Raw genomic sequence first — 57,671 nt, forward strand, 5'->3', positions numbered from 1 at the left:
ATACCATCTCTCCTCCGCCCATGGCGGAGATCGCATGTTCGCCCCATCTGATGTTCCACGTCTTAACCTCTTTGTTGTTCCATCTTGTACCCAGACTCTTGGATTCTGTCTTCAAGCCTGACGGCAGCTTGATCTGCGACTCCACCCATCGGGCTGCCGCATCACCGCCGGCGAATGGACCCGCGATCGGCTTAAAGGTTTCTTCGGTTGCCGGAATCGTGCCGTCCTCAACGGAGACAAGCCCGCTCTCTTCCCCCGTGAAACTGATGAATTTGCCGGTATTGGCATCCATTGAATAACCTGACAGATCATTAGGTATGTAACCTAAAAAATATTCGCCTTTGGCATTGTTATATAAATTTTCCGGCACATAGGCCAAGGATACTTGGAATTGATCTTCAAACAATTTGCGGATCGAGGCCTCGTTCAATTTCGGCGTAGATGAAGGAAACTCCTCACTGACTTGATTGCGGGAATATTGAATCGTATTGCCCTGTCCATCCAGCGTGATCGTAATGCTGTTCACATCCGATTCAATTCCGTTCACCGAGGTCTGGAAATAAAAATCAAACCGGGGCGGACTGAACAAAGCAGCTTGCATACCGAGATACGCTTCATTCTCCTTAAGCTCGCTTGCCTTCACGTCCGACACGTGGGTGCTGATCCATTTCAGCGCCTTCTCCTTGGCTGCTTCCCGGGTTAACGCCGGTTTGTCGCTATCCTGCTTCAACAAAGAGTTAGGGAGATAGATATGAATAAGTTCACCCGTAACCGCATTGACCTGGGCATTGAAGCCGGAGCTTGAGTTCCCTTTGGTCAGCACCAATTGCAGATCCCATGCAAGCGCACTTGATCTCATGTCGTCATTCTCCAGGAACTGCACGTTCGACACCTTTACATTCTTGAGTTCAGGAAAAGCCTTCTTCACGATTTCTTCCGCCTGTTTGGACGAAATTTTTGCACCCTTCGGTATTTCGTTATCCGTAACGCTTTCGGAACCGGCTTGACCACTGCTGTCGACGGAAGTTACCGTTTCGGATACAGCGACTCCGCTGCCCGGAACGGAATTATCCCCCCATACCGGCTGCGCCAAACAAAGCATGGCCGTAGCCGTAACTGCACAAACGGTCTTTTTTACCCTTACTTTCTTCTTCCCCGATGAATTCACTTGATTCGCTCCCTTCCATTTCTTGAACCTAACCATGCATTACTTACACACGATGCTATCCTCAACAAGTGCCTGTACACGGCAGCAATGACATAACCAAGCTACCTAAATAATACCATAACTTGTCTATATATTCCTTATGTAGTAAGCTTCCAAAACATAACCTGCGTGGTTAAGGATGAACAAAGTGTAACTATTTTGCCGCTTCTACGAAAGCCGCTGCACGGCGCTGGATCTCGTCCGAATTCCCGGACGCAAGCGCATCCTTCGGAAGCAGCGCGCTCCCTAAACCCACCGCTGCCGCGCCTGCGTTAAAATAATCCGGAAGATTGCCCAGCGTAACTCCGCCCGTGGCAAGCAGCGGAATGTGATTCAGCGGGCCCTGAAGCTCCCGGATAAACGACAAGCCGAGGCTTGCCATAGGAAACAGCTTCACGATCTCCGCCCCGGCGGCGTACGCCGCAACGATCTCCGTTGGAGTCATAGCCCCGGGCCATACGTCGACTCCCTGCTCCAGGGCAAATTCGATGACGGAAAGATCCGTGTTCGGCGAGATCAGGAACTGGGCTCCCGCAGAGACCGCTTCCTTGGCCATCTCCACATCAAGGACGGTACCCGCGCCGACATACACGTCACCGTCATAGCGGGCGCGCCAATCCTGGATCATATGTAAAGCGCCCTTCGTATTCATCGTCACTTCCATAAACCGGATTCCGCCCCTGCTTAATCCTTCCCCCACGAAGCCCGCTTGTTCTTTTGTAATGCCGCGCACGATAGCAACGATTTTCTCGCGTTTCAGTTCGGCTGTCAGTTTCATTGACGTCCCCCCCATCTCTTTTTTTACACTTTCCGCGCCATCCTTAATCGGATTGGCCGCAGATGTTACACAATGATCACAGGCCATCCAATAAAAGGAACCTGAAAATCGATATCCAAACCGGTTCTCATCGAATAGGGTCAACCCTCATTCCCCGGCGTAACCTGCTTATGACTTCAACCTGCTTCAAGTATATGCGGTCCGGAGCGTTCACGCAAAAAAAAAGCAGGCCGGGAGAATGTCTTCCCGACCTGCTCTTCAACATCTGTAGGTTATCCGCGGAATTCGGACAACTCCGCGCCAAGTTCACGTGTGGCTCCGTATACGCTTTGATAGAGTCCAAACAATTTGTCATAGGCCTGAACCGCTTGCGGGTTTGGAGAATACGAGCGTGCCGGACGCAAAAACGCCTTCGCGCAGCCCTGAAGGCTTGGGAACCAGCCGCAGCCGTAAGCTGCAAGCATCGCCGCGCCCATGGCCGGGCCTTGCTCGCTTTCCAGCTTCACGATTTCCGCGTTGAACACATCCGCCTGCATTTGCAGCCAGGTCTCGTTCTTGGCTCCGCCGCCAATGGAAATCACGCGGTCGATCTGCTTGCCCGATGCCCGGAGGATATCAATGGATTCGCGGAGAGAGAACGTGATCCCCTCGAGTACCGAACGCGCAAAGTGAGGCAGCTTATGCCCGGCGTCCATGCCAATGAAGCTGCCGCGGATGGTGGCGTCCGGATGGGGCGTGCGTTCACCGACAATGTACGGCGTGAACAGCAGCCCGCCGCTGCCTACCGGGATATTTCCGATATCGCTTAACAGCGCGTCAAAGGAAACATCCGGAGCAAAGGTATCCTTGAACCAGGTCAGGCTGTATCCCGCTGCTAGGGTTACCCCCATGATATAATAAGCGTCTTTCTCGCTATGGTTAAAGAAATGGACCTTTCCTTCAAAATCCACCTCACGGCGCTCCTCATAGGACAGCACCACGCCCGATGTACCAATGCTGCACATCGTTTGCCCTTCTTCGAGAATGCCGGCGCCGATAGCGCCGCAGGCGTTGTCCGCCCCGCCGGCAAACACCTTCGTCTCCGGCAGCAGAGCGGCTTGCTCGGCAATCTCGGGGAGCAGCGTGCCGCATTCGTCGAAGGATTCGACCAACGGCGGGCATAAGGTGTGCGGCAGCTGGAAAGCATCCAGAATGTCGGTGCTCCAGGATTTCCCGGCCACGTCCAGCAGCAGCGTTCCGGCTGCATCGGAGTAGTCCATCGCGTATTGTCCGGTCAAGCGGAAACGCACGTAATCCTTAGGCAGCAGGAACAGGGCAGCCCGTTCCAGCAGCTCCGGCTCAAACTCCTGAACCCAGAGAATCTTCGGCAGAGTGAAGCCTTCCAGTGCGCGATTGCGTGCAATGCCGAGCAGCTTCTCCTGCAAGGTCTCCTCGATGCGGCGGCATTGCGCCGTTGTCCGGGTGTCGTTCCACAGGATCGCCGGCCGCAGCACGGCGCCCTCTCCGTCTACCAGGACCAAACCATGCATTTGGCCGGAGAAACTCAATCCCTCAACCTCGAATGGATTTATGTTGTTTCCTTTCATTAATTGTCGTAACGACAATACCGTTTTGTCCACCCAGTCCTCCGGCCGCTGTTCGCTGTAACCGGGCTTCGGCTGGCTCAGCGGGTATGACTCCGAATGCTCGGCAACCACCGTGCCGCTGCGGTCCACCAGCACGGTCTTCACGGCACTGGTCCCCAAATCAACTCCGATAACGTAACTCATCTATATCCTCCTTCGTCTCCTCATGAACCGAACATGAAAACATCGTTGGCATTCTCCCTGGGTGCATCGTCTGGTCCGGGGCATGCCGCCAATGACTGCCGACCATCGCTCGTGCCATCGTTTCCGGTTTGAAATAAGTACACCGGCATCCCTGGAGGGAGCCGGTGAAGGTTTTGGATTTCATGGAACAAGCTTAAACAGCCGAACCGTTATGAATTAATTCGCAAGAATGTACTGATTCAGAATCGCCTTCAGCATTTCTTGGCGTCCGGACTCGTTTTTGCGAGGGGACTCGTTGTTCAGCGCGTATTCCGCAAGGGAAGCCAGCGTAGCCTTACCGGATACGACGTCTGCGCCGATGCCTTCATTAAAGCTGCTGTAGCGCTTCGCGATGAAGTCCTCGAATACGCGGTCTTCGATCAGCTTCGCTGCCACTTTCAAGCCTTTTGCGTAAGTATCCATACCGGCGATGTGCGCATGGAACAGATCTTCCGGCTCGAAGGATGGACGGCGAACCTTCGCGTCGAAGTTCACGCCGCCGCGGCCGAGGCCGCCGTTCATCAGCACTTCGTACAGCGTCAATGTAGCGTCATAGATGTTAACCGGGAATTCGTCCGTATCCCATCCGATAAGCATATCGCCTTGGTTCGCGTCGAGGGAACCGAGCATGCCGTTGATGCGTGCTACGCGAAGCTCATGTTCGAAGGTATGACCGGCCAGCGTGGCGTGGTTTGCTTCGAGATTCAATTTAAAGTGCTTGTCGAGACCGTATTTCTGCAGGAATGCAATCGTAGTAGCCGCATCGAAGTCATATTGGTGCTTGGTCGGCTCCTTCGGTTTAGGCTCGATCAGGAACTGAGCGTCAAAGCCGATTTCCTTCGCGTAATCCACCGCCATATGGAACAGGCGCGCCAGGTTATCCAGTTCAAGGCCCATATCCGTGTTCAGCAGGGTCTCGTAGCCTTCACGGCCTCCCCAGAACACGTAGTTCTCGGCGCCGAGGCGTTTGCCGACTTCGAGGCCCTTCTTGATTTGCGCTGCCGCATGAGCGTATACATCGGCGTTGCACGTTGTGCCCGCACCATGCATGAAACGAGGATTCGTGAACATGTTGGCCGTGTTCCACAGCAATTTTTTGCCGGTGGACTTCATGTGGTCTTCAATCGAGTCCACAATCGTATCGATGTTGCTGTAGAACTCGCGCAGGCTGCTGCCTTCCGGCGCAATGTCCACGTCGTGGAAGCAGAAATACGGAAGGTTCATCTTCTCCATGAATTCAAAGCCTGCCTCAACGCGTGCTTTGGCAAGGTCCATGCCGGAGTAGTTGCCCCAAGGGCGAACCGCCGTGTCGGCACCGAACGGATCGGAGCCGCCTGCAGTCAATGTATGCCAGTAAGCCATCGCGAAACGGAGATGCTCTTCCATCGTTTTGCCGGCTACGACTTCTGTCGGATTATAAAATTTAAAAGCATAAGGGTTGGTCGATTTGCTGCCTTCGTACTCGACTTTGCTAATGTTGTTAAAATAGGCCATGAATAAATCCTCCTATACCTTGTTAAGGTGTGGTTAACGCTTACAAGGTTATCCTATCACAGCTCCTCCACTTTGTCTATTGGTTAAACAAAGTTATTCCTTTACAAGTTTTTCAAAACTGATTCCGCCTGTCGTTGGGACCGTTTCGGTCCTGTGACGAGGACTTGTTCCCCATCTAATCCAGGTACACGCTTCCTCCACATTCGGATGAAGACATCGTCCACCGGACCCGGCTCATTAATGATTCCGTGACTTAAGCGGCGTTACGGGCTGTTGCATTTTCCGGACTTTGCCCCTAGACTATGAGCATATCAAGTCTCACAAGCCTAACTGATTAGGAAAGCAAGACTAAAGGGATGAATACACATGACGAATATTACCGGTGACCAGGCTCTGGTCAAGAAAATAAACACTTCCATCATTCTCGATACGATACGTCAACACGCGCCGGTCTCCCGGGCGAAGGTGTCCAAGCTGACAGGCCTGAACAAGGCTACCGTCTCCAATCTCGTGCAGGAGCTGTGCAGCAACCACCTGGTCCAGGAAATCGGACCCGGCGAATCCAGCGGCGGCAGGAAGCCGCAGCTGCTGCTGTTTAACGGACAAGCCGGGTATGCCATCGGCGTCGAGCTGCGCGTGAAGCAGATAACCGCCGTGCTTACCGATCTGGAAGGACGGATCCTTGCCGAAGAGGACACGGCGCTTGAAGGGCATGACGTTGAATCGGTGACGAGGCTGATGGTGGGCTTGATCCACGGCCTAATGCGTCAAGCCCCTCCCTCCCCGTACGGCATCATCGGGATCGGCGTGGGCGTCCCGGGAATGGTCGACGGCGACGGCACCGTCCTCTTCGCCCCCAACCTGGGGTGGGACATGGTCCCGCTGCAGGAGCAGCTCGAGCTCGAGCTCGGACTCCCCGTCACCATCGACAATGAAGCGAACGCGGGTGCCCAGGGCGAGCTGCGCTTCGGAGCCGGCCGGGACGCCCGCCATCTCCTCTATATCAGTGCCGGCAGCGGTATCGGCTCCGGCATCATCATCAATGGCGAGCTCTATAAGGGAGCCCGCGGATATGCCGGCGAAAGCGGCCATATGTCCATTGAGGCCGAGGGACGGGAATGCAGCTGCGGCAACCGCGGCTGCTGGGAGCTGTACGCCTCGGAGAAATCCTATGACGGCAAAGATGCCGTTCTTCCGTCCAGACGGACATCCGAGCTTGTGCATCATGCCGAGCTCGGCCATCAGGATACGATCCGGCATTTCGAGGAGCTTGGACGCTATCTCGGCATTGGCATAACCAATCTTGTCAATGGATTCAATCCGCAATCGGTCATCATCGGCGGTCCGCTGTCCGACGCCCGGGCTTGGATCGAAGAAACGCTCCAGCAGGTCGTTGCCCAGCGCACGCTTCCATACCACCGTGAGCGGATGGAGATCCGGTTTGCGGAGCTGGGCAGTCGTTCCACCATGATCGGTGCGGCCTACTCTGCCATTTCGCAATTTCTTGGCCCGGTACGGGTCTCCATGCCGATTCATTAAAATTGACGATATTTTGTCGTAATTAGCGACCAGCATCTTAAGGAAAATCCAGCGATTTTCCGCTATAATTAATCTCATCCTGTAATTTAAATCACGATTCTCTTCGTGAGAAACGTGTGATCGTTATACTAAAGGGAGAGGAAACGCTCAAATGACCTATGTAAGCACTGCGGAAATATCGGCGGAAATGTTTGTGACCGTATTGCTGTGTCTCCTAGTTATCGCACCTTTGTTCAGTCTCGCCATCATGCGTTTTTTTCAAGGCAAGAAAAAAGTCGGCTTCATTCTCCTCGGCTCCGGCGTGGCCGCATACGTTGTATTCCAGTTCATCATGAGTCTGTTTTTCAGCAAGTGAACATGATTTGTACGAACGTGTGGCAGCATAGCTCGGCAACACAAAAAGCTCCTTCCCGAACCTCGGGAAGGAGCTTTTTATCATAAGCAAGCGATTGGCTTGCCATCTGCTGATGAGATTAAGCTTCCGGATTCAACGCTTTGTTGAACTGGAGCTTGTTCATGCCAAGAATTCGGTGCTCACCGATGATGGTGAGAGGTACCGCGCGAACGCCCATATCCCATACTTGCTGTGCGAATTCGTCGTTCTGCTCGATGTTGCGCTCTTCAAACTCGATGCCTTGATCGGACAAGAAGCCTTTTACTTGTTTGCAGTGCGGGCAGTTGTTCGAAGTGTATACAATCACGTTTTCCATGGTCGGTCAGTCTCCTCTACTCATGATTTGGGCTGCTTACAGCCGGTTCGATCTCTATCTATCAGTTTACAACACGACAGCGCTGTGTTCCAAGCTCTCGATGTATTTCTCCGCATCCATAGCCGCCATACAGCCGCTTCCCGCTGCCGTGATCGCTTGTCTGTAACGGGTGTCCTGAACGTCGCCGCAAGCAAATACGCCTTGGATATTCGTTTCGGATGTTCCCGGTGTCGTTACGATATAACCGTTCGGGTCGGTCGTAATGCTTCCGCCAAGGAAACCGGTGTTCGGATGGTGGCCGATCGCCACGAACACGCCGCTGACCGCGATCGTCTCTTCTTCGCCGGTCTCATTGTTGAGCACTTTGATGCCCTTTACGCCTGTCTCGTCCGCGATGACTTCCTGCGGCGTGCGGTTCAATGCCCATTCGATTTTCTCGTTGGCGCGGGCGCGATCCTGCATGATTTTCGATGCACGAAGCTCCTCCCGACGGTGAACCAGCGTTACTTTGGATGCAAAGCGGGTCAGGAAGTTGGCTTCCTCCAGCGCGGAATCGCCGCCGCCGACAACAACGATCTCTTTCCCGCGGAAGAAGAATCCGTCGCAGGTTGCGCAAGTGCTGACGCCGCGTCCCACATTGTCCTGCTCTCCAGGAATGCCGAGATATTTGGCCGTTGCGCCCGTAGAGATGATCAGCGTCTCGGCAACCACCTCGCCCATTCCGTCAACGTCCAGCTTGAACGGACGCTCTCCAAATTCCACGCTGTTCACCCAGCCTGTACGAAATTCCGCGCCAAAACGTTCCGCCTGCTGACGCATATTGTCCATCAGCTCAGGACCCATGATGCCTTCGGGAAACCCCGGGAAATTTTCAACTTCGGTCGTGGTTGTCAGCTGTCCGCCAGGTTGCGGACCTTCAATGACGAGCGGGCTCAAATTCGCGCGAGCCAGATAAATGGCAGCCGTAAGCCCGGCAGGGCCTGTGCCTATAATAACGGATTTGTACATATCGTTTCCCTCCTATATATGGAACACTTAATTATAATTATTATAAATTAATATTAATTATGGTTATATCGGAGCCGTCTGTCAATATGTCACATCACACCCCAACTGCAAATATTGTTAATCCATTCTTCATAAACCGCTGGGGAATTTACTATTTTGAAAAAATGAATCTCGTGCTCGAAAGAACACCTCGTTGTAAAACGTTTACTTCGAGGTCAGGAGTGCGCTGAGATCAGGTTAGAAGAATTTTGGGTTACGAAAAGACTTCAACCACACGATTAACGGTGCGAAGATGAATGTTTGATGAAGTTCCGAAGCTAAACGCGATACCTGCACAAATCCCCCTGTACTCGCCATGCGAGCTCAGAGGGATTCTTAGCTAGGTCATTATTTTCCAGATGCTCCGATTATTCAATGTAATCACCCCAATGCTGATTTTGAGGACTTGGGTTATACCGGTTATCCGACAGATTAACATACGAAAGTCCCGTCAGTTTCTCTATGAATTCCGGCTCGCTCTGGAGTAGGTTTCTGCTTAGGTCAAGGAAACTCAGATTCTGCAGCTGCCCCATCTCCATGGGAAGTTCCATAATCCCCGTGTAATTAATACTAAGCAGCTCCAGCAACCTCAATCGTCCGATCTCCGGAGGGAGCCGAGTCAGCGATACTTCCTCTCTCCGGATCACATGATCTGTAGGTCCATGATAACTCCCGCACGCGATATTCAAGCGTTTTAACTGGGTCAAATCACCGATCTCCGCCGGAATCTCCACCAGATCCTCCGTATATACCGTCAAATCCTCTAATTCCGTAAGACCAAACAGGGCCGCAGGCAGTCTGGTGACGTAACTTTCATGGATCATAAGTTCCTTCAGCTCCTTCAGCTCTCCGATGCTTTCAGGAATCTCCTGGATGCCAAAACCGAAAATTTCAAGCTTGCGCGGTTTGTGAAACAATACATCCTGCCAGAATACTTCAAACTTCTTATGTTCCGGACGGCTTAGAAACAGGCCCGAAACCATGGCCGATATGTTCTCGGCTTCTTCTTGGCCGATCTGAAGCCCGCCCATTCGTTCATGAGCTACATGATGTAAGAGGTCTTGTCCATCATGATCCCAAAAGTTCAAATCCTCCGGCAGATGGGGATGCTGCCATGCAAACAGATCATCCGCCGCCTGCTTCAACACAACAGCGGCTTCCTCGCAGCATTTATAAATATAGTAAGTGCCCGCTCCGTATTCAATCCCGTTGCCACGCACGGTCTCCTCATCCAATCGCTTCATGATATCGCGCTCGCTAATCTTGCGTTCTTCGATCAGATAAGGCTCAAGCAGCGAAAACACACGCTCGGCTTCCTCCATGAGCTGGAACTCTCCACGTCTTGCTAACACGAATACCGCCGACCGCTCCATCGCATAATCAATCAGCCAGGAATAAGCAGCTCCCCTTGGAGAGTCGTAAAAGAATGCCATATTGCTGATCACCTCTCATCTTCCACGATTTCAAGCAGCCTGTTTATTTCGCTGCCCACAGTAAAATCCCCTTCTTCTCCAGCAAGGAAAAGAAGGGGACGCTTTGTCATTGCAGATGATACTCAGTCCATTAACGGCTGCTGCGCAGGAGGCGCAGCCCGTTCAGAATGACCAGAATCGTGCTTCCTTCGTGGCCGATGACCCCGAGCGGCAGCGCTACGCCTTCGATGAAATTGGCTGCAATCAGTGTCAAAATGACGGTAATGGCAAAGATCATGTTTTGCTTCACGATGCGTTGAACCTTGCGTGCCACTTTGACGGTACCGGCGATTTCATCGATGTTGTCGTTCATCAGCACCGCATCCGCCACCTCCAGCGCGGTTCCGCTTCCCGAAACGCCCATGCCGATGCCGACGGTTGCCGTGGCCAGTGCCGGTGCATCGTTCACGCCATCCCCTACCATGACCACATGGCCGTAACGGGCACGCAGGTCCTTAATATGGGTAACCTTATCTTCCGGCAGCAGGTCGGAGAACACCATGTCGACGCCGCTTTGCTCGGCGATGACTTCTGCCGTCGCCTTACGGTCCCCCGTCAGCATCGCTACCTTGATGCCCAGCTGCTGGAGCCGCTTCACGGCCATGGCTGCCTGAGGACGGACCGCGTCCTGCAGCGCGATCATGCCCACGATGCTGTCCCCTTTCAGGATAACGGATACCGTTTTGCCTTCGGATTCCAGCGTGTTCCGAATGGACAGCCAGTGCTGGCGATTCTCTTGAACCGCGCCCAACCTTTCATCTTGATCGGAAATCGCACCCGAACGCGGATCTCCGGTCCCTTCATCCAGAATATCGCTTTTGCCTATTTTCCAGGTGACTCCTGCAACTTCCGCCTGCATGCCCCAGCCAGTGATGGACTGACCGTTCTCTACCTGCTGCAGCGGTGCTCCCTCTTTCTCGGCTGATTGGACAATCGCTAAAGCCAGCGGGTGCTTCGACATCCGTTCGATGGAAGCGCTGATGCCAAGCAGTTCGTGCCGATCCCATCCCTCGCCTGCAATAAAATCCGTAACCATGGGTGTGCCGAGCGTCAAGGTACCGGTCTTATCAAATGCGACAACGGCCGTGCGCGCCATATTCTCGATGTGGGCACCGCCCTTGAACAAGACACCCTTTCGGGCACGATTGGAAATCGCCGACAGCATCGCTGGCATAATGGAAGACACCAGCGCGCAAGGGGATGCCACAACGAGAAACACCATCGCTTTATAAAAGGTAGTATCCCAATCCCATCCCAGAACGGGAGTGGCCAGAACGATCAGCGCCACGGTCGCAATGACTACGACGTGGGCATAAATCGATTCGAACCGCTTGATGAACCGCTGCGATTCCGGCACCTCGTTCTCCGCTTCTTCCACCAGCCGGACGATCTTGGCGAACAAAGTAGATTCCGCCGATTGGGTAACCTCAATGTACAGGACCCCTTCCCCGTTTAAGGTGCCTGTGAACACTTCATCGCCTACGGACTTATCGACCGGCACGGATTCGCCGGTAATGGAGGCCTGGTTAACGGAGGAACTGCCGCGATAGATTTTGCCGTCTGCCGGAATCAGCTCGCCCGGCTTCACCAGGATGAGATCGCCGATCTCCAGCTTGTTGATGGATACCGACACCATTTCCCCCTTCTCGATGCGAAGGGCCGTCTCCGGCTGCAGCTCCATCAAGGACGAGATGTCCTTGCGGCTTCTCTCCATCGTATAACTCTCAAGCGCTCCGCTGAGGGCAAAGATAAAGATCAGCATCGCGCCTTCGTTCCAATATCCGATCGCCGCAGCCCCCATAGCGGCAGCGATCATCAGCAGGTTCACATCCAGATCGCGTTCCTTGAGAAGGGTCTCGACGCCTTCTTTGGCTTTCACCCATCCGCCTACGGCGTAGGATATCACGTATAACACAACCGAGAGCGGCTCAGACCATTGGCTGGTCAGCCAGGCCACCAGCATCAGCAGACCGCTGCCAAGCGCAGCCACTACCTCCGCATTGCTCAGGAGGCTGCGGATATCCCATTTCCCCGGCTGCCTCGGCTCACGCGGATCAGCTCCATTTTCTATCGTCGATATGCGTCCAGTTGTCGTTTGATTTTGTATCCATTGCATAACCAATCACCTTCCTAGTTGAGAATGAAATCCATTATTACTACCCTTAAAATGACACATGCTGCCCCGGCTAGGCCGGAGCAGCATGCTAAATGAGAATGAGAATCATTTTTGAACTTATACAATTTATTTTCCTTCGTACAACTTTATATGTATCATACTCACTTTGCTTTCATTTGTAAACCATATTTTTCACGTCATCTTAATTTCTGAAGAGCAATATCGGAGTTGTTGTCCACACATATGAGGCAGATGAGCTTCCAAACGTAAAAAAAGTCCTAGCGATTTCTTCGCAAGGACCTCTCTTATGAACCAAACCGTATAAAGCGCTCTCATTCCATCAATCGATGATCGTGGAACATCTGCGCCGCATTTCCAATCTTGCGCCGGTTATCCGTATGGCCGCAAGTTCCGAAGGATGACAGCATACCTCGTGTATGCCCTGCCGGTACACCATCCGCAAATCCGCAGTGCCCACGCCATTGATCCGGAGCGTCAACTGCGGCTTCGTTCGTCTGATTCGACTAATCATCTCCGAGAACGCCGAGACCTTCTGACCTGCTTCATCCGATGATGCGGAATTCCCTATGCCTTCGCAATCGAATACCAGCACATCGGCCAAACGGGCAATCTCCGCCGCAGCCATCGGGCTCATTCCTTCGCCAAGCAGCGCCCCGTAGCGGATTCGGACAAAACGCTTCTGATCCATCAGCGTCTGCTCCGCCACTTCTTCGATAAAATTATGGATCGATATAAACTCATCCGCATGTGCCGGACGCACAGCCAACAGCTCTAAATGGCAGTCTATGCCTTCCGCCCCGCACTGCTCCATCGCCCGGAACAAGGACTCGAGCTGAGCATCCTGCGCCTCGCGTAAATCCATCGTATTGGAAAGCCGGGCATCTTGCAGCAAACTGATCGCGCATCGGGCTCCGGCTGCCGCTTGAAACACTGACACCCAATACGTCACCCATAACATAATGAGTCTCCGTCTTAACAAAGCGCTCTTCTCCGCGCTCCGTGAATTCAGCCATGCCGAATATACCTCCTGCAGCAGGCCATGCTGCAAAGCATCCTCACCGCGTATCAGTCCGATTCCCTGAGCACCCTGCTCGAGATCACGTGTTATGGATTCAGGATCCGCGGATCGGCTCATGACTTTCAGTCTTCGGTTCCTGTCACTCCACCCCAGCAGTCGCGTCAAGGAAGGTCTGTCCGTGCCGTTATGACGAATCCCCGAAACCCTGAGGGCTTCTTCAATGTCGTCAGGCGATGCCAGTAACAGCAATACCTCCTCATGGGTGACTCCTCCTGCCATAGCAAAATGCTTCAGCAGATCCGTCTCGGGAGAAAAATCGTTTGCCGTGATGTCCTCTGCTCCGATAAACTTCTTATCTTCCCATAAACGCTCTCCCAATTCACTGCCTGCTCCCCAATGCCTTTCCGTCATGGTTATCCTTCTACTCCCTTTCACCTTGAATTGGATAAACGCTTCTTTACAGGTTATTATGAAACAATTGGAAATATACAGTGCATGGGATAAACGCCGGCTGAAAAAATATCCGCCCCGACCATTTCCCGACCATCTATAATGGAGGAACGGGCCCGAAGCGAGAGAACAAAGAGGAGGAATGGACATGCGAACCGATTATGACCATTGGGAACCCGTCAGCGTATCGGAGGCTGCCGGGATTTTTGCGAAAATCCCCGTACATTGGTATATCGCAGGAGGATGGGCGTTAGATTTGCATTTGGGAGAGCAGACCAGAGAACACAGCGATACCGATATCCTGATCCATCGCGAAGAGCAGGCCGATGTTTACGCCGCCTTAACCAAAGCTTGGACGCTGTACAAAGCCGATCAAGGAAACTTGTCGTTATGGGAAGAAGGCGAGTATCTACATTCCGTCGGGGACGTATGGGTCAGCAGGAATGACAAAACTCCATTTGCATTCCAGCTCATGTTGACGGAAACCGAACAGGATTGCTGGGTCTATCACCGGCAACCGTCGATCCGAAGACCGCTTCGCGATATCTTGTTGAAGACAGACCAAGGAATCCCCTACCTGAAGCCGGAAATACAACTCCTGTGTAAAGGAGGCAGCAAGAACATCCGCGATAAAGACGAGCGGGATTTCAGGACGGTCCTACCCACCCTGGACCATGAGGCTATAGAGTGGCTGGCCCAATCGCTCCGCACACAATTTCCGGAAGGTCATCCCTGGATCGACTACATCGAATCAACGGGGTAACTGCCGTGTGGCATCACAAAAATAGGGCGCCTTCCCCCCAAGAGGGAAAGCGCCCTTTGTCTTACCTATCGATATAGCAGGATTGTCTTACTTCTGGCTGGCCGCAATCGCTTGTTCCAGATCGTACAAAATATCGTCGATGGACTCGGTCCCGATCGACAGACGCAGCAGTTCCGGATTGACGCCTGCCGTAAGCTGCTCGTCTTCGGACAGCTGCTGATGCGTCGTGCTGGCCGGATGAATGATAAGCGACTTGGAATCGCCAACATTGGCAAGGTGTGAGAACAGCTTCACGTTCTCGATCACCTTCTGCCCTGCTGCTGCCCCGCCTTTAATGCCAAAGGTCAGAATGGCGCCTTGGCCCTTCGGCAGGTACTTTTGCGCCAGCTCATACGAAGGGTGGCTCGGCAGCCCTGCATAGCTGACCCATTCCACGGCTTCGTGATTCTCCAGATACTTGGCAACCTTCAGCGCATTCTCGCTATGTCGCTCCACCCGGAGATGCAGCGTTTCCAGTCCTTGCAGCAGCAGCCAGGAATTGAACGGGGACAGCGACGCGCCGATATCCCGCAGCAGCTGCACACGCGCTTTGATAATGTAAGCGATCGGGCCTACGGCTTCTGTATACACGACGCCATGATAGCTTGGATCCGGCTGCGTCAATCCCGGGAACTTGTCATTAGCCGTCCAATCGAATTTACCGCTATCGACAATGACCCCGCCGATGGAAGTGCCGTGGCCGCCGATGAATTTGGTCGCGGAATGAACGACGATATCCGCTCCATATTCAATCGGACGCAGCAGATACGGGCTAGGGAACGTATTGTCGACGATCAGCGGAATGCCGTTCTCATGCGCGATGGCCGCAACGGCTTCCACGTCCAGCACATTCCCCTGCGGGTTGCCGATCGTTTCGGCGAACAGCGCCTTCGTCTTGCCGTTGATCGCTTGGCGGAAATTCTCCGGATCCGTGGAATCCACGAAGTGGACCTTGATGCCCAGCTTCGCCAGCGTATTGGAAAATAAATTATAAGTACCGCCATACAAACTCGAGGAGGAAACGATTTCATCACCTGCACCCGCGATGTTCAGAATGGAGAAGGTGATGGCTGCCTGCCCGGAAGATGTCGCCAGTGCTCCGGCCCCGCCTTCAAGCGCTGCAATCCGTTTCTCGAATACATCCGTGGTCGGGTTCATGATACGCGTATAGATGTTGCCGAATTCTTTAAGCGCAAACAGATTAGCTGCGTGCTCGCTGTCTTTAAACCCGTAGGAAGTGGTCTGGTAAAGAGGGACCGCGCGGGATAATGTGGTCGGGTCAAGCTCCTGACCGGCGTGGACCGCTAGCGTTTCAATGGAAAATTGGCGTTCTTCTGACATGGGTATTTCCTCCCTTTTCTTCATATGGAAAGTATGATCATTTCATAATTTCTCCCATTCTCTCATACTTTCCTTCGTTTGAAAAGAGCTATACCCAACTAATTTCATCGGAATATAATATTTTATTTTGCATGAGGTTTGAAAACCCCTTCATTCCTTCTCCTCTTGATAAACTTTACCCCATCCATATCCGGCTTCCGGGGACGTATCCTCCGGCATGCCCGGCAAGATCAGGCCGCCGTCAATACGAAGGTTAATGCCGGTAATGTAGGAAGCCGCATCCGAGCACAGCCAAGCGATGGCTTCCCCGATGTCCGACGGCGTGCCGAGCCTTCCTAGCGGAATTTTTCTTCCCAGCGGCTCGTCCTCTGCTGATTGGTCCGGCTTGTGAACGGTTGCCCCCGGTGCCACGCAGTTTACGCGGATGCCATGCGGCGCCCATTCCAGCGCCAGCGATTGCGCCGCGCGGATCAGTGCCGCCTTCATGCCGCCGTAGATGCTGTCCTTCGGATAGGCTCTCTCTCCCCGGGAGGACGTAATGAAAATGACATTTCCCGGAATTCCTTGGGCGATCATCTCCCGAACCGCATATTTGCTGAGCAGCATCGGCGCCCGGAAATCAAGATGAATCGTCATGTCCAGCGCATCCTCTTCAAGCTCTGTCAGCTCGTCGTATAGACCGATACCGGCATTGTTCACCAGCAAATCGATCCGGCCGAATTCCTCCAGCGTCTTTCGTATCGTATTCTCCGCTTCGCTGCGAACGGTTAAATCGCTCTGAATAATAAGCGGCTCCTTGCCATAGGTATGGCCGATGTCCTCCGCTACATCCACGATTCCTTCTTTGCTCGAATTGTAGGTCATCGCCAGCCGGTAGCCTTTTTCAGCCAGCACCTTGGCAATGCCTCGTCCGATTCCCGCGCCAGCGCCCGTTACCAGCGCCACCTTCTCCGTTCCCTGTTTACTTACGGTTCCCATGATTTCTCGCTCCCTTCCGAATTCATCCTTTCATGCCACAGTCGCTTGCCGCCGTTCAACGATGACGCGCACCGTGCCTACCCTTCCTTACCCTGTTCTGAAACGGATGATTGGCTTTCGATAGATAAAATCGGCATGACGGGCGTTCATATGGTAAATATTTGAATCCATTCCGAGATTTATACGTAGTGTATATTAATATGGCTTTCCATATACGATAAACCAAAGGAGCGTGTACGTATGAGTTCTGAGATGTGGATTATTGCGGGCGTTTTGGTCGCCGCATTCCTGATCATGATTCCCGTACAGTACCGGTATATTGCAGCGTTAAAGGAAGATCCCCGAAAGCAGGGAGTCGATCAGGAAACGTATTACAACAACATGTCGTTTCAAGAAGAACAGCTCCACTACAATACGCAAGTCTTGTTTTTGCCTTCCACCATGGTTGCTTCGTGGATTTATAATTGGAGGCATAAGAGCGGAAAAACGACCAAGTAGGCGAATTTAAACGAATGAAAACGCAAAAATCATCGCCCGAATGAAGGCGATGATTTTTCATGATCCAAGCTATACTCAGCCGCGTCTGGCTAAGGCGTTCATATGCAGGAAAAAGGTGTCCTCCAGTGTAGGCGCCTTCTCCATGAACTCGGGACCCGGCTGCTTTTTCCCCATCAGCCTGACTCTCATCCGATGCTCCGTCATTTGAAAATGAATCAGCAGCTCCTGCGGTATCCGCTCAAAGTCTTCCAAATCGATCTCGCCTTCCCAGACGCTGGAGGCCACATTCAGCTTCCATTGGGTCGGCGAACCGATAAACCGGAGGCGGCCGCGGTGTATCCAGATCACGGTATCCGCCGCCTCTTCCCATTCGTTCAGCTCGTGGGCCGCAACGATCACCATACGGCCCCGGGCGTATTTGGTCAGATACGTGATGAGAAATTTGCGCTCCTCCGCGTCCATGCCGTTCAAAGGCTCATCCAAGAACAGAAAAGACGGCGAGGCCAACAGCGCTTGTACGACGGCAATGCGCCGCTGCACCCCTTGCGACAAATTCTTGACCTTGCTCTTGCGGAAAGGTTCCAGCCGAAAGTCCGCCATCAGCCTGTCAATAGCCTCCGGGTTAAACACGCCCTTCAATTCGGCCATATAGGTCAGCAGCTTGCCGACCTTCATATCTCCATACAGCTCGATATCCGCCGGAACATACCCGATTTGACTGCGGATTAGCGGCAAATGATCCCCTGCCCTGCGCCCGCTGTACAGGATCTCGCCTGCATCGGGTGCCTGCAGCGTGGTCAGCAGCTCGATCAGGGTTGTTTTTCCGGCGCCGTTCGCCCCCACGATGAGGTTCAGGCCGGATTGAATCTCCGCTTTCTCGATTTCAAGCCGGTACGTACCTGCCTGCCGTTCCAGTCCTTCCAGCCTAATCATTCGCCAATCTCCAGGCTCCGTTCAACTTCAAGCTGCGTCCGTAGGAAGAAATCAGCAGAATCAAGCCGATCACAAGCAGGGACATGTCTGTCAGCATCTTGCCGCTCATGGAAACGCCGTGGTCCACGATCTGGCCCTGTATCACGATCCACATGCCGTACACCAACACCGCCGAGATCAGCGAATAGACCATGCCTTTGCGAAACAGCATATACATCGCGGCCCCTCCCGTCACCAGCAGAATGCCCATCCACTCCAGAATAAACGGTCCGAATAAAAAGCGGGAGGATTCTGCTTGGATGGATCGAAGCCCGAGCGCAAGGGTACTGAGCAAGGCCATTCCGACGACGATGCCTGTCACGAGAAGCAGGCGGGTATACAAGACCAGTGCCGGCGGGTAAGGGGTCAGCGTCTCCACGGCCCGCATCCCTTTATCCCAGGTTCGGCTGCTGAACAGCATCGATACGATCAGCAGCAGAGGGGTAATCAATGGAAAAATGCCGCCGGGCAATCCAGCAAATTGATCAAGCGGATATTCCGGATCGATCAGCATGACCAGCATGCAGAATACCGCGCCTGCCGTGAGCAGAATGGATCTTTGATTCAATCGAATCTGGCTCCGAAGGATCTGTTTCAATGAGGGCGGGTCGACCTGCGGATTAAAATCCAGCTTGGGAGACTCGGGCTCAATCCGGAGCTGATTGAACTCCCCCTGAAGGGACGCGATGAGCTGGGCCGTCTCATCCGGCGTCGGCGACGGAAGAGCCGCGCGTCTGAGCGGGCCGCGAAGCTCGTCTTCAAGTCTTCTCAATTCATTATCGAATGGATGATCCATGGAGATACACCTCACTTTCTTTTACTTTGCTCTGCGAATCAGACTCTTCCGACTTGGAGCGGTTCCGTACCTGTTCCTGAGGATTCTTCTCCCGCGTCCTTCGGGACGAATGGACGGGAACCAAATCGGAATGCTCCGTGGACAATGTTTTCTTTAGCTTTCTCAAGCCGTTATATAAATGCGTTTTGACCGTACTCAAGGGGAGGTCGACCAGGTCGGCGATTTCCTGCAGCTTCAGGTCATGAAAGAACCGAAGCGATATGACTTCCTGTTGTATATCGGGCAAGGTCTCGAGCGACGCCGCAATTTCGAGGGAAGTTTCCTGTCTTTCCACAAGCTCCTCCGCGCCCGGTTCAGGGTCGTATGCATCCGGCATTTCCTCACCCGCAAGACCTTCGGACCTGTAGGATGCGCTTTTCCAATAATCCTTGCACATATTCAGAGCGACGCGGTACAACCAGGAGCGAACATGCTCGAGCGTCCCGTGCTGCTTCAGATGCCGGATGAGCCGGATAAAGGTTTCCTGAACGATATCCTGGGCCTTTTGCCTGTCGGCCAGCCTCTGGGTCGTATAACTGAGCAGCGGACCATGGTACCTCGTCACCAGCATTTCAAACGCTTCCTGGTCGCCGGCAGCCATGCGTTCGGACAGCTGCTGATCGGAAATCATGCCTTCCCCCCCTTTCTACATGCATTCTCATCTTCCGTTATAACTATTTCTCAATTATAACCGACCGCGTGCAGGTGCATAGTCGTCATTATTTGACATTCATCATGGCATCCCACTTCTGCTGCCAGTCTTTGTACGTGATCGGCTTCTCCGGTCGTAAGGACGGGTTGCGTTCGGTGTCGGGAAGCATCAGTCCCTGCCCATAAAACTGCACCAGCAGCTCTTTGACCTGATTCCCTCTGCCTTCCTCCAGCGCCTTTCTAACCTGTCTGGCCATACTTATGCCTATTTGGTTCTGGGGATCCTCCCCGCTTCCGTTTTTGAACAACAGCTGCTGTACCGACCGGAGATTTCCGTAGGCCGATCTTAATTGTTTATCGCTAAGCCCTTTCTCCTCCACGTAATATACATACCAGAAAAGACTGCTGATCTTTCCGCGCACGTCTTGTTCCGGATGCTCAAAATTATAATGGAACGCACCCTGGTTGCCGAACAGAATCGAGTTCATCCATTCGCCGGGCAAATTCGCGAAGTTATAGGTGTAGTGGTTCGAGGACAGAATCAGGCGATGATTCACCTGAGGGTAATCAAAACCTTGGCCCAAATACAAGATCTTCTCGACGCTGCTGTTGAACTCGGGCACCCACTCGGAAAAATAGTCATATTTCTTTTTCATATCCCTCAGCAGCGATACGGATGCCTTCTCCAAATAAGGCGTTGTCACGATGGTAATCGGGAGATCATTCCGGTGGATTTCCTTCCAGAATTGTCCCCCGTACAGAGAGATATTCTGCTCGATCTCCCTGTCCTCAAACCGCTGGTAACCCGGCTTCCGCTCCAGCTCTTTCATTCCCGTATACAAGGGTTGAGGATAACCCTCCACCACCAGCTTCATCTCTCCGTCAGAGTAGCGCAGCTTGCCGTATTGCCAGCCCAGATAAACGTATTTCGACGAAAGGTCTCCGTTGTCACTCTTTAAATATACCTCCTGATGACCGGGAAGCGGATACCAGGCTATATGTCCCTCCAGCTTAACTTCAGGCCCCACGCTATAGGCCGCAAATTCTTCATTGGAGTACCCGGCCATAAAATCCATCACCTTGCCCCTATATTCCAGCTCGGCTTGAAGGTCTCCTCCCTTGGCATCGCCAACCATCCTGATCGATATCCGCTCTCCCTGTCTGCGATAAGGAGCATCGATGCCCTGGAGTTGGACACGTTCAAGCTTGAACATCCGGTTCAAGGTTAACGGCAGCTGCCTCATGCCCGATATTTCGGAGGCCGGTATCGTTAGCTTCGCCGTCACGCGAAGCTCGTCGTTTGGCAGCCGTTTCAGCTTGATGTCATAGGAAGACACATGATAGAAGGCTATATTTTCAGGATCATCGACATAAGAAATCGTCGGGTCCTCCAGCTTCGCATCAATTTGGGCATATCGTTCCGCCCAAAGCGTCCCGTAGGGCACGGCGGCGGCTGCCGTCAACACGACAGCCCCCAGCACGCCCAGCCACCCTGCCTTTTTCAGCATCGTGGGGCGCTTCGAGTTTAACAAGAACAAACACACCGTCAGCAGCAGGAAGGTGAAAGCCAGCACGAACCAACGGGACAGCTGGATATCTTTGGATAGCAGGCCGTACCCCCAATTCTCATATTCAAACCGATTGGATTGAAGGAAGAATTGGTTAAGGTGGAACACTTGGGCCGGCATCCATCTTAATTCGCTGATGAAATAAATTTCCATGAAAAACGTTCCAAACATCCATGCACAGAAACCGATCAAATACACGATCCGGTTCGGTATGCTTGCCCCGAGGAGCATCGCTAGCGCGAGCGTCACCATATAGGAAACCTCATACTGCACCGCGAATTGCATCGTATGCACCATCGCGATATCACCGGCTATCCCCTGGCTGACCGACAGGATATAGAATATAACCGACGTCGAGAGGGTAAACAGTGAAAAGTACAGCAAGCTGACCGCATATTTCGACGACAGCAGGGTGAAGAAGGACACAGGCAGGCTGTGGTTCCATTCAAACGACCGACGGCGGACATCCCGCCGGATGGACAAGATGCCGATTAACATCGCCGGACCCAGCGTCATCGTATGACCCAGCATGTGAAAGGAATACGCAGCCGAATACAGGTTATGATTCGGTCCATTTCCGCTTGCCGCCTGCAGCATGATGACGATGAACAGGATCGCGTAGAGGACCGGAAGCGAGGCAAACAAGGGATTGCCGAACAAAAGCCGCAGCTCCAACAGACTATGCCTCCACCACTTATGCATGGCGATCCCTCCGCAGCAGAGCCAGATAGCCGTCCTCCAGGGTCGGATCCGCCGGAAACGCGCCGGTCACGGGGGCCGCTGCACTGATAAACCGGCAAAGCACGCCTTCTGGTACCGTTCGAGTGGACACGACGGACATGGGATCCATCAAGGCAAATTCTTCATGGCCCATCACCGCTTCCCACACTTGTCCCTTCCCGCAGGCCTGCAGTTCGGGCAGGCTGCCGTTCATGGCCAATCTCCCCTTGTTCATTACGGCGATACGACGGCAGTTGCTCTCGATATCCGCTACGATATGAGTGGACAACAGGACCGTCCGGTCGATGCTGAAACGGGTTAACACATTCCGGAACCGGACACGCTCCTGGGGATCCAGCCCCGACGTCGGCTCGTCTACGATCAAAATATCCGGGGAACCGAGCAGCGCTTGGGCTATGCCCAATCTTTGCTTCATGCCCCCCGAGTACGTGCGCACTTTTTTGTCCGCCTTCTCCTGAAGATTGACCATCTCAAGCAGCCTGGAGATCTCCTTCAGCCTGGCGTTCCGGTCCGTGATCCCCTTCATGGCCGCCACATAATCCAGATAATCTCTGCCGGTCAGCTGCGGGTAAATGTGAAAATGCTGCGGCAAATAACCGATCATCTGCCGAATCTCCTCCGGCCGTCCAAGGGATATTCCGTTCACCCTCACCTGCCCGGAGGTCGGCGTCAATAAGGTTGCCAGGATGCGCATTAAGGTTGTTTTGCCGGCGCCATTGGGTCCTAGCAGACCCGTCATGCCTTTATCCAATTGTAATGAAACATCCAAGAGCGCCCAAGCGCCCTTGCGATAGGTTTTTGATAGATGCTCAATGGTAATCATTCTAGAATCCTTTCACCATGTACGATTATGGCATAAGCCGCGCGGTTTACGTTCCTTGGAACGAACCATCGCTTCAAAAAGTTTGACATTCCCCAAGGTTTGACGCCAATTTATTGATAAAGTACAAATAAGGTACAAAAAAGCCCGTGATCCTAAAAGCGGATTGCGGGCATGAACTATTTCGCCTGACGTAAGGCTCTTATCCGGTTATTATAACATGCGGGAATGCGGTTCATCCGTAAATCTTCAGGCCATAAATATTTCATGCCCCAAAAGATTAACGGGATAGACCATTCACACGCTTATCGCTCCCGGTGTTACCGGTGTGCCTCATATTGGTTGGCGCGGCTGATCGCCTGGATCGATTGGATGTCCTGAGGAGATAAAGCTTCCATATCCCCCGCAGCCAGGTTATGCAGCAGCTGTTCAAGCGAGCTCGCCCCGGGAATGGTGCAGGCAACAGCGGCATGGGCCAAAGCATAACGAATCGCCAGCTGGGACAAATCCCGGCCTCTTCCAAACGCTTCAAGCCTCTTGAGCACGTCGAGCAGCTCTTGTTTGCTGTAATCCAGGTATCCCTTCTCGGCTTTGGCTTGTCCTCGGTCCGACAAGATGCCGCGGGCAACGGGACCCCGGGCAATCGCGGATATTCCGTTCTCCTCAAGCAGATCAAGGACCGTTTCCTCCGGTCTCCGGTCCAGGATGCTGTACTGGCTCATGACGCTGACGATATGGGATTTCGCGACATACTCGCGGATGACGTTCGGCCGGATGGACGATATGCCGTAATATCGAATCCACCCTTCCCGCTTCAATTCTTCAAAAGCTTCAATCGTCTCTTCGATCGGATCATCCAGCGTCCCCCCGTGAAGCTGGTACAGATCGATATAATCCGTACCCAGCCTGCGCAGACTGTCCTTAACGGCTGATTTGATGTAGTCCTTCGAAGGATCCCATACCCAGCCCTCCTGTCCCGGCACGCGGCGGTTGCCCACTTTGGTGGCGATGATGACGTCCTCGCGCCGACCCTGAATCGCTTTGCCTACCAGTTCCTCGTTGCGGCCTGCATCATATAAGTCCGCCGTATCCAGAAAATTCACGCCCTGATCCAACGCTTCATGAATAAGCTTCACCGCTTGTCCTTCGTCCGTACCCAGCGACATGCAGCCCAGCCCGATTTCGCTTACATACAATTCCGAAGAGCCCAGCCGATTGGTTTTCATCGTTCATCTCCTCCTCTTCCATCATGATGAATAAGGTTCTACCTCTTTACTTACCCTAAAATATCGATCCAGATCTTGACCGCCGTCACCGCAATGAGAAGAGCCAAGGCGTACCTCAGCAGGCGGACGTTCATCTTGCGGCTGATAATCGCGCCGATGGGGGCACCCATCAAGCTTCCGACAACGGCAAACAGGGACGGCCAAATCGGAATGTCGCCCGAGGCGATTTTGCCGATAACGCCCCCGACTGCGGACAGAAAGACAATCGCGAGCGAGGATGCGATGGTGATTCGCGTCGGGATCTTAAGAACCGTCAGCATAATGGGGATCAGGATAAAGGCGCCGCCGGCCCCGACGATTCCGGCAATGCCGCCGACAATAAAGGCAGCTCCCATTGCAATCCATGCATGGTAAGTCACCTCGCTCACCGATCTGTTCTCCATGGATGCCCGGGTCGGCACAATCATCAATAACACCGCGATTACCGCCAGAAATCCATAAATCACGTTAATCGTTCCGCTCGTCATGAGCATCGAGGACAGGCTCCCGATCAGACTGCCAATCAGGGTACTGGCCCCCATCTGGATAACCAATCGCTTGTGAACGTACGACTCACCGCCGCGCGAACTCATCCGATTGGTTAGCATGCCTGACAAGGAAGCAAAAAATACCTGCAGCATACTGATGGACGCGACCTCCTTGGAGGTGAAGGCCTCCAGTCCAAACCAGGACGGTACATATAGAAGCAGGGGGAAATTAATGATCGCCCCGCCTATTCCCAGCAGCCCTGAGAAAAAAGAACCGATGATACCTATAAAGACCATGACTACAAGTTGCACTATCAAGGTGATCGATCTCCGTTCATTTGATATCGTTGCCGGGGCACATTGCTATTGAATGTGCCTCGCTCTTGATTTATAATAAACCCAAGTATTTGTATCGGAAATTAAGGAGGTGTGTGGTGATCATGTTGAATAAGCTGAAATTTCTTTTCCAGGACCGCTGTCCCGACTGCGAGCAGAAGCTGATCTCCAGACAAGAAGACATGGCAACGATCAAGCACTGCCCGGATCACCACTACACCGAAGAAATATATAACCAGCTGGGCGTTACGATCGTGTATCATCCCAGCAAAGACAATGGTTCAACATGATTGATTTCATAATCGTTAACAAACCTGGGTATAGCGCTTTATTCCTAAATCTCGGTCGATTCCCGTACGGCAAGCCTGACCAGGAGCAGAACCGCGATCTCGGCCGCCATTACGATAAGCGAGCACAGAAAGAACACAAGGAACATATCGCCCGAATCCAGATTTAAAAAGAATGGGTACACGATCAGCCACAGGAGCTGTCCCGCCATAAATAAGTGCAGCCGGAAGCTTGCCTTATGATCCAGTCCGGACGCGTTACCCGCGAAATGCGCCTGGATGCCTCTGCAAATTCCGTAAATCAATACGGTATGCAAGCAGAGGGCAGGCAGCTGGATCCATACATCCTTCGCGGATTGCACGGGTAAGCCGTCTATCCCCGCTTCGGTAAACCAAAACAATTGTAACACCGACCAGGCCATCAGCAGCCAAGCCGACAGATGCCCTGCCTTAAAATATCCGTTCAACTTCTGGAGCCGCCATAGTCCCGAAGCGATCAGCAGGTACCCGAGCATATCGGGCAACATATCCACCGAGTCCAGCTTAAAGTCGACAATTACAATCAACAGGCCCCAGCCCATACGCCCGTAAGCCCTAGTCATGGTGTCCTCCTGCTATCCCGGACAAATTCCGACAATTCTTGATCTGTCGGTCTCGGGTGATAGGGAATTACCGTTTCTCCATGCCACTGGCGACCGCTTTCCTCCATAAAGGTTGTTTTCAATAGGAGCTGGTAAACCTGCAAACTCTTCTCAAGCGACGGCATATCAAATTGGTGGCTGATTCTAATGGAATCCCCTTTATGAATGTTAAGTGGAAGCTGAATCTCATCGATGGGCTCGCCTCTTAACTCGATGTGCGCTTCCGAAGGCTGCGACCGGTAGCTGGTACCTGGTATTTGACTTGAAATGTCGGCATAGATTCGGAGATGCCCCTCTAGAGCGATATCCAGCAGTTTCGAGGAGAACGCCGTTAACTGTACCGGACGCTTCAAAACAGCGGAGTCGTATCCCGAATGATCGGAGGAAGATCCGCCGGATGTCCACGATATCGGATCTTGCTCTTCCTGACGATATACGCCGGGCCAAACGTATATTTCCCCGACATTCACTTGCTCCGAGCTTCCGTCGGAATAAAGCGCGGTAGCTTCCCGAATGAGAACCGGCTCCTCCAGCTTCTCTCCCGTCCCTTTTTTCTCAGGGGCATTTAAGTTCACCATCATTTTTCCTAAATACTGCCTCTGATACTCCGCATATGGGGATAGGGCGTGACGATCTGTCCAGGGTAACCTTCGATCCGGATGGAGCTCAGCCTCTTATCTGCTTGTTTGTCCTCCACATAATACAAGTCGAATACGCGGCCTCCCCCTTCCCTTGTCTCCACATGATGCTCGAGGAATACGGTTCTTCCCAGTTGGTTGGCTTCGTAATACCAGACATTCCCGATCCAGCTGCAGGCTGCGAGCAGGATGGCGAGCACGTAATACCATTTCTTGCTCATGGCCCCTCCATATGTAGCATGCGTTTGTTCCATATTCTTTAACTATCTTAACACGTAATATCGAAGAAGAGGGTTTGAACTGCGTTAATTTTTCCGTCGACTTCTTGCGGGAGAAACCCGGTCCGAATTGAAATAACGAACCCTATTCGTGGACAGACTAGTTGAAGCCACCCTAAAATCAAGGAAGGTGTCCATGATGAATCCATCGATCGAAGAGGTTACGAACTGGCTTCAATCCAATAGCAACCGCACGCTGCACATATCCAAGCAAGAAGAGAAGGATCAAGACCAGGTTGAATTACGGCTGGAACGATTTGAACATCAGCAGCAGCAAGCGCAGTCCATCGACGGGTATGGAGATCGCCACGCTCTTCTGCTGCACGGCCCCGGCGTGGTCATTACGGCAGGCCACGAAGCCCCGCTGCCAAGCAATGCCTTCGTCATCGGGCTGGACGGGTTAACGGCCGCGGAGATTCAAGACCGTCAAGTGGTGCTCACAACGGAACGCGGCATTTATTCCATCACGGCGACCTGAATGCAGCCGGTAGAAACAGCAAGAACCGCCAGAGAGTGCTTCTCTGGCGGTTCTTTTGGCTTCTCCCGCAGCTTGATGCCGGACAACCTTGATATAACGTTGCGCTAGGGACACAGATAGCTTCCGCAGGCTTTTAGTAAACAGCTTATACCCGTTCGAATCTCCAGATAAAGCTTTGGAAATCGCCGTGCATCGGCGGAACGGCCAAGCCGGCGTTCATCAGCCGGTCTCCGCCGTAGATGTTCCCGTCCTCCAGGCACTTGTAATCCCCTTCCGGATCCAGCCCCATCGTACGCAGCCACCGAATCGGCTCATTCGCCTCGCTTAAGATGCGGAAATAATACAGCACCGCTTCAGATCGATCCTCGGAGACGATCGTCCAGGCCGCTTCATTCCCTTCGAACGGGTTCCGAAGACGGTAGAAATCCCCGAACTGCACGAGATGCCGAATCTCTTTGTATAGCATTACCTGCTCGCGGACCTCCTCCTTCTCCTGTTCGCTGAAGGCCGTCAGATCCAGCTCATAACCGAAATTGCCCGACATTGCCGCGTGTCCTCTCGTCCGCAGCGAAGTATTCCGGTGCACCTGATGATTCGGAACGGCGGACACATGCGCTCCCATGGAGCTAAGCGGATAAACCAGGCTCGTTCCGTATTGGATCTTCAATCGGCTGACGGCATCGGAGTTATCGCTTGTCCACGTCTGCGGCATGTAATACAGCATTCCCGGATCATAGCGTCCGCCGCCCCCGGAGCAGCTCTCGAACAAAATATGCGGGAACTCCGTCGTCAGCTGTTCCATCACCCTGTACAGACCCAGCATATAGCGATGGGCCGTTTCCCGCTGGCGCTCAGGCGGCAGCGCAGCCGAGCCGATCTCCGTCATGTTCCGGTTCATGTCCCATTTCACGTAGGTGATCGGGGCGCTTCTCAGGATGCCGCGAACCATATCGGCCACCGCGTCGCCTACTTCCTGGCGGGAGAAATCCAGGATCAGCTGCTGTCTCCCTTCCGTCCGCCGGCGCCCTTCGACGTGCAGGCACCAGTCGGGATGCTGACGGTACAGATCGCTGTCCGGCGATATCATTTCAGGCTCAAACCACAAGCCGAACTGCATATCCAGACCGCGGACCCTCTTCACGAGATCCTCGAGGCCGTCGGGCAGCTTGTTCTTGTCAACGACCCAATCCCCGAGGGAAGTCGTATCGTCGTTGCGCTTGCCGAACCATCCGTCGTCCAGCACGAACAGCTCGATGCCGAGATCCCGTCCCGCGCTTGCAATCTGCTCGATTTTATCGGCATTGAAATTGAAGTAGGTTGCTTCCCAATTGTTCACCAGCACCGGGCGCGTGGCATCCCGGAATTGCCCCCGGCACAGCCTTGTGCGGTACATTTTATGATAGCGTCTGGACATGCCGCCCAGGCCCTCCGCCGAGAAGACCATCACCGCTTCCGGCGTCTGGAACGACTGTCCCGGCTCCAGCAGCCACGTGAAATCGAACGGATTCAATCCCATCGTGACCCGGGCCGTATCGTATTGGTCCACCTCGACCTGTGCGGAGAAGCTGCCGCTGTATACCAGACTGAAGCCGTACACCTCGCCGAACTCTTCGCCTGCCCCCTCGGACAGCAGCGCTAGGAACGGATTGTGGTTATGGCTGCTTGACCCCCTGCGGCTCTCGATGCCCTGCATGCCCGGGGATAGTCTTCTGCGCTGCACATGGCGCTCTCTCGCCCATGCCCCATGGAGATGCAGCAGGTCATAACGGCTGTGATCCATATCCACGCTAGCGCTCATGGCACGCAGCAGCGTCATGTTCTCCTTGCTGTCGTTGCGGAAGGATACGGAGCGGGAAATAGCGTCAAACGCCTTCATGACCGTATAAGACAAATAAATCGTCAAACCGCTTACCCGATCAAACAGTTCCAGCTCCAGCGTATCCGCCTCGTCATCCTGTTCCGTGTATACGGCAGGCAAGCCCTCAAGCTTCGGCTTGCCGCTGTAGATCCGGTGACGGACATATTCCGCCTCGGTGACCGTGGTCCCGTTAGCCAGCTGCACCTGATATGCAGGCTGCCGAAAATCGCCGCTGCCATAGCCCGGGTATTCCTGAGGCAAACTGTCCAGGGAGAAGGAAGCATCCTCGCGAAACGGCGTCGGCGAAAAGGATGCTCTTCCCCTCCGTTCCAGCAATCCTAGGACGCGGTTATCGCGAATCCGGCGTCCCCAATAGGCATGCGCCGGATATACGCCGCGCACCAGCTCAATCACATAACTTGACTGATCGCTCTGGAGATGGAATATCCCCAGATCCTCATGAAAATGTATACTCACTGTTTATTGCCCCCTAACCAAGGTCCGAGTAAGATCTCCTTGCTCTCTTTAAGACCGGGCGGCGGCAGCCCGTTCCAGAATCATGACGTCCCTTCCCGGAATCGTGACATGGCCCGTAACCTGCCGGCTGCCCAGGAGATCGAATGAATTGGCAGAACCTGCATCAAACGTCATCTCTTCGGCATTGTGGTTCAATATGAACAGATAGGAGTTTCCGTCCTTCACCCGTTCCACCACCTCTACCCCTTGTGGCGTATCCAGCAGCGGCTTCACGCCTTGTTCTTCGCACAGATTGGCAAGAAACCCTTGCAGGAACTGCGCATCCGGACTGCTGGCCACATAATAGGCCTGCCCTTCGCCAAACGCATTCTTCGTTAAAACAGGCGTGCCTTTGTAGAAGTCGGATCCGTACTCAGCCAGAACCTCCGCCGTCTCCGCATGGATGACATCGCACAAAATTCCACATGGATAACTTCCACGCAGCGATCCCCAATCCTGCTTCATGTCGATCTGATTTTGCATTCCGGGCAGCAGGGCATCGATTTCCTCAGCCCATATGCCGGTCACGTTGCGCAGCTCGCCCGGATGACCTCCGAGCGTCACCAGATCGTTCTCATTGACGATGCCGCTGAAGAAGGTGGTCACAAAGGTACCGCCCTGCGATACGAACTGCTCCACGCGCTGGGCAACGCCCGGCTTCACCATGTACATCACGGGGGCAATCACGATATCATACTTGCTTAGATCCTCTTCGACGCTGATGATATCGGTCTGGATATTCTGCTGATACAGCGCGTCATAATATTTATGAACCTCATCCACGTAGTTCAGGGCTTTGGAAGGCCCGCTGGACAGCTCCAGCGCCCAGCGGTTCTCCCAGTCGTACATGATCGCCACCTTGGCGTCCGAACGGGAGTCGAGCAGCTTGTCTCCGAGCTGCTGCAGCTCTTGCCCCAGCTCCGCGCACTCCCGGAAGACCCGGGTATGCTCATGTCCGACATGCTCGATCAATGCGCCGTGGAATTTCTCGCACGCCCCCACGGAGCGGCGGAGCTGGAAGAACATGACCGTATCCGCGCCGTGCGCTACGGCCTGATAACTCCACAGCCGCATGACGCCGGGACGCTTCGCGGAGTTATAGGGCGACCAGTTCTGAACGCTCGGGGTCTGCTCCATCAGCATGAACGGCTGTCCGCTTCTCAGCCCGCGCATCAGGTTATGCGACATCGCCGTAAAGCTCACCGGCGTATCGATCGCGGGATAGTTGTCCCAGGACACCACATCCATATGCTTCGCCCACTCGAAGTAATCAAGCTCCGGATAAAAGCCCATCAGATTGGTGGTGACCGGAATATCCGGCGTGACCTTCTTCAGCTCATCTCTTTCCAGCCGGTAACATTGCAGCAGGCTGTCGGACTGGAAACGGCGGTAATCCAGCGATATTCCCTGGAAGAACGACCGGTTTCCGCCGAATTCCTCGCTGAGCGCATTCGGTACCACGATCTCGTCCCACTCGTAGAAGGTATGGCCCCAAAACCCGGTATTCCATGCGGCGTTCAGCTTATCTAGCGACCCGTAACGCTCTTTCAGCCAGACGCGGAACTGACGCTCGCAGTTGTCGCAATAACAATACCCGCCATACTCATTGGAGACGTGCCAGATGACCAGCGCCGGGTGATCCTTGTACCGTTCAGCCAGCTTGCGCGCCATCAGCACGGAGTATTTGCGATAGGTCGGGCTGTTCGGACATGAATTATGGCGGCCGCCGAATTTGCGTTTGCGTCCATCGTAATCGACGCGCAGGATGTCCGGGTATTTCTTGGCCATCCAAGCAGGGTGCGCCCCCGTGCTGGTTGCCAAACAGACGTGAACCTGCTCCTCCGCCAGGCGTTCCATAATTTCATCAAGCCACGCGAAATCATAGCTTTCCTCATCGCGCTGCGTTTTGGCCCAGGAGAATACATTGAGGGTCGCCACGTCGACGCCCGCCAGCTCGAACATCCGCAGGTCCTCTTCCATCGTTGCCTTGTCCCATTGCTCGGGGTTGTAATCCCCGCCATACCATATCTTAGGAAAACGTTGATTAATCATAGAATTGCCTCCTTCGTAGACTCTGCTATAGAAAAGAGGTACCACCCCCTATCTTGTCGGACAAGGGATCATACCTCTTATGAACGGTCTGCTAACTTAAATTTTGCATGGCTCCTTACTTGCTCAAGCTATCCCAGGATGTCTGCATATCTTCAAGCATTTTGTTCGTATCGGATTTGCCGGCGAAGAATGCCTGCATCGCGCCGGAGAATTCCTGTGCCGCGCCGTCCGGGAACTTCGCGGATTGTCTTGGCAGCACTTTGCCTGCCTGCACGTACTCCCATACGGCCGAACCCAAATCGCCCATATCCTCAGGCGTTGCTTCGATGGTCTTCAAGGCCGGGATGAATTTGAATTTTTTCACGATGTACTCTTTGCCGATATCGGATGTGACAAACCAGTTCAGGAAGATCTTCGCTTCTTCCTTCGACGCGGAATCTTTGTTAATGACCAGGTTCGCAGGTACGCCGACGTTCAGCTTGTCGTTTTGCTCCGCATTGTCGCCAAGCGGCATCGGCAGGTAGCCGAGATTCAGATCCGGATTGATGGCATCGATCTCGGTTTGAGCCCAGTTCCCGTTCTGCATCATGGCCGCTTTACCTGTAGCCAGCAGGGAAATGGCCGTATTGTAGTCGGTGGTCAGCGGGTTCTTGTTGCCGTGGTCCAATGTCAGCTGCATCAGCTTGGTCCACTCTTCGAACTTCCCATTGCCCACGAATTTTTGCGTGCCGTCGTTCAAGCCCTGGATAAACGCATTCGGGTCATCCTGCTGGGCGAATGCCGGGTTAATGCCCTGGTTGCCGATCAACCACCATTCCTGGTAAGCGTTCGCAAAAGGAGTTATGCCTGCGGCTTCCAGCTTCTTCGCGGCATCTGCCAGCTGAGTATATGTTTTTGGAAGCTCGGTAATGCCGGCCTGCTCAAACAAATCCTTATTGTAGATGTAACCCCATCCTTCAAGGTTCATCGGCATGCCGTATACTTTACCGTCTTTGGTCATCGGCTCTTTCGCCATGTCGACCAGATCGTTCACCCAAGGCTGATCGGACAGATCCTCGAGACGGTCGATCCACATCTCCATCTCGGCGTCGCCGCCATTGGAGAAAATATCCGGCGCATCGTTGGATGCGAATTTGGTTTTCAATGCAGCACCATAGTCAGCGCCGCCGCCTACCGTTTGAATATCCAGCTTGATGTTCGGGTATTCCTTCTCGAATTCGACTTTAAGCTCATTCAAGCCGTCCACGATCTCGGTTTTGAATTGAAAAATCTTGACCGTTTTGACTTCGCCGGAAGCTCCATTCGAGCTTCCGCCCTGGCCTTCTTCCGACTTGCCGCCGCAAGCTGCAAGCAGCAGCGAGAAAGCCAGCAGCATCACGAGTGATAATTTCATTTTGTTCATCTTTACTACCCCCTGATAATGATTATATATAAAGATGGAAAAACCGGTTATGGGCGAGGCGCCCGCTGCCCTTACCCCTTAACGGAGCCGGCAGCGACGCCCTCAACGATGTACTTCTGCAGTGACAGGAAGAAGATGATGATCGGCGTAATGCCCAGCACGAGCGCCGGCAGCGCCATATCCCACTGCTTCGAATACTGCCCGAAGAACGCAAAGGTCGCAAGCGGAATCGTCCGCAGTTCCGGACTTTGCAGGATCAAGGATGGCAGCAGATAGTCGTTCCAGACCCACAGGCAGTTCAGGATGATGACCGTTACCATCATAGGTTTCAGCATCGGCATAACGATGCGGGCAAATACCCTGAACGGAGAAGCGCCGTCAACCGTGGCGGCCTCTTCGATCTCCAGCGGAATGCCTTTCACGAAACCGTGGAACAGGAAGACCGACAGCGGGATGCCGAGTCCGAGATAACTGAGAATCAGACCCACGATGCTGTTGTTGACGCCTAGAAAGTTAATGACCTGCAGCAATGGAATCATAATGGATTGGAACGGAATGACCATGGCCGATACGAACAGCATGAACACGATTCGATTGAATCTCGTATTGGACCGGACCATCCGGTAAGCTGCCATCGCGCTCAGCAGGGCTATGATCAGATTGCTGATGACCGTAATGATGATGGAGTTCGTGAATGCTTCCGGAAAGCGGGTCATTTCCCAAGCCTTGCTGTAGTTGTCAAAGTGAAAGGCCGTTGGCCAGTTGGCCGCGTCGACCATAATATCGCCCAGCGATTTGACCGAGTTTACCAGCAGGAAGTAGAACGGTGCCAAGAAGATCAAGGCAACAATGACCATCACAATCTGCAATACGATCGTGGAGGCCGACATGGGAGGTTTCTTCGATCTCATTAAGCTTCAACCTCCTTCTGCTTCGTTAAACGGACTTGAATGAGCGTAATGACGGCGACGACCAGGAAGAAGATCAAGGACTTGGCCGTCCCGAGACCGTACCGGTTGTTCAGGAACGCCTCGTTGTACACGTTCATTGCCAGCGATTCTGTGGAACGGTAAGGTCCGCCCTTAGTCAGCGATAGGTTCAGGTCGAACATTTTGAAGGACCAGGAAATCGCCAGGAACAAACATACCGTAACCGCCGGCATAATAAGCGGAACGATGATGCTCTTGAGCACTTGGAACCGGTTGGCCCCATCAATCTCGGCAGCTTCCATGACTTCCTTGGACACGTTCGTAATGGAGGCGATGTAGATGACCATCAGATAGCCTGACGACTGCCATACGAACACCATGATGATGCCCCAGAAGCCGGTTACTTCGTCTCCCAGCCACGGAAGATTAAAAAACGGAATTCCCGTCGCTTCGCCAACGGTTGCAAAGCCTTTTATGAAGATAAACTGCCAGATGAAGCCGAGCAGCAATCCGCCGATCACGTTCGGCATGAAGAATATCGTCCGCAGCCAGTTGCGCGCCCGAATATTTTTCGTTAAGAAGTAGGCCAGGAAGAATCCGACCAAATTCGTGAGAAGCACCCCGACGATCGTAAATTTGGTGGTGAACCAGAAGGATTGGGCGAATGCGCTGTCATTTGTGAAAATCTGTTTGAAATTGTCCAGCCCGACCCATTCGACGTTCCCGGAAACGCCATTCCAGTCGGTAAACGAGTAATACATCCCCATCACAAATGGGATAATGATCGTAATACCGAAAAACAGCAGCGCGGGTCCGATATAAACCAACTGCTGAGTCAAAGCAGCCGTTCTCTTGCTGTTCATGTTAATCCCCCTCCGCTTGTCCTATCGTTTCTCTATCCATTTCTCTATGATTTAATTATGCTAAGATGAAGACCTTGGGACTACCATAGGATGTGAACTAATTGGTATAGAAAATTGATCGGCGGTGAAAATATTGAACTGGAACTGGAACAGCATCCGCACCAAACTGATTACCTTCATGATCATGGCGACCATCATTCCGACCACCATTTCCATGATCATCAGTTATGTCATGACAACCAACTCGCTCAAGGAACGGGCCGTTGTTGAGAATATGAATCTTCTCTATCAGGGACGGTTAAATTTGGAGAGTTATTTGGAAGAGATGAACCGTAGTTCCCTTACGGTCTACTCGGATCCGGATTTTTTCCGCAGCCTCTATTACAGTCATGAGAACATCAACGCCAGCGGCAGGCAATCCGCCACGCTGCAATCCATTCAAAAAGCCATCAGCGGCTCCAGGCAGGTCTATCTTTACGTCGACGGCAAACGGGAAGCCACGTTATTCGCGCAGGATATCGCCAGAAAAACAAGCGAGGTCAACCTCTATCCCGAGATTCCCGATCTTCGTAACGATACGGTGGTCCTTCAGCCGCCGCATCCCCTTCATACGTACGGGTTTCAGTTAGCTTATCCCTATGAAGCCGATCAACAAGTATTCACGATGTACCGGGTCATTGAACGGGTCCCTTCAACCGAACGATTGGGCATTCTCGCCATCGATTTGGACATGGATTTCCTGAGCCGGATCAGCGGCCAGCTGTTCCAGCCTGATCATGAACAGCTGTACATTACCAATGAAGACGGGTATATCATGTATTCCGGCAATGACGAAATGCTGGGACAACAAGTCCAAGCGGACTGGTACGCCAGCATCAAGCAATCCGGCAAGAAGGAAGGCCATTTCGAGTATAACAACAAAATCTATTTATATAACAATATCAAGACGTCGGTCAGTGACTGGACGATGATCAAGGAGATTCCTTCCTCCTATATTTTAAGCAGCGCGGACAAAGCAGCCTTCGTCAATATTTTGCTGATCGGCGTGTCCCTTATTCTCATCATCGCCGCAACGATCTGGATTTCGGTATATATCACAGCGCCGATCCGCGAATTGGTTGGCCTCATGAGCCAGGTCAAAAGCGGACGAATGACCGTGGATATCTCCTCCAATCGTAAAGACGAAATCGGAGCCCTCCATCGCAGGTTCGGCAGCATGATGGATACGATCAACAACCTCATCCTGCAGGAATACAAGCTGAAGCTGGCGAACCGGACTAACCAGCTCCGGGCGCTGCAGGCGCAGGTGAATCCGCATTTCATGAACAATGCGCTGCAGACCATCGGCACCCTTGCGCTGGAGCATGGCATGAAGAGGATATACTCCCTGATCTCCGCTCTGGCCCGGATGATGAGATACAGCATGTACAATACCGACAAGCCGGTCACGCTGGCCACGGAGCTTGATCATATCAAGGATTACGTGGAACTTCAGAAGGAACGATTTGAGAATCAGTTCGACTTCCGTTACGATGTGGATGAGTCGACTCTGCAGGTGTTGATTCCGAAGATGCTGGTTCAGCCGCTGATCGAGAACTTTTTCAAGCATGGCATGAACCCCTTGGAGCAAGACAATTTCATTGCGCTCACAAGCCGGCGCCTATCGGCCTCGATCGTGCAGATCACGGTCGAAGATAACGGAAACGGGATGCAGGAGGAGCCGTTCCAAGCCCTTCAGGAGCACTTGCTTCGGATGGAAGAGTTGGATCTGGAACAGCTTCAGGTTCTGTCCGAGCTGGAGACGGAAGACAGCAGCGGAATCGGACTCATCAACATCATGACGAGGCTGAGGCTGTACTATCGTGGAAAATCCAAATTCAACATCGAAAACAACCAGCCGCACGGCTTTCGTGTAGTGCTGACTATAAATGTGGAAGGTGAAACGGATGAAGGCATTGATCGTGGATGACGAGTCTCGCGTGCGCAAAGCCATCCGCCTGCTGGTCCAGTGGGAAGCGCACGGGATTACCGATATAGAGGAAGCGGCCAACGGGCTGGAGGCGATGGAGCTGATCCCGGCGTTTCGGCCCCATCTTGTGCTGATGGACATGCTGATGCCCCTCAAAAACGGTGTGGATCTCATGGAATGGATTCACAAGCATTACCCGGACATCAAATTCATCGTCATCAGCGGGCATGACGATTTCGAATTCGTGCGCAACACCATCTGGTACAGCGGCACGGATTATATCCTGAAACCCATCGAGGAGGACGTCATCAACCAAGCGGTCGCCAAGGCGACCGCGGCCTGGAAGGCGGAGGAACAAGAACGCCTTGCGGCGCGGCAGCAGCATGTTCAGGTGAACGAGTACCGGCCAGTCTATTCGGAGAAGCTGTTATCCAGCCTTATCGATGACAGGAGCGCCCATTCCCAGGTGGTTAACCGCCTCAGGGATGAAGGCATCGTGCCGGCGCAGACCAACGCAATACGCCTGGCCGTCATGCAAATCGACAAGTCGGATCATGCGCTGTACAGCCGCTTCGGCCATCATCAGGATCTGCTGATGTTCGCCCTGTTGAATATTTGCAATGAATTTCTGCAAAAGGACCGGATCGGGATTGCTTTCCGTCCATTCGGATCGCCGCATCAACTGGTTATCTTATTGTGGGAACAGCTCGCCACGGTCCCTACGCTGCTTCAAGAGATCAATAGCGGGATGTTTCGGACGCTGTCGCGCCAGATGCATTTTGGCATAAGTCCGGCAGGTCAATATCCGGTAGACGTTCCCGAGCTCTATGCCCAATGCTCGAATGCCCTGCGTTCGCGTGATTTAACGGTCCTGAACCATTTCATCCACGATGCCGAGCAGCTGCGACGATCCGGAATGGATCATCATCGGGGCGTCCAGTTCAGCGGGTTCGAGGATACCTGGAAGCTCGCTGTGCTTAGCGGTCAGCCTGCTCCCATTGGCGAGGCCGTCGATTCGTTCCTTGCCGCCATCCGAAAAAGCGGCGTTCTCACGCCCGAGCTTCTGGAGCGATGGGACCGCGAAATTGATCGGTTCGCCCATCACGTCATTCATGAAACCGCGAACCCGTCGTCTGAGGCTTTGTTGAAATTGTACAAAGAGGAAAGCGCCACCATCGAGCGGCCAAGCCCGGACAAATATGTATGCTCCCTCGCGGAATGGCAGCAGTATTGGGATCAATTAATGAGCCTGCTGGCCTCGGCGCTGCAGTCCCAGAAGCAGACGGGGCAGGACCTGATCCACGACATCACGGCATTTATCGAGCAAAACTATCAGAACGACGTATCACTGTACGATATTGCAAACCGGTTTCACGTAAGCCGGGAGTACATCTCCCGCAAATTCAAGCAGAAGCACGGGATTAATATCCCCGAGCATCTGAACCGGATCCGCATCTCGAAGGCCAAAATCCTGCTGCAAAATCCGGGGCTGAAAATGGCCGCGATTTCCGAAATGGTCGGCTTTAAGAACGAGAAATATTTCAGTCTTGTTTTTAAGAAACAAGAGGGCATTTCGCCCAAGGAATTCCGAAAGCTTCACGAGAAGGAAGCCTAGAATGGGCAGCGGTCGATAAGCTTCAGATTAAAAATAAAGCAGAGAAGTTCGGGAGTCCCCGCCTTCTCTGCTTTTTGTTGAGAGCGCTTCAAGCTGTCCACTCTTCTTGGAAAGCCCTTATGTTACCTCTATCCTAACCGCTTCTCTAATATCAACACGCCTCGTGCCGGCACTTCGCAGGTATCCCGAAGCTCCTCCCCTGTCAGCAGGTCAACATAGGTTTCCCCATTCAAGGACACGGATTTGCGCTCGGGCATGTGATTAAGCACGAAGGTAAACTCCGCGTCCTCCTTCACCCGCTTTGTCACCTCAACGCCTTCGGGAGCGTTCAGGACAGGCTCAATGCCATGGTCGCTGCATATCGTTTGCATCAAATCTCGCAGGAATTTAGGCTCGGGGCTTGTGGCCACATACCAGGCCTTCCCTTGTCCGAAAGCGTTCACGGTCAACGATGGCATGCCTTGATAGTAGTCCGAGCCGTATTCGGCAACGACCTCTGCTCCCTCGGCATGAATCACGTCGCACAGAATGCCGCAGTCGTAGGTGCCTTCCAGCTGGCCCTTCCGTCCCCGCATTACCATCTGATTCTGCTGGCCCGGAAGCAGCGCATCAATCTCCTCGGCCCAAATTCCCATGACCTTGCGCAGCTCGCCCGGGTAACCGCCCAGCGTCACCAGATCATTCTCGTTCACGATGCCGCTGAAGAAGGTCGTCACAAAGGTACCGCCTTTCGATACAAAGGCCTCCACGCGTTCTGCAAATCCCAGTTTTGCCATATACATCACCGGCGCGATGACAACGTCATACTTCCGGAAGTCCTCTTCCACGCTGATCATATCGGTCTGAATATGCAGCTGGTGCAGGGCATCGTAATATTTATGGACCTCGTTCACGTAATTGAGGGCGACGGTCGGACCGCTCGACAGGTCAATGCCCCACCGGTTCTCCCAATCGTAGATGATCGCGACTTTGGCATCGGAACGGGCATCCAGGATCCGGTCCCCCAGCTGCTGCAGCTCCTTGCCCAGCTCGGCGCACTCGCGGAATACGCGGGTATGTTCATGTCCGACATGCTCGATGACCGCGCCATGGTACTTCTCGCAGGCCCCGATCGAACGGCGCAGTTGGAAGAACATCACCGTATCCGCGCCGTGGGCAACCGCTTGGTAGCTCCACAATCGCATTACCCCAGGGCGCTTGGCCGAGTTATACGGCTGCCAGTTCTGAACGCTCGGCGTCTGCTCCATCAGCATAAAGGGCTGACCGCCCTTAAGCCCCCGCATCAGGGCATGCGCCATGGCGGTATAGCTGTACGGGGTATCCAGCGACGGATAGTTGTCCCAGGATACGATATCCATCTCCTTGGCCCATTTGAAATAGTCCAGCTCCGGATAAAAACCCATTAGATTCGTGGTCACCGGTATATCCGGCGTGATCCGCTTCAATTCATCCCGCTCCAGCTTGTAGCAGTCCAGCAGGCTGTCGGACTGGAAACGGCGGTAATCCAGAGATATGCCTTGGAAATTCGTCCGGTTGCCGGACCACTCCTCGCTTAAAGCGTTAGGAACGACGATGTCCTCCCAGTCATAGAAGGTGTGGCCCCAGAAACGGGTATTCCATGCCTTGTTTACGGCATCCAGCGTGCCATATCGCTGCTCGAGCCAAGTTCGGAATGCCGCGGCGCAATTGTCGCAGTAGCAGTACCCGCCATATTCGTTCGATACGTGCCAGATCAGGACGGCCGGATGATCCTTATAGCGTTCCGCCAGCTTGCCTGCCATGATTTTGGCGTATTTTCGGTAGGTGGGGCTGTTCGGACAGGAGTTATGGCGTCCGCCGAATTTGCGTTTGCGGCCCTCGTAGTCGACGCGCAGCACATCCGGGTATTTGCGCGCCATCCAGGCCGGATGGGCTCCCGTGCTCGTTGCCAAACAGATATACACCCCGTTCCGGTACAGCCGGTCAATCGTCTCGTCGAGCCAAGCAAAATCGTACGTATCCTCATTCGGCTGACTCAAAGCCCAGGAGAATACATTTATGGTGGCTACATCGATGCCCGCCAGCTTAAACATGCGGTCATCTTCCTTCCACGCTTCCGCATCCCACTGCTCGGGATTATAATCCCCGCCGTACCACATTTTCGGCAGCTTTTCGTTAATCATCAGCATTCAGCTCCTTTAGCCTTCATCATTTCGTATCCGGTTATCGTTCATCCAGCCCTGCTCGAGATTAGCCCTTATTCACAATGCCTCAATACCAGCCAATGCAATCTGGTAGGTCATGCCACTCACCGTCTCAAAAGAAAGCCGATCTCCCGTGGTCACAACGCTTCCGTCTTCCCTTCGAACGGCGAGAGGTTCGGAATATTGAATTCTGCAGATCCGGCCATGCGTAGAGGTTATGCTTGCGGACGCAAGAATGCCGTCCTTCCATTCCATGTCCACGATAAATCCTCCGCGGGCCTTCAATCCCCGCACGGAGCCTTCTGCCCACGCTTTCGGCAGCGCCGGCAGCAGCTGAATGGCATCCAAATGGCTCTGGAGCAGCATTTCCACAAGTCCGGCGCTGCCTCCAAAATTCGCATCGATCTGGAACGGAGGATGGTCCCCGAGCAGATTGGGATGCATGGAGCGGGAAATCAGGGTCCGGACATAATCATAAGCCTTCTCCGGCTGCTGCAGTCGGGCAAACAGGTTAATGAGCCAAACACAGCTCCAGCCCGTATGCCCCCCTCCGTGATCGATGCGCGACATAAGCGTACGATAAGCGGCTTCCGCAAGCTGCGGCGTATCTTGGAGGGTAATATCAGAGCCGGGGTACAATCCGTACAGATGGGATACGTGCCGATGTCCGGGCTCCGCTTCCGGATACGGCTCGCTCCATTCCATGAGCCTGCCCTCGTCATCGATGGCGTAAGGCAGCAGGCGCGCGACCGCCGCTTTCCATTCCTCCCGCAGTTCATCATCTTGCTCCAACAGCTGCGAAGCTTCGATGCAGTTATGGAATAAATCGCGAATGATGGCCATATCCATGGTCGAGCCTGCCGACACGCTGCAAGGCAGCCCTTCCGCGGTAAGAAACTGATTCTCCGGCGATGTCGACGGGCTGGTCACCAGATGCCCTTCCCCGTCTTCAATCAGCCAATCCAGGCAAAACAAAGCGGCTCCACGCATCAGCGGATACGCCGTTTCCCGCAAGTATTCAAGATCCGGTTGGAATTGGTAACGCTCCCATAGATGGCGGCACAGCCAAGCACCGCCCATTGGCCAGAAGGCCCACATGGCTCTGCCATCGCTCGGACTGGCCATTCGCCATAAATCCACGTTATGATGGGCGACCCATCCACGGGCGTCATAGTGAATCTTCGCGGTCCGGGCACCGCTTACGCTAAGCTCCCGGATCATTTGGATGAGCGGCTCGTGACACTCGCTCAGACGCGTCGTTTCCGCCGGCCAATAATTCATCTCGGTATTGATATTCGTTGTGTAATCGCTGTTCCATGGCGGCTGGACATGGGGATTCCATATACCCTGCAGATGGGCGGGCTGTGTACCCGGCCGGGAGCTGGCAATGAGCAAATATCTTCCGAATTGAAACATCAGCGCTTCGAGCGCAGCATCATCCCGTCCTTCCCGGTACGCTTCCATCCGTTCGTCGGTGGCTAAAGCTGCTATGGAACGCTCATTCTCTGGACGGCCAAGCTGAAGCTCCACGCGTCTGAACAAGGCTTGATGGTCCTGGACATGCCGTGAGCGCAATTGTTCAAAACCATGCCGCATAGCGTCCTGAAGTCTCTCCCTGCATATGCCGGACGGATCGGTACCGCCAGAACCCGGAAAACGATCGAAGCCTTCAAAATTCGTAGCAGCCGCAATCAGCAGCGTAACCGAGCCTGCCGCGGAAATGCGCATGCCGCTGTCATCGACCGTCACCTGGCCGCTGTCCGTCAAGGCCAGCAGCCTCATTTCGTACCGAATGCCCAGCCCATCCTCATAAAGCACCGACCCAGGATGATCGCCCCTGTAATTATCAGCAATATGAGTCGGAGCATGCCCATGCAACACCAGCGTCCCGTCTTCCTCTGTACGTGTGCGATGCTGAAGCGGTGAACGTAACCCGATCTCCAATTGGATGGATCCGCTCCCCGAGCATTCATAACGGATAACCCCGACCTGGTCAACCGCACTGATGAACATATCCCTGCTGAAAATATGATCGGAGCCGCCACCTTGAAAACGAGTGGAAGCAATCCCCGTATCCAGGTTCAGTTCGCGCCTGTATTCCGAGCATGAATCCCCTATTCCCGACTGTCGGATCAACAGATCTCCCAGCGGCAAAAAGGACTCCGTATTTCTGCCAACCATCCTGCCCTCGATCAACTGTTCGGCTTCAGCATACTTGCCGGACGCAATCAGTTCCCTCGCCTTTGCCAGATACCGGAGAGCCTCGTAATTATTCGTGTCCCGGGGAAAGCCGGACCAGAGCGTATCTTCGTTCCATTGCATGCATTCTTCCTGCACGCCTCCGAACACCATGGCGCCAAGGCGGCCGTTTCCAAGCGGAAGCGTTTCTTCCCACTTGGCCGCAGGCTTCCGGTACCACAGGGTTGTGTTCCTATGCTCTGCTGAATACAGCGTAATCCCCCCCTTATGTCCAATGATTTATAAAGGTCTTCTCGAAGAGCACCTGAAATCCTTCATCTATGGTTGTATTTCTTCTAATAAATCGAGGTCTGCGATTATAACAGCAGCCTGCCTTGAATAGCGGCAAAAGAGGCCGCATATTGCCGGCCCCTTCGATTCGCCTCTACCTTAATTATTCCAGAGTTCCACGCGTTCGCGTACCAATTGGGTGTATTCCTGCTCCATTTTCTCGGCGCCGGCATCATTCAGTTCTTTGATGAACTGGTCATACAGTGCATCGAATTTCGCCGGATCGGCAAGAATGACTTCCGGAATCCGCTTCCGGGTAATCTCTTCCACCTTTTTGTACGTGATATTGATATTGGAGTCGCTCGGTACCGGAATGTTGTAAGCGACGCCCCACGGCTTCACATCAAATTCCTCTTGTTTCGGCCACAGGTCTTTCCACATTTCCGCGCCGTACGCTTTCAGCGTTTCCTTCGCGGCCGGCGTATAATTCTCGATGATCGTCTCCGGGAAGTTCGTCGTGTAATAGTTATCCGTCGAATCCTTCACGCCGTCGCCGTAACGAGGGAACATCGCATTGTACAAGCCGATTCCTGTTTCCTTCGTGAAGTTGGCGTTGTCATAGGTTTTACGCTCTTGGACGTCTTCAGGAATAACTCGCTTGCCGTCCACCACGTTGTAATGCTCGCCTTCAATACCCCAATTCATCAAAACTTGCCCTTCTTCGGAAGCCAGATAATCCAGGAACTTGATGATTCGAACCGGATCCTTGGCGGATGTCGTAATGCCTACGCCCCATCCGGCGACGTAACCCGTGTCTTGGAACGTTGCATCCTTCGTGGACTCATCCAGCTGGATCGGGAATCTCGCATAGGTGCGGTTTTCCTTGCCGGCAGTTCTCAGTGCGTTCGTTGCATTGCCGAAGCCCCACTCCTGATCAATGACGCCAAGGACGCGGCCGGAGGAAATTTTCGCTTCGTATTGGTCCGTCTTCTGCACGAACGTTTCTTTATCCAACAAGCCCTCGGCGTTCATATGATTCAGCCAGCGGAAGTATTCCTTCTCTTCCGGCCGCTTGTAATGAAGCTTCGCCTCGGTTGTTTCCGGGTCGATATAGTACTCGCCGTCATCCGATACGCCTGTCGCGATAAACGCCGGGTTCGTTACCGAGATCATGATTCTCCATCCGTCCGCATTCAACGTCAGCGGAATCGTCGGCTGGCCGTCAATGGTCGGGTGTTTCTCGGCATAGTCTTTCAGCGCTTTCTCATAATCCTTCACCGTTTTCAGCTCAGGGTATCCGAGTTCTTTCAGCACCTCATGCTGGATCTGGAACGTGCCGCCGGCATCGAGTGCCTGATGATCCACTGCCGCAAGCGTCGGAAGGACATAGATGGCCTCATCCTCGTTGCTCCATTTCAGGCGACTCATATATTCTCCGTACACCTTCTTGATGTTTGGCGCATGCTCTTCGATCAGATCCGTCAGATCGATAAACGCCCCGGAATCCACGAACAGATTGGCGTCCCCCTTGGCAAATACCAAGTCAGGGTACTCCCCGCTCGCCACCATCAGCGGAAGCTTCTGATTAGAGCCGTCCACCGCATATTCGGCTTGGATCGTAATGCCGGTCTTCTCGGTCAGCTTCTTCCCGACCGCATCCTGCATATTGGCCCAGTTCGCATTGGAATCCGCGCTGTAATACGTCATGGTCATCGGCTCGAGCTTCTCTTCCTGCTGCGTATCGCTTCCGCCGCTGCCCTCATCGCCGCCGTTTGCGCTATTGTTGCTGTCGCCGTTGCCGCACGCCGCCAGAACGAATGTAGCCATCATCATGATCGCGAGCAGGAGCGACAATCTCTTCTTATGTTTCATTGCTATACCCCCTAAATCGATTTTTGATCATTTATCGTATAACAGGACGTTGTGCCTGCTGATACCGTTACATGCGCCTAGCTTTTTACCGCTCCAAGCGTCATACCTTTCACAAAATACCGCTGCAGGAACGGATACACGAGCAATATTGGAACCGTTACCACGATCGTGATTGCCATTTTGATCGACTCCGGCGACACCTGCTTCACGATCTCGGCCATATTCTGCCCGGTCATCATGCCGCTGGTTTGCCCTTGGGTGCTCTGCAGCACTTTCATCAGCTCGAATTGGAGCGTGGTGAGATGGGGTGCGTTGCCGTTGTAAAGATACGTATCGAGCCAAGAGTTCCACTGCCCGACAGCCAGGAACAGGGCGATGGTAGCCAACACGGGCTTACAGAGCGGAAGAATAATTTTGTAATAGATCGTAAAATCGTTGGCCCCGTCAAGCTTTGCCGATTCCTGCAGCGAGTACGGCAGGCTGTCGATGAAAGACCGGATGACGAATACGTTAAACGCGCTCACCATGCCCGGAATGATGTAGACCAGAAACGAATTCATCATGTTCAGGTCGCGGATCAGGATGAACACCGGAATCATTCCGCCGGAGAAATACATCGTCAGCGCAAGAAAGGTCGACATGAACTTTCTTCCCTGAAAATCTACCCTGCTGAGGACGTAGCCCAGCATCGTGCCGCTTAGCAAGCCCAGAAAGGTCCCTGCAAGCGTACGGAGAATCGTGTTTTTGGCCCCGGTGACCAAGCCGTCGTATTTAAAAATCTGCACGTAGTTATCCAGCGTGAACTCCCTCGGCCAGATGTAGATTCCCCCGCGCACCGTATCAACGGAATCGTTCAGCGATATCGCCAGAACGTTCAGGAACGGGTAGAGTGTGACAATCATGACCAGTGCCATGATGGTAAAATTCGCGATATCAAACACCCGATCGGAGAGCGAGGGCTTGAATGCTGCTTTGGTTCGTGCCATGCTGTTTCCCTCCCCTTACATAATCGATTGCTTCGTGAATTTTTTGAACACGCCGTTGGCTAGCAGCAGCAGGATGATGCTTACGACCGAGTTGAACATTCCGATGGCCGTACCGAATGAAAAACGTCCCATGCCAAGTCCATAATTCAGCGCATACAGGTCAAGCACCTCGGAATAATCCACCACCAGCGGATTACCCAGCAGGAACTGCTTCTCGAAACCGATGCTGATCAAATGACCGATGGACATGATCAGCAGGATAGCAATCGTAGGGGCGATGCTCGGCAGCGTAATGTGCCATATTTGGCGAATCCGGCTCGCGCCGTCAACCTTGGCTGCTTCGAACTGCTCCTGATCAATCCCTGTAATCGCTGCCAAATAAATGATCGCGCTCCAGCCCATTTCCTTCCATATATCGGAGCCCGTTACGATGTACCAGAACAGGTTCCCCTGAGCCATGAACTGTATCGGCTGATCAATGAGCCCCAGCCACATCAGCAGCTGATTGACAGCGCCTCCATCCGTGGACAGCATTTTGGTCACGATACCGGCGACTACGACCCAGGACACAAAATGCGGCAGATAAGATATCGTCTGTACGGTCCTCTTGAATACGCTTCCACGAAGCTCATTCAACAAGACTGCGAATAGGATCGGAATCGTGAATCCAACGATCAATCCCATGAAACTCATGGCGAGTGTATTTCGCAACACCAGATAAAACTTATCGTCCGCGAAAAGTGCTGCGAAATGGTCCAGGCCCACCCATTTTTGCTCGAATATCCCTTTGCCCGGCTTGTAATTCTGGAATGCCATCAGCCAGCCCCACACCGGCAAATAACTGAAGATGAATACAATGACGATGAATGGAAGCGACATTCCGTACAGTACTTTCTGCTCTTTGAAAGTGGTCCAAAAGCCTTTCTTTTTCTTTGCGGCAGGTTGGATGCTGCTTTCCGTCTTTGTTACCGCTTTCAAACCAACCCCTCCTCTCTTGTATATCCTGATGATAAACCAAGCTGGGACGGTGAAGTACCCGAAGGATTGGCTTAAAAATCATATAAAAATTAGACATTATACGGGGGAAGCAGAACGCTGAAAAAACCTTTAGCCCGCTCCGTGTCCGGATCGTATCTCCGATCGCTGTTAAATCCGGGAAACTTCGGGTCATAGTATAAGGTTGTTTCCCGGCTTTAAAGGCGAGCTGGCACTTCTCCGATACGATTCCGGCCCCTCCGCTCTTTGCTTCGCAGCATTTGGATTCCCCGCTAATGCCTTGGGGAAGGAAAGGGGAAAACAAAAAGACGCGTACCTTAGTCGCGTCTTATAGGGTAGCGATATGAAAGTACTTATGTTTGGTCTGGTTGTAGGTGAGTGATGAGGCGTGCAAATATTAACCATATAGAATACGGCATCAGACGGCGCGGAGCTTGAAGCCTATTTGCTGTGTGCCGGCTCACTGCAGTTACTCATGCGATACTCTGTCACAATGGGCTGTATAACCTCGGCCACATCCGATCTCTGCCGCGTTGTCGAATCAGCGTTACGGCACAGTTAAATTAAAGGTCCAGCTCCTTGCGGAAATTGGACGGAGACGTGCCGACGTATTTTTTGAATTTGCTATGAAAATAATCGACGTTCGTATAACCGACCTTCTCCGCGACCTGATACACCTTCATGCCCTGCTTCAAAAAATCTTTGGCTTTGTCGATCCGGACCTTATCGAGATACGTATTGAAATATTCCCCGGTCGTATTTTTGAACATTTTTCCGAGGTAAGCGCTGTTGTAATTAAATATCGAAGCCAGCGTTTCGAGCTTAATGTTCTCGTTGTAATTGCGCTGAATCAGGTCCATGATCCGCTTCATCTCCTGATCCCGTCCGCCATTGCCCGCTTGCCAGATCAGCTCCTCCAGGAATTGGGACGAATGGCGGCACAGATCATAGGCCGTTCGCTGTCGGAATATTGCCGCAATCCGATCCGAGTATTCCTTCGTGCGGGACTGCAGCTCCGTATGATGCTGCATCAGTTTGTTGTGCACCCCGGTCAGGAGCTCCACGAAGGCGCGTTTCATCCTCTCCTCCGTGTATTCTTCCTTCACCATGGCTGAGGCTGCCGTATATAGCAGCTTCTGCTGCACCTCCACGTTGCCCACATCCACCGCATAATAGAGCTGTTCCATCAGCTGCTCCGGATCATAGGGCTGCCGTTCTTCATCCGTGTTGCCGCCGGCAAACCGCTCGGATTCAGGAAACAGCATCTCCCCGGGAGCATAGAAGAACCGTTCGCGAATCCGTTCTTTGGCACAACGGTACGAATCCGCTACATCCTCCAGACGGTGGACCTGACGTCCCAAAGAGGCCGTTATCGCCGTGCCGGCCCGGCTTGCGGCTTCCTCTACCAACTGCAGCAATTCCTTACGTCCACCTGCCGTCAAGACAGGCGTGGGCATTAGGATACCGAGCTGTCCATGCAAGGAAAACACCGCGCCGCGGCCGTTCTCTTCAAAAGCTTCGATCAGCTGGTTTTTCAACCGGTCGTCGGTTTCCTCACCGGATTCATCGCTGCCGTTATGATGAACAAGCAGCACTTGGTAATGGTTCCATAACAGTCCCGACCGCTCGGCCATATGCCGCAAAGCGGCTGAATCGGGCTTGCTCTCCGGGTTGAACCACGTCTGAATGAACTGCTCGCGGCTCATTTCGGAGGCTGCCCTGTTCAGTGCCTTCCTCTCCTGCTCCTGCTCGATGGCTTCTTTAATCTGAAGCAAATACTTGCTCAGCTCGTCCTCATCCACCGGCTTTAAAAGGTATCCGTCCACACGGTGGGAAATCGCCCGCTTGGCATAATCAAAATCGGCATATCCGCTCAGGATGAGCAGATGAATCTCGGCATCCAGGTCTCGGATGGCTTCGATCAGCTGCAATCCGTCCATTCCCGGCATCCGGATATCAATCAGCATCAAATCCGGGTCGTACTTCCCGTGCTTCTCCAGCGCTTCGTTCCCGTTCGCTGCGGTATCAACAACCTGATACCCAAGCTCGGTCCATGGCACAATGCTCTTCAGCCCTTCGCGCAGTTTGGGTTCGTCATCCACGATCAACACTTTCATCATCGCTCTCTCCTCCTGTCGGAATACTGAATTCAATACGCGTTCCTATGCCCGGTTCGCTATAAATGATCAGACCCGCTTCAGGGCCGTACGTGAGCTGCAGACGGACATGTACGTTACGGAGCCCGATCCGTCCGCCGTCCTTCTCGTCGGTATCGTTCAAATAGCCGTAGATCATCTGCAATTTGTCCAGGGATATGCCTGCACCATTGTCCTCGGTCATGACGTGCAGCTTCCCTTCGCTGGCCGTGACCCTGACCTTTATGGAGGTTCCCTCTTCCTTGTGATCCATCCCGTGTATGACCGCATTCTCCACAAGCGGCTGGATGATCAAGGGCGGGATTCTTACCCGGTTCGCTTCAGGGTCCACCTGAAGTTCATATTTCAGGCGGTCCTCATAGCGGAACTTCTGAATGTCGAGATAGCACTGTACCATCTCGATTTCGTCCTTGATTGTGGTTTTTCCGCTGCCCACCTCCAGATTGCTCCGCATCATTTTGCCGAGCAGCCGCACGATCCGGGCAATTTCGGTCTCGCCCTTGAGATGGGCCTCCATGCGAATGGACTCCAGCGCATTAAAGAGAAAATGCGGATTGATCTGGCTGGCCATCATTTTGAACTTGATTTCGTTTTGCTTCTGCTCCATTAACCGCTTCTGTTCGTTGGACTCCTGCACTTCGTTCATCAGGTCGTTAACGTTGCCCACCATGGAGTTGAATTGACGAGACAGCTGGCCGATCTCATCCTTGCCGTCGATCTCCATGGCAACGCCGAGATTACCGGTACCTACCTTCGTAATATGCTTGCTTAGACGCAGCAGCCGGTTCGAGATCAGTGAAGAGAAGCTGTAGATCAGAAGAACGGCCAGCAGCAGGCTGATGATGATGACGGTCATCGCCAGCTTGCTGATCCGGTTGGCATCCGCCACGATGCTATCGATCGAGAATATCGAAATAATGCGCAAGCCGTTCACTCCGGACTCCGTATTCAGCGGTTCGATCAGCACCTTGGAGGCTTCGTCATGGATGACCGACTCGTAGCTGCCGCTCGCGTGGTAAACGGCCCCGCTGGCATCTTCAATCTCGGCTAACGTTTTCCCGTACAGCTCCGGGCGGTTAGCCGCAACAATATTGTTGCTGCTGTCCACGATAATCGTGTCGAACGCTTCCTGGCTCAGGATTGTATTGAGCATGCCGGTGTTGACATTGATCACCAGCACGCCGCGGTTGTCCTTGCTTCCAAGATCAACCCCCTTGATCAAGCTGAGGTACACCTTCTGATCACGCTCATCCTCAATGTAGTCCCAATAGATGACCCCGATATCGTCCTCCGCCCGCCGATACCATTCCGTACTCCTGATTTCATCCTTGGGATAAAGGAACTCCCAATTGTTCAGCATGGTCGCATTGTCGCTGTAGAAGCGGATATTCGATATTTCCTTGTACATCCGTATCGCCTGCTGCAAATCGGGATACTCCCTGTAAGCCACGAACACGTCGTATACGCTTTCATATTGCCGGTTGGCCAGATTCCTCAGACGCTCGTCGTAGGACAAGCGGTACGATAAATCATCCGCCACGTTGATGACTTCGGTTGACCGTTTCTTGACCCGGTCCACGTTCTGATAGGCTTGTTCCAACGCATTGTCGAATGCAAATTTACGGAGCTCTCCCGTAAGGAATATCCCTACGATGGCTACCGGTACAAAGACCACGACCACAAATGACAATATCAATTTATTGCGGATTTTCATGTCATTTATAAGCTGAATGAAATTCGATAACATCGGACCGTCGACGCTCCTGTCCTTTAATCTTCGGCAAGTGAAAGTAAACGGTTACATTCCATCGAAAAAGCCTGCCTCAGGCCTATTATATCAGCACAGCCTCCCTTTCAAGGCCAGCTAAAATATGGAAGAAGCCCGACTCCAGCACAAAGCTGGTCCGGGCTCATCTTCACTATGTTTTTACCCGCTTAACAGCAGGGGGAACCCGAGCTTATCCTTCGAGCGCAACGCTGAAGGCCATTGCTTGTTGACCGGCTTCCACTTGAATTTTTCCTTCCTGCAGGCTCACTCCCGAGCCCTCCACGGAAGAAACGTTTCCTGTGTCATGCAGCTTCACCGAGAATGGCTTGCCGCTGCCTTCCACCGTAAAATGGATCCGGCTGCCTGCACGCACAGCCCGTACAACCAGCTCGCTCTCTCCGTTCATGTTGCGAACGATGGCGGAAGCTTCGCTGCCGTCTTCCAATGCATACAAGCCAAGCTCTACTCCGTCTGCATAGTCATATTCCGGAAGGGCGTCGCTCGCACCCAAGGCGAGGAACGAGTTGCCGCGTACGAACAACGGCAGTCCGAGGAAACCGTACGTTTCCTTGCGCCAGGTTCCGCCATCCACCGTTTCTCCGGTTAACAGATGCGTCCAGCGGCCCTTCGGCAGATAATACTTCACGTCGCCTTTCTCGCTGAATACCGGTGCTACGAGCAGGGAATCGCCCAGCATGTACTGACGATCCAGCATTTCGACTGCAGGATCCTCCGGGAATTCCAAGAACATGGCGCGCATGCTCGGCACGCCTTGCTCCGATGCCTGTACCGCGGTATGGAACAGATACGGCATCAGACGGCTCTTCAGCTTCGTGAAGAAGCGCGTAACGTCTACGGCCTCTTCGTCGTAAGACCATGGCACCCGGTAAGAGCTGCTGCCATGGAGACGGCTGTGGCTGGACAGCAAGCCGAATGCCAGCCAGCGCTTGAACACATGCGCCGGAGCCGTATTTTCGAAGCCGCCGATGTCATGGCTCCAGAAGCCGAAGCCCCCGAGACCGAGGGACAAGCCGCCGCGCAGGCTCTCCGCCATCGATTCATAATCCGCATAACAATCGCCGCCCCAGTGAACAGGGAACTGCTGTCCGCCAACGGTTGCGGAGCGTGCGAATACCGCCGCCTGATTCTTGCCGAATTTCTCGACCAGCACGTCAAAGACAACTTTGTTGTACAGCTGGGTGTAATAGTTGTGCATTTTATGAGGATCGGAGCCGTCAAAATACACAACGTCCGTCGGAATGCGCTCGCCGAAGTCCGTTTTGAAGCTGTCCACGCCCATATCAGCCAGCTCGCGCAGGTACCCTGCATACCATTCGCAAGCATCCGGATTGGTGAAGTCCACCAGCGCCATGCCCGGCTGCCACAAATTCCACTGCCAAACATCGCCATTGGCTTTCTTCACGAGATAGCCCTTCTCACGGCCTTCCTCGAAGAGGCGCGAACGCTGCGCGATATACGGATTGATCCATACGCAGATTTTCAAGCCTTTTTCTTTCAGTCGCTTCAGCATGCCTTCAGGATCCGGGAATACCTCTTCATCCCATTGGAAGTCCGTCCAGTTGAGGCCCTTCATCCAGAAACAGTCGAAATGGAACACTTGCAGCGGAATGTCGCGCTCCAGCATACCGTCCACGAAGGAGTTTACGGTCGCTTCGTCATATTGCGTCGTAAATGAGGTCGATAACCACAATCCGAAGGTCCAAGCCGGCGGCAGCGCCGGTTTGCCTGTCAGGCTTGTATATTTGTCCAGAACGCCTTTCGGGTCGGGCCCGTCAATCACGAAATACTCCAGCGACTCGCCCGGCACGCTGAACTGAACCTTCTTCACTTTCTCTGAAGCTACTTCAAAGGATACGAGGTCCGGCTGGTTGACAAACACGCCGTAGCCTTTGTTGGTCACGTAGAACGGAATATTTTTATAGGCTTGCTCGGAGCTTGTGCCGCCATCCTGGTTCCAAATATCCACAACCTGGCCGTTCTTCACAAACGAAGTGAATCGCTCGCCAAGTCCGTAGACCCACTCGCCCACGCCAAGATCGAGCTCTTCGCGCATGTAGGTCTTCCCGCCGTCCTCCACGATATGCGCCATGGATTTGGCTCTGCTGCCGGTGATGCGCTCCTCTCCTCTATAGAAGTGGACCGACCATTCCGGGCCTTTCTTGATCACGACGCTCAGATTGCCGCTCCGAAGAACAGCCTGTTGATCGTTCTCTTCGATGACCGTATGGTCACCCTTCTGTTTGTACAATTCGAATGCAGGTCCACGATCTCTTACGCCCGCATAGTGGACCAGCTTCACGCCGATGACGCCGGGTGCCGGGGAATGAAATTGCACGGTGATCAGCTGCGCATTGATGGTCGCTCCTCTGCCCGGAATCGGTGCCGTGGAAGCATAAGCCGTCAACGTATCTCCTTTTACCGCAAAATCATAGGCCTGAACCGCTCCCGAAACGGAATACCCTTCCCGGATTAGCCAGTTGCCGTCTGTAAATTTCATCGTTACTTCCGCCCTTCTATATTTTTAAAATTGAACTTTCAGATGTAAGCGTTATAATATCATTATACTGATCCGTTTTTACCTATTCTAACAATATCCGATTGTTTTATAGCACAATTTTGATATCAGATAACAGTGTTTCAGGAACACTTCAAATCCCAAGGAGGTGCAGCATGGATCAATCCATCCGCCAGTCGTTAAAAGAAAGCACCGTCCACGGGAATGAGCGTTTCCCCTTCGGTGCCTATTGGTATCAATTTGCCCCCGGCGCCCATGTGGTAGACTCCCATTGGCATAAGGAAGCGGAGATTTTTTACGTGCTGGAAGGCGAGGTGCTGTTTCAGATCGATTCGGAATATATCCCCGTCCGTGCGGGCGAAGCGATATTTATCGATGGGGGAGATCTGCACACCGGCCACGCCCAGGGCAATGGAGGGTGCAGCTTCTGCGCCATGGTGTTCGATGTCGGCATGCTCGCCAGCAGCAGCTATGATCTTGTGCAGGAAGGGATGATCGTTCCCTTCCAGGAGCGGAGAGCCGCTTTTCCAAGACGGATGACAGCCGGGACCGATGGGCGCCTGCTTGAACATATAAAAGAAATGATGCTGCTGTCCAAGCACAAACCGGCTGGATATGAGGCTGCCATTAAGGGGCATCTGTTTCTCATGCTGTTTCAGGCCGCAGCCTCCGGCAGGCTTGCCAACCGCAGCCGGAGCGAAGCGGCGGACATGACGAGAACGGAACGCTTGAAGAAGGTCATTCTCTACATCCAGAGTCATTACCATCGACCTATCCGTTTGAGTGAGCTGGCTGACCTGATCCCGATGAGCGAAGGCCAATTTTGCCGCTTCTTCAAATCCATGACCGGGCAAACGCCCGTCGACTATATGAATTCCTATCGCGTTCGCCAGGCGGCGGAGCTCCTTCGTTCGCCGGACAATAAAATATCCGACATCGCACTCGATGTCGGATTTGGACACATCAGTTATTTTGTTCGGGTATTCCGCAAAATCATGAACTGCACGCCTTCTGAATATCGGAAGAAATTATAATTTCGGCAGGCTTGGTATGACCTGATTGCAGTCCCCTTGGAGCGGCAGGTTCCGGCATACGTATTGGCCGGCGCTGTTCTCGTTCGCCGCGCCTGACGGGGCTGGCTGATGAACCCGCTGTTTCCAGAGCTGCCACAGCATGAATCCGTCGTTCGCTCTTCCCTTATTCTTGATGTAGTTTACCATCGTTTCTACATTATAATATGCCGTCGCGATGTTATTCTGGCCGTTCATCATATCGGCATCGTATACCGTTCCCGGTGCGGCATTCAACTGCAGGACGGCCCCGCCGGATCCCTCCGGCGCAATCTGCATGCCCATATTGATGGGTCCGTTGTATATCGCCTTGTAGGATTCATAACCTTCGCGCGGGTCGTAGTAAATACCGCCGTCGTAGGACATCAGATTGATAAAGTCGATCTTGCTGCCATGATCCTTAACCACGCGGTACATGGTACCGCCAAAAGGAGAACCCCATTGGACCTTGCCTTCCTCAAACGGCGTCCCCTTCACATAATAGGCGCCCGTGGACCAGCCGGCGATGGAAATCTGTAAATTCGCGTTCCTGGCTTGGATTTCATTGTAGAGGCTCGTTATAATGCCTGCGATCTCGCCATCCTTGGTACAGCTGAACTGGGCAGCCGTTCCTTTGTTGCAGTTGCTGCCGCTGGATTCCCAGTCAATGTCGACGCCGGCTGCGCCAAGATCCAGGGCCAAATCGACGATGTTCTTGGCATTGAATCTGGACCACTGCGATCCTTGGCTGTACGACCAGCCTCCTACCGAGAGGAACGCTTTCGTTCCGCGGGCTCTCAGTGCGGCGATGTTGTTGCGCAGATCCTGCGACTGCTGGGCCGTAAATTTACGCTGCCCATTCGGCGTCGTGGCTCCTTCCACGAATTCCAAGCCCGCTACGGCTTGATCAAACGCATACGACCCTTGCGTATACGTGGTGTCCGGCCTTACGAATGCTAGATTGAGATGCGTGATGTAATTGGGAATGTTCGCAGTCGTCAAATCGTAGATACTGGTGTTCCATGAGCTGGCGTAAGCGACATACATCCGATCACCAGTCCCCGGAGGATCTACCGGCGGGTCTACTGGCGGATCCACCGGGGGATCTACCGGTGGTGTCCCTGGATTGCACGCTCCCAGATCCTCCCATACTCCCCACTGTCCCGTCGTTCCGGGCATCTCACCCTGAGTCCACCATTTTGCTTTCCAGGCCTTACCTCCGTGGGATACGATATTGCCCCCGCCATATACGGCAGAACTGCTCCAAGCAGGCTCAGCGCAGGCCTCGGCGGCTTGAACCTGGGACGTAGGAAAGACACTGAACACCAGTACGGCGATAAGTCCGAGAATCCATCCTTTCATCGTTCTGGACAGCCTTGTCATTCATTAAACAACTCCTTCTCCATGGGTATTCGGCTCATTAAAGCGTTTTCAAATCTGGTGAAAGCTCCGTACCTTATACACCTCCTGACGCATTGGGATGAAATCGAATGAAACACTTTAAGTGTAACTTGGTCATTTTTTGTACAACAAGGATAAGATTTACTAATTCAGGGGCAAAATCCTATACCTTGTCACAGCAGCGCATCTTCGCAAAAAAAGCCGACACCCTGCGGATGATCGCATAAGTGGCAGCTTTTGAAATGGAATGCCTGTTAACCCTTACTCCAATTTAGGGTATGATGATAGAAGCATGTTATTTTTCTATTTATGAGTCTCTTTGTGCAGCCTTGCAAACGGACATTTCGACAGAGACTCCTCGTTATCCCGCAGGAAATATTGCTTCCATTCATAATTGTCCTCCGCCCCGTAGAACTTCAAGTCCGGGTGCGGGGGGACTGGATCATATTCGGTCAACCGCTTGCGTATCAGCACTTTGGTATGTTCAGCTTGCCTGGCCCGGGCATTGAACTGCTTCAGAACCCAACGAGGCGTAAAAGCAAGCATCATGTAGGGGAAATACCTGCTCTGGCGAAGCTCATGTGCCGGCGTTCCGCAATATACGAAATAAGGCTCGCCTGCATAACAAAATTCCCACAGATGATCGTCTGGTTCCCCCGGCAGGTCCGCCGGCCAAGGCTCCGTATCGTATTCGGTGGTCCGGCTCAGCAGCTGCCAGAACAAACGCTCATAATACTCCACGCCCTCGAGGCTATCTCGGCCATGTTCCGTATTTATAAATACGACAAGGGAAGTATACGGGCCGAAGCCCCTGGAGCCGAGCCCGAACTCATGCAGCAGTGCGGCCAATTGCCCCGCCGCCTCCTGCGATTCGCCGCGGTTGATAAAACCGTATCTAAAATGATTCAGCGCATGTCCTTGCACTGCCGGAATGCAGGGGAATTTGGCGGAACGATCCGTCATTTTCTCAGTCAGCTTAACGTTCGCTTCCCGCTGCCATTCCTCCGGCAATCCATAGGCTGCATCCATATCGTCCAACCTCATTAAACCGCTCATCACCAGTCCTCCTCTTCTACAGCATATAAGAGTGGGTAAAAATAGGTGACTGTCACGGACGAAATGCACATGAATTTTGAAAAGCGTTTCCCAAAAGCTTGAACTTTCTGATATCTTAAGTAGAGAAGAAATTAAAATACCAGGCTTATGCCTTAATTACCATAGAGAGGATTCTTTCACATTATGTCTAAACCCCTGCTAACCGATAAGATTCAAACTGCCAAACCCGCCAAAAAACCGAGGCCGTCCGCTCCTCCCGTGCGCATCTTTGCGCTGGGGGGGCTTGGCGAGATCGGAAAGAACATGTACGGCGTCGAATTCAAAAACGAGATCATTATCATCGATGCCGGACTGAAATTCCCGGATGCCGAAATGAGCGGCGTCGATTACATTATTCCGGATATCCGTTACTTGCTCGATAATAAGCACAAAGTAAAGGGTATGTTCCTGACCCATGGCCATGAAGACCATATCGGGGCTATTCCTTACGTGCTTCGTCAAATTCAGATGCCGATCTATGGCGGAGCCCTGACCATCGGCCTGGTTCGTGCGAAGCTGGAAGAGCATCGCCTGCTGGATCAGAGTGATCTGCGCATATTCCATGAAGACGAGACGATTGCATTCCGTCATCTTTCCGTTCATTTTTTCAGAACCACCCACAGCATTCCGGATGCCTTCGGGGTCGTTGTCGAAACTCCGTACGGACCGATCGTACATA

Annotated in this window: 46 protein-coding genes (2 of these 46 running past the window's edge); 10 read left to right on the forward strand and 36 right to left on the reverse strand. The window is 53.2% G+C overall.

The annotated features are described in order from the left end of the window. The 4 genes from MHH82_RS28490 to xylA all read right to left on the reverse strand — a co-directional run. Window positions 1-1,168, reverse strand: partial view of a YcdB/YcdC domain-containing protein gene (locus MHH82_RS28490; RefSeq protein WP_145041092.1) — the beginning only. The gene continues 1,184 nt to the left of window position 1, outside the view; the window shows 1,168 of its 2,352 coding nt (coding positions 1-1,168); it begins with the start codon at window positions 1,166-1,168; its stop codon lies beyond the left edge, outside the window. Between the two features lie 193 nt (window positions 1,169-1,361). Next, on the reverse strand, window positions 1,362-1,985 hold the full coding sequence (locus tag MHH82_RS28495) for a bifunctional 4-hydroxy-2-oxoglutarate aldolase/2-dehydro-3-deoxy-phosphogluconate aldolase (protein WP_015737499.1): 624 nt from the start codon (window positions 1,983-1,985) through the stop codon (window positions 1,362-1,364). 272 nt (window positions 1,986-2,257) lie between these two features. Next, window positions 2,258-3,754: a xylulokinase gene (gene xylB / locus MHH82_RS28500; protein ID WP_145040969.1), complete on the reverse strand. Its 1,497-nt coding sequence runs from the start codon at window positions 3,752-3,754 to the stop codon at window positions 2,258-2,260. Between the two features lie 216 nt (window positions 3,755-3,970). After that, window positions 3,971-5,287 carry a xylose isomerase gene (xylA, locus tag MHH82_RS28505; protein WP_015737501.1) on the reverse strand — a complete coding sequence of 439 codons (1,317 nt, stop codon included), beginning with the start codon at window positions 5,285-5,287 and terminating at the stop codon, window positions 3,971-3,973. 366 nt (window positions 5,288-5,653) lie between these two features. Between xylA and MHH82_RS28510 the strand changes: the two genes are divergently transcribed. Then, window positions 5,654-6,826, forward strand: a complete 1,173-nt coding sequence (locus tag MHH82_RS28510; RefSeq protein WP_340968959.1) for an ROK family protein — start codon at window positions 5,654-5,656, stop codon at window positions 6,824-6,826. A gap of 151 nt (window positions 6,827-6,977) precedes the next feature. Next, window positions 6,978-7,181, forward strand: a complete 204-nt coding sequence (locus MHH82_RS28515; RefSeq protein ID WP_340968960.1) for a hypothetical protein — start codon at window positions 6,978-6,980, stop codon at window positions 7,179-7,181. Between the two features lie 118 nt (window positions 7,182-7,299). On the opposite strand, the gene MHH82_RS28520 is transcribed toward MHH82_RS28515, so the two are convergent. From MHH82_RS28520 to MHH82_RS28540, 5 genes are all read right to left on the reverse strand, one after another. After that, on the reverse strand, window positions 7,300-7,536 hold the full coding sequence (locus tag MHH82_RS28520) for a glutaredoxin family protein (protein WP_006212730.1): 237 nt from the start codon (window positions 7,534-7,536) through the stop codon (window positions 7,300-7,302). Window positions 7,537-7,602: 66 nt separating this feature from the next. After that, a complete protein-coding gene (trxB, locus tag MHH82_RS28525) occupies window positions 7,603-8,544 on the reverse strand; it encodes a thioredoxin-disulfide reductase (protein WP_015737504.1) in 942 nt (313 codons plus the stop codon). 407 nt (window positions 8,545-8,951) lie between these two features. Then, on the reverse strand, window positions 8,952-10,016 hold the full coding sequence (locus MHH82_RS28530; protein WP_340968964.1) for a leucine-rich repeat domain-containing protein: 1,065 nt from the start codon (window positions 10,014-10,016) through the stop codon (window positions 8,952-8,954). A gap of 130 nt (window positions 10,017-10,146) precedes the next feature. Beyond that, window positions 10,147-12,171: a heavy metal translocating P-type ATPase gene (locus MHH82_RS28535; protein ID WP_340968966.1), complete on the reverse strand. Its 2,025-nt coding sequence runs from the start codon at window positions 12,169-12,171 to the stop codon at window positions 10,147-10,149. A 340-nt stretch (window positions 12,172-12,511) separates the two neighbouring features. Further along, window positions 12,512-13,621 (reverse strand): PEP-utilizing enzyme, TIM barrel domain protein, encoded by a 1,110-nt coding sequence (locus MHH82_RS28540; RefSeq protein WP_340968968.1) that lies wholly within the window; start codon window positions 13,619-13,621, stop codon window positions 12,512-12,514. A gap of 187 nt (window positions 13,622-13,808) precedes the next feature. On the opposite strand from MHH82_RS28540, the gene MHH82_RS28545 reads away from it, so the two are divergent. Further along, window positions 13,809-14,423, forward strand: a complete 615-nt coding sequence (locus MHH82_RS28545) for a nucleotidyltransferase domain-containing protein (RefSeq protein WP_340968970.1) — start codon at window positions 13,809-13,811, stop codon at window positions 14,421-14,423. An 87-nt stretch (window positions 14,424-14,510) separates the two neighbouring features. Here MHH82_RS28545 and MHH82_RS28550 read toward each other — a convergent pair whose 3' ends face one another. Then, window positions 14,511-15,803 carry a homocysteine synthase gene (locus MHH82_RS28550; protein ID WP_009594125.1) on the reverse strand — a complete coding sequence of 431 codons (1,293 nt, stop codon included), beginning with the start codon at window positions 15,801-15,803 and terminating at the stop codon, window positions 14,511-14,513. Between the two features lie 150 nt (window positions 15,804-15,953). Next, entirely contained in the window at window positions 15,954-16,781 is an 828-nt protein-coding gene (locus tag MHH82_RS28555) for an SDR family NAD(P)-dependent oxidoreductase (protein ID WP_015737508.1), read from the reverse strand. Between the two features lie 240 nt (window positions 16,782-17,021). On the opposite strand from MHH82_RS28555, the gene MHH82_RS28560 reads away from it, so the two are divergent. After that, window positions 17,022-17,279, forward strand: coding sequence for a DUF3949 domain-containing protein (locus MHH82_RS28560; RefSeq protein ID WP_015737509.1), 258 nt, complete (start codon window positions 17,022-17,024; stop codon window positions 17,277-17,279). Window positions 17,280-17,354: 75 nt separating this feature from the next. On the opposite strand, the gene MHH82_RS28565 is transcribed toward MHH82_RS28560, so the two are convergent. From MHH82_RS28565 to MHH82_RS28595, 7 genes are all read right to left on the reverse strand, one after another. After that, a complete protein-coding gene (locus MHH82_RS28565; protein WP_036663839.1) occupies window positions 17,355-18,212 on the reverse strand; it encodes an ATP-binding cassette domain-containing protein in 858 nt (285 codons plus the stop codon). Further along, window positions 18,205-19,047 carry a hypothetical protein gene (locus MHH82_RS28570; protein ID WP_015737511.1) on the reverse strand — a complete coding sequence of 281 codons (843 nt, stop codon included), beginning with the start codon at window positions 19,045-19,047 and terminating at the stop codon, window positions 18,205-18,207. Before MHH82_RS28570 ends, MHH82_RS28565 begins: the two co-directional genes overlap by 8 nt. Next, complete coding sequence (locus MHH82_RS28575) at window positions 19,028-19,717, reverse strand: RNA polymerase sigma factor (RefSeq protein WP_015737512.1); 690 nt, start codon at window positions 19,715-19,717, stop codon at window positions 19,028-19,030. The genes MHH82_RS28570 and MHH82_RS28575 overlap by 20 nt, the downstream gene beginning before the upstream one ends. Window positions 19,718-19,805: 88 nt before the next feature. Next, complete coding sequence (locus tag MHH82_RS28580; protein ID WP_340968974.1) at window positions 19,806-22,007, reverse strand: ABC transporter permease; 2,202 nt, start codon at window positions 22,005-22,007, stop codon at window positions 19,806-19,808. Next, a complete protein-coding gene (locus tag MHH82_RS28585) occupies window positions 22,000-22,869 on the reverse strand; it encodes an ABC transporter ATP-binding protein (protein WP_015737514.1) in 870 nt (289 codons plus the stop codon). Before MHH82_RS28585 ends, MHH82_RS28580 begins: the two co-directional genes overlap by 8 nt. 317 nt (window positions 22,870-23,186) lie before the next feature. After that, on the reverse strand, window positions 23,187-24,092 hold the full coding sequence (locus tag MHH82_RS28590; protein WP_015737515.1) for an aldo/keto reductase: 906 nt from the start codon (window positions 24,090-24,092) through the stop codon (window positions 23,187-23,189). 50 nt (window positions 24,093-24,142) lie between these two features. Next, the gene (locus MHH82_RS28595) at window positions 24,143-24,937 is read right to left on the reverse strand and encodes a sulfite exporter TauE/SafE family protein (RefSeq protein WP_015737516.1); all 795 of its coding nucleotides are present in this window, start codon (window positions 24,935-24,937) and stop codon (window positions 24,143-24,145) included. A gap of 122 nt (window positions 24,938-25,059) precedes the next feature. Here MHH82_RS28595 and MHH82_RS28600 point away from each other — a divergent pair, with 122 nt between their 5' ends. After that, window positions 25,060-25,245: a hypothetical protein gene (locus tag MHH82_RS28600; protein WP_015737517.1), complete on the forward strand. Its 186-nt coding sequence runs from the start codon at window positions 25,060-25,062 to the stop codon at window positions 25,243-25,245. A gap of 44 nt (window positions 25,246-25,289) precedes the next feature. Here the strand turns inward: MHH82_RS28600 and MHH82_RS28605 are convergent, their stop codons facing one another. From MHH82_RS28605 to MHH82_RS28615, 3 genes are read right to left on the reverse strand one after another with little or no spacing between them, the layout of a single operon-like run. After that, a complete protein-coding gene (locus tag MHH82_RS28605) occupies window positions 25,290-25,844 on the reverse strand; it encodes a hypothetical protein (protein ID WP_340968976.1) in 555 nt (184 codons plus the stop codon). Further along, window positions 25,841-26,464 (reverse strand): hypothetical protein, encoded by a 624-nt coding sequence (locus MHH82_RS28610; RefSeq protein ID WP_340968977.1) that lies wholly within the window; start codon window positions 26,462-26,464, stop codon window positions 25,841-25,843. The genes MHH82_RS28605 and MHH82_RS28610 overlap by 4 nt, the downstream gene beginning before the upstream one ends. Before the next feature lie 5 nt (window positions 26,465-26,469). Beyond that, window positions 26,470-26,742: a hypothetical protein gene (locus MHH82_RS28615; protein ID WP_340968978.1), complete on the reverse strand. Its 273-nt coding sequence runs from the start codon at window positions 26,740-26,742 to the stop codon at window positions 26,470-26,472. Between the two features lie 193 nt (window positions 26,743-26,935). Between MHH82_RS28615 and MHH82_RS28620 the strand changes: the two genes are divergently transcribed. Next, window positions 26,936-27,277, forward strand: coding sequence for a hypothetical protein (locus tag MHH82_RS28620; protein ID WP_015737520.1), 342 nt, complete (start codon window positions 26,936-26,938; stop codon window positions 27,275-27,277). Window positions 27,278-27,422: 145 nt separating this feature from the next. On the opposite strand, the gene MHH82_RS28625 is transcribed toward MHH82_RS28620, so the two are convergent. The 5 genes from MHH82_RS28625 to MHH82_RS28645 all read right to left on the reverse strand — a co-directional run bounded on the left by MHH82_RS28625 (window position 27,423) and on the right by MHH82_RS28645 (window position 34,897). Continuing rightward, window positions 27,423-29,612, reverse strand: a complete 2,190-nt coding sequence (locus MHH82_RS28625; protein ID WP_340968979.1) for an alpha-galactosidase — start codon at window positions 29,610-29,612, stop codon at window positions 27,423-27,425. 48 nt (window positions 29,613-29,660) lie between these two features. Next, the gene (locus tag MHH82_RS28630) at window positions 29,661-31,703 is read right to left on the reverse strand and encodes a beta-galactosidase (RefSeq protein ID WP_340968981.1); all 2,043 of its coding nucleotides are present in this window, start codon (window positions 31,701-31,703) and stop codon (window positions 29,661-29,663) included. A 115-nt stretch (window positions 31,704-31,818) separates the two neighbouring features. Next, window positions 31,819-33,105 carry an ABC transporter substrate-binding protein gene (locus tag MHH82_RS28635; protein ID WP_015737523.1) on the reverse strand — a complete coding sequence of 429 codons (1,287 nt, stop codon included), beginning with the start codon at window positions 33,103-33,105 and terminating at the stop codon, window positions 31,819-31,821. Between the two features lie 71 nt (window positions 33,106-33,176). Continuing rightward, window positions 33,177-34,016, reverse strand: a complete 840-nt coding sequence (locus MHH82_RS28640) for a carbohydrate ABC transporter permease (protein ID WP_015737524.1) — start codon at window positions 34,014-34,016, stop codon at window positions 33,177-33,179. Beyond that, on the reverse strand, window positions 34,016-34,897 hold the full coding sequence (locus tag MHH82_RS28645) for a carbohydrate ABC transporter permease (RefSeq protein ID WP_009594044.1): 882 nt from the start codon (window positions 34,895-34,897) through the stop codon (window positions 34,016-34,018). Before MHH82_RS28645 ends, MHH82_RS28640 begins: the two co-directional genes overlap by 1 nt. A 124-nt stretch (window positions 34,898-35,021) precedes the next feature. On the opposite strand from MHH82_RS28645, the gene MHH82_RS28650 reads away from it, so the two are divergent. Both MHH82_RS28650 and MHH82_RS28655 read left to right on the forward strand, forming a co-directional pair. Beyond that, window positions 35,022-36,866: a cache domain-containing sensor histidine kinase gene (locus MHH82_RS28650; protein WP_340968985.1), complete on the forward strand. Its 1,845-nt coding sequence runs from the start codon at window positions 35,022-35,024 to the stop codon at window positions 36,864-36,866. Next, window positions 36,844-38,481: a response regulator transcription factor gene (locus tag MHH82_RS28655; protein ID WP_340968986.1), complete on the forward strand. Its 1,638-nt coding sequence runs from the start codon at window positions 36,844-36,846 to the stop codon at window positions 38,479-38,481. Before MHH82_RS28650 ends, MHH82_RS28655 begins: the two co-directional genes overlap by 23 nt. 128 nt (window positions 38,482-38,609) lie before the next feature. On the opposite strand, the gene MHH82_RS28660 is transcribed toward MHH82_RS28655, so the two are convergent. From MHH82_RS28660 to yicI, 8 genes are all read right to left on the reverse strand, one after another. Beyond that, on the reverse strand, window positions 38,610-40,643 hold the full coding sequence (locus tag MHH82_RS28660; RefSeq protein WP_340968987.1) for a beta-galactosidase: 2,034 nt from the start codon (window positions 40,641-40,643) through the stop codon (window positions 38,610-38,612). 78 nt (window positions 40,644-40,721) lie between these two features. Beyond that, on the reverse strand, window positions 40,722-43,121 hold the full coding sequence (locus MHH82_RS28665) for a glycoside hydrolase family 95 protein (RefSeq protein WP_445661999.1): 2,400 nt from the start codon (window positions 43,119-43,121) through the stop codon (window positions 40,722-40,724). A gap of 171 nt (window positions 43,122-43,292) precedes the next feature. After that, on the reverse strand, window positions 43,293-45,005 hold the full coding sequence (locus MHH82_RS28670; RefSeq protein ID WP_340968989.1) for an ABC transporter substrate-binding protein: 1,713 nt from the start codon (window positions 45,003-45,005) through the stop codon (window positions 43,293-43,295). Window positions 45,006-45,082: 77 nt separating this feature from the next. Then, the gene (locus MHH82_RS28675; protein ID WP_009592812.1) at window positions 45,083-45,991 is read right to left on the reverse strand and encodes a carbohydrate ABC transporter permease; all 909 of its coding nucleotides are present in this window, start codon (window positions 45,989-45,991) and stop codon (window positions 45,083-45,085) included. Window positions 45,992-46,006: 15 nt separating this feature from the next. Then, complete coding sequence (locus tag MHH82_RS28680; RefSeq protein ID WP_009592813.1) at window positions 46,007-46,969, reverse strand: ABC transporter permease; 963 nt, start codon at window positions 46,967-46,969, stop codon at window positions 46,007-46,009. A 581-nt stretch (window positions 46,970-47,550) separates the two neighbouring features. After that, a complete protein-coding gene (locus MHH82_RS28685; RefSeq protein ID WP_340968991.1) occupies window positions 47,551-49,107 on the reverse strand; it encodes a response regulator transcription factor in 1,557 nt (518 codons plus the stop codon). Further along, entirely contained in the window at window positions 49,082-50,890 is a 1,809-nt protein-coding gene (locus tag MHH82_RS28690) for a cache domain-containing sensor histidine kinase (protein ID WP_145041009.1), read from the reverse strand. Before MHH82_RS28690 ends, MHH82_RS28685 begins: the two co-directional genes overlap by 26 nt. A gap of 211 nt (window positions 50,891-51,101) precedes the next feature. After that, window positions 51,102-53,429: an alpha-xylosidase gene (gene yicI, locus MHH82_RS28695; protein ID WP_340968995.1), complete on the reverse strand. Its 2,328-nt coding sequence runs from the start codon at window positions 53,427-53,429 to the stop codon at window positions 51,102-51,104. A gap of 173 nt (window positions 53,430-53,602) precedes the next feature. Between yicI and MHH82_RS28700 the strand changes: the two genes are divergently transcribed. Beyond that, the gene (locus MHH82_RS28700; protein WP_340968997.1) at window positions 53,603-54,481 is read left to right on the forward strand and encodes a helix-turn-helix transcriptional regulator; all 879 of its coding nucleotides are present in this window, start codon (window positions 53,603-53,605) and stop codon (window positions 54,479-54,481) included. Here the strand turns inward: MHH82_RS28700 and MHH82_RS28705 are convergent. Both MHH82_RS28705 and MHH82_RS28710 read right to left on the reverse strand, forming a co-directional pair. Next, entirely contained in the window at window positions 54,476-55,879 is a 1,404-nt protein-coding gene (locus MHH82_RS28705) for a glycosyl hydrolase family 18 protein (RefSeq protein ID WP_015737535.1), read from the reverse strand. The two genes, MHH82_RS28700 and MHH82_RS28705, sit on opposite strands and share 6 nt — an antisense overlap. Window positions 55,880-56,200: 321 nt before the next feature. Further along, on the reverse strand, window positions 56,201-56,953 hold the full coding sequence (locus tag MHH82_RS28710; protein WP_015737536.1) for a YqcI/YcgG family protein: 753 nt from the start codon (window positions 56,951-56,953) through the stop codon (window positions 56,201-56,203). Between the two features lie 183 nt (window positions 56,954-57,136). Between MHH82_RS28710 and rnjA the strand changes: the two genes are divergently transcribed. Continuing rightward, on the forward strand, window positions 57,137-57,671 hold the 5' end (the start) of the coding sequence (gene rnjA / locus MHH82_RS28715; protein WP_015737537.1) for a ribonuclease J1. 1,184 nt of this gene lie beyond the right edge of the window; the window shows 535 of its 1,719 coding nt (coding positions 1-535); its start codon is at window positions 57,137-57,139; its stop codon lies off the right edge, out of view.

The organism is Bacillus sp. FSL K6-6540 (assembly GCF_038007545.1).

Coding starts and splice junctions, on each gene's coding strand:
- MHH82_RS28710 (WP_015737536.1), bottom strand. CDS start 56,953: ATGAGCGGTTTAATGAGGTTGGACGATATGGATGCAGCCTATGGATTG.
- MHH82_RS28690 (WP_145041009.1), bottom strand. CDS start 50,890: ATGTTATCGAATTTCATTCAGCTTATAAATGACATGAAAATCCGCAAT.
- MHH82_RS28585 (WP_015737514.1), bottom strand. CDS start 22,869: ATGATTACCATTGAGCATCTATCAAAAACCTATCGCAAGGGCGCTTGG.
- MHH82_RS28515 (WP_340968960.1), top strand. CDS start 6,978: ATGACCTATGTAAGCACTGCGGAAATATCGGCGGAAATGTTTGTGACC.
- MHH82_RS28555 (WP_015737508.1), bottom strand. CDS start 16,781: ATGGGAACCGTAAGTAAACAGGGAACGGAGAAGGTGGCGCTGGTAACG.
- MHH82_RS28565 (WP_036663839.1), bottom strand. CDS start 18,212: ATGATTAGGCTGGAAGGACTGGAACGGCAGGCAGGTACGTACCGGCTT.
- MHH82_RS28570 (WP_015737511.1), bottom strand. CDS start 19,047: ATGGATCATCCATTCGATAATGAATTGAGAAGACTTGAAGACGAGCTT.
- MHH82_RS28620 (WP_015737520.1), top strand. CDS start 26,936: ATGATGAATCCATCGATCGAAGAGGTTACGAACTGGCTTCAATCCAAT.
- MHH82_RS28615 (WP_340968978.1), bottom strand. CDS start 26,742: ATGAGCAAGAAATGGTATTACGTGCTCGCCATCCTGCTCGCAGCCTGC.
- xylA (WP_015737501.1), bottom strand. CDS start 5,287: ATGGCCTATTTTAACAACATTAGCAAAGTCGAGTACGAAGGCAGCAAA.
- trxB (WP_015737504.1), bottom strand. CDS start 8,544: ATGTACAAATCCGTTATTATAGGCACAGGCCCTGCCGGGCTTACGGCT.
- MHH82_RS28600 (WP_015737517.1), top strand. CDS start 25,060: ATGTTGAATAAGCTGAAATTTCTTTTCCAGGACCGCTGTCCCGACTGC.
- MHH82_RS28535 (WP_340968966.1), bottom strand. CDS start 12,171: ATGCAATGGATACAAAATCAAACGACAACTGGACGCATATCGACGATA.
- MHH82_RS28580 (WP_340968974.1), bottom strand. CDS start 22,007: ATGCATAAGTGGTGGAGGCATAGTCTGTTGGAGCTGCGGCTTTTGTTC.
- yicI (WP_340968995.1), bottom strand. CDS start 53,429: ATGAAATTTACAGACGGCAACTGGCTAATCCGGGAAGGGTATTCCGTT.
- MHH82_RS28520 (WP_006212730.1), bottom strand. CDS start 7,536: ATGGAAAACGTGATTGTATACACTTCGAACAACTGCCCGCACTGCAAA.
- MHH82_RS28630 (WP_340968981.1), bottom strand. CDS start 31,703: ATGATTAATCAACGTTTTCCTAAGATATGGTATGGCGGGGATTACAAC.
- MHH82_RS28610 (WP_340968977.1), bottom strand. CDS start 26,464: ATGATGGTGAACTTAAATGCCCCTGAGAAAAAAGGGACGGGAGAGAAG.
- MHH82_RS28540 (WP_340968968.1), bottom strand. CDS start 13,621: ATGACGGAAAGGCATTGGGGAGCAGGCAGTGAATTGGGAGAGCGTTTA.
- MHH82_RS28640 (WP_015737524.1), bottom strand. CDS start 34,016: ATGAGATCGAAGAAACCTCCCATGTCGGCCTCCACGATCGTATTGCAG.
- MHH82_RS28670 (WP_340968989.1), bottom strand. CDS start 45,005: ATGAAACATAAGAAGAGATTGTCGCTCCTGCTCGCGATCATGATGATG.
- MHH82_RS28660 (WP_340968987.1), bottom strand. CDS start 40,643: ATGATTAACGAAAAGCTGCCGAAAATGTGGTACGGCGGGGATTATAAT.
- MHH82_RS28685 (WP_340968991.1), bottom strand. CDS start 49,107: ATGATGAAAGTGTTGATCGTGGATGACGAACCCAAACTGCGCGAAGGG.
- MHH82_RS28550 (WP_009594125.1), bottom strand. CDS start 15,803: ATGTCAGAAGAACGCCAATTTTCCATTGAAACGCTAGCGGTCCACGCC.
- MHH82_RS28705 (WP_015737535.1), bottom strand. CDS start 55,879: ATGACAAGGCTGTCCAGAACGATGAAAGGATGGATTCTCGGACTTATC.
- MHH82_RS28545 (WP_340968970.1), top strand. CDS start 13,809: ATGCGAACCGATTATGACCATTGGGAACCCGTCAGCGTATCGGAGGCT.
- MHH82_RS28655 (WP_340968986.1), top strand. CDS start 36,844: ATGAAGGCATTGATCGTGGATGACGAGTCTCGCGTGCGCAAAGCCATC.
- MHH82_RS28645 (WP_009594044.1), bottom strand. CDS start 34,897: ATGAACAGCAAGAGAACGGCTGCTTTGACTCAGCAGTTGGTTTATATC.
- MHH82_RS28575 (WP_015737512.1), bottom strand. CDS start 19,717: ATGATTTCCGATCAGCAGCTGTCCGAACGCATGGCTGCCGGCGACCAG.
- MHH82_RS28560 (WP_015737509.1), top strand. CDS start 17,022: ATGAGTTCTGAGATGTGGATTATTGCGGGCGTTTTGGTCGCCGCATTC.
- MHH82_RS28510 (WP_340968959.1), top strand. CDS start 5,654: ATGACGAATATTACCGGTGACCAGGCTCTGGTCAAGAAAATAAACACT.
- xylB (WP_145040969.1), bottom strand. CDS start 3,754: ATGAGTTACGTTATCGGAGTTGATTTGGGGACCAGTGCCGTGAAGACC.
- MHH82_RS28700 (WP_340968997.1), top strand. CDS start 53,603: ATGGATCAATCCATCCGCCAGTCGTTAAAAGAAAGCACCGTCCACGGG.
- MHH82_RS28590 (WP_015737515.1), bottom strand. CDS start 24,092: ATGAAAACCAATCGGCTGGGCTCTTCGGAATTGTATGTAAGCGAAATC.
- MHH82_RS28495 (WP_015737499.1), bottom strand. CDS start 1,985: ATGAAACTGACAGCCGAACTGAAACGCGAGAAAATCGTTGCTATCGTG.
- MHH82_RS28675 (WP_009592812.1), bottom strand. CDS start 45,991: ATGGCACGAACCAAAGCAGCATTCAAGCCCTCGCTCTCCGATCGGGTG.
- MHH82_RS28635 (WP_015737523.1), bottom strand. CDS start 33,105: ATGAACAAAATGAAATTATCACTCGTGATGCTGCTGGCTTTCTCGCTG.
- MHH82_RS28530 (WP_340968964.1), bottom strand. CDS start 10,016: ATGGCATTCTTTTACGACTCTCCAAGGGGAGCTGCTTATTCCTGGCTG.
- MHH82_RS28605 (WP_340968976.1), bottom strand. CDS start 25,844: ATGACTAGGGCTTACGGGCGTATGGGCTGGGGCCTGTTGATTGTAATT.